General features: G+C 56.5%; 54 protein-coding genes and 4 tRNA genes (2 of these 58 only partly in view). 44 read left to right on the top strand and 14 right to left on the bottom strand.

Features of this window, described 5'->3' with window-relative positions; genetic code table 11:
- Nucleotides 1-147, top strand: the final stretch of a protein-coding gene (gene rep, locus FOY96_RS21405) for a DNA helicase Rep (RefSeq protein WP_032646096.1). It extends 1,878 nt beyond the left edge of the window; 147 of the gene's 2,025 nt are visible here — the last part of the coding sequence; its start codon lies off the left edge, out of view; it ends in the stop codon at nt 145-147.
- Nucleotides 148-205: 58 nt separating this feature from the next.
- On the opposite strand, the gene gppA is transcribed toward rep, so the two are convergent.
- Complete coding sequence (gene gppA, locus FOY96_RS21400) at nt 206-1,690, bottom strand: guanosine-5'-triphosphate,3'-diphosphate diphosphatase (RefSeq protein WP_039264265.1); 1,485 nt, start codon at nt 1,688-1,690, stop codon at nt 206-208.
- Nucleotides 1,691-1,696: 6 nt separating this feature from the next.
- Complete coding sequence (rhlB, locus tag FOY96_RS21395; RefSeq protein WP_023309646.1) at nt 1,697-2,965, bottom strand: ATP-dependent RNA helicase RhlB; 1,269 nt, start codon at nt 2,963-2,965, stop codon at nt 1,697-1,699.
- A 144-nt stretch (nt 2,966-3,109) separates the two neighbouring features.
- Between rhlB and trxA the strand changes: the two genes are divergently transcribed.
- From trxA to FOY96_RS21310, 17 genes are all read left to right on the top strand, one after another.
- Nucleotides 3,110-3,439 (top strand): thioredoxin TrxA, encoded by a 330-nt coding sequence (gene trxA, locus FOY96_RS21390; RefSeq protein ID WP_006179218.1) that lies wholly within the window; start codon nt 3,110-3,112, stop codon nt 3,437-3,439.
- A gap of 345 nt (nt 3,440-3,784) precedes the next feature.
- A complete protein-coding gene (gene rho / locus FOY96_RS21385) occupies nt 3,785-5,044 on the top strand; it encodes a transcription termination factor Rho (RefSeq protein WP_008501566.1) in 1,260 nt (419 codons plus the stop codon).
- A gap of 242 nt (nt 5,045-5,286) precedes the next feature.
- Nucleotides 5,287-6,390: a UDP-N-acetylglucosamine--undecaprenyl-phosphate N-acetylglucosaminephosphotransferase gene (wecA, locus tag FOY96_RS21380; RefSeq protein ID WP_023309645.1), complete on the top strand. Its 1,104-nt coding sequence runs from the start codon at nt 5,287-5,289 to the stop codon at nt 6,388-6,390.
- A 13-nt stretch (nt 6,391-6,403) separates the two neighbouring features.
- Complete coding sequence (gene wzzE / locus FOY96_RS21375; protein WP_033146914.1) at nt 6,404-7,450, top strand: ECA polysaccharide chain length modulation protein; 1,047 nt, start codon at nt 6,404-6,406, stop codon at nt 7,448-7,450.
- Nucleotides 7,451-7,506: 56 nt separating this feature from the next.
- Nucleotides 7,507-8,637, top strand: a complete 1,131-nt coding sequence (wecB, locus tag FOY96_RS21370) for a non-hydrolyzing UDP-N-acetylglucosamine 2-epimerase (protein ID WP_065419804.1) — start codon at nt 7,507-7,509, stop codon at nt 8,635-8,637.
- Nucleotides 8,634-9,899: a UDP-N-acetyl-D-mannosamine dehydrogenase gene (wecC, locus tag FOY96_RS21365; RefSeq protein WP_143347703.1), complete on the top strand. Its 1,266-nt coding sequence runs from the start codon at nt 8,634-8,636 to the stop codon at nt 9,897-9,899. The genes wecB and wecC overlap by 4 nt, the downstream gene beginning before the upstream one ends.
- A complete protein-coding gene (rffC, locus tag FOY96_RS21360; RefSeq protein WP_064673092.1) occupies nt 9,896-10,573 on the top strand; it encodes a dTDP-4-amino-4,6-dideoxy-D-galactose acyltransferase in 678 nt (225 codons plus the stop codon). Before wecC ends, rffC begins: the two co-directional genes overlap by 4 nt.
- A gap of 4 nt (nt 10,574-10,577) precedes the next feature.
- Complete coding sequence (gene rffA, locus FOY96_RS21355; protein WP_023309640.1) at nt 10,578-11,708, top strand: dTDP-4-amino-4,6-dideoxygalactose transaminase; 1,131 nt, start codon at nt 10,578-10,580, stop codon at nt 11,706-11,708.
- A 1-nt stretch (nt 11,709) separates the two neighbouring features.
- Nucleotides 11,710-12,960 carry a lipid III flippase WzxE gene (gene wzxE / locus FOY96_RS21350; protein WP_045888450.1) on the top strand — a complete coding sequence of 417 codons (1,251 nt, stop codon included), beginning with the start codon at nt 11,710-11,712 and terminating at the stop codon, nt 12,958-12,960.
- Complete coding sequence (locus tag FOY96_RS21345) at nt 12,957-14,036, top strand: TDP-N-acetylfucosamine:lipid II N-acetylfucosaminyltransferase (RefSeq protein ID WP_143347702.1); 1,080 nt, start codon at nt 12,957-12,959, stop codon at nt 14,034-14,036. Before wzxE ends, FOY96_RS21345 begins: the two co-directional genes overlap by 4 nt.
- Nucleotides 14,033-15,385 carry an ECA oligosaccharide polymerase gene (gene wzyE, locus FOY96_RS21340; protein ID WP_033146908.1) on the top strand — a complete coding sequence of 451 codons (1,353 nt, stop codon included), beginning with the start codon at nt 14,033-14,035 and terminating at the stop codon, nt 15,383-15,385. Before FOY96_RS21345 ends, wzyE begins: the two co-directional genes overlap by 4 nt.
- A gap of 12 nt (nt 15,386-15,397) precedes the next feature.
- Complete coding sequence (wecG, locus tag FOY96_RS21335) at nt 15,398-16,138, top strand: lipopolysaccharide N-acetylmannosaminouronosyltransferase (RefSeq protein WP_143347701.1); 741 nt, start codon at nt 15,398-15,400, stop codon at nt 16,136-16,138.
- Nucleotides 16,139-16,335: 197 nt separating this feature from the next.
- The gene (gene thrP, locus FOY96_RS23015) at nt 16,336-17,721 is read left to right on the top strand and encodes a bifunctional threonine/serine APC transporter ThrP (protein ID WP_172620530.1); all 1,386 of its coding nucleotides are present in this window, start codon (nt 16,336-16,338) and stop codon (nt 17,719-17,721) included.
- Nucleotides 17,722-17,823: 102 nt separating this feature from the next.
- Nucleotides 17,824-17,900: transfer RNA gene (locus tag FOY96_RS21325), tRNA-Arg, on the top strand.
- Nucleotides 17,901-17,967: 67 nt separating this feature from the next.
- Nucleotides 17,968-18,043, top strand: a tRNA-His gene (locus FOY96_RS21320).
- Between the two features lie 21 nt (nt 18,044-18,064).
- Nucleotides 18,065-18,150: transfer RNA gene (locus FOY96_RS21315), tRNA-Leu, on the top strand.
- A 45-nt stretch (nt 18,151-18,195) separates the two neighbouring features.
- A tRNA-Pro gene (locus FOY96_RS21310) sits at nt 18,196-18,272 on the top strand.
- Nucleotides 18,273-18,779: 507 nt separating this feature from the next.
- On the opposite strand, the gene FOY96_RS21305 is transcribed toward FOY96_RS21310, so the two are convergent.
- The 5 genes from FOY96_RS21305 to hemC form a co-directional block, all read right to left on the bottom strand.
- Nucleotides 18,780-19,991 (bottom strand): MFS transporter, encoded by a 1,212-nt coding sequence (locus FOY96_RS21305; RefSeq protein ID WP_143347700.1) that lies wholly within the window; start codon nt 19,989-19,991, stop codon nt 18,780-18,782.
- 172 nt (nt 19,992-20,163) lie between these two features.
- A complete protein-coding gene (gene hemY / locus FOY96_RS21300; protein WP_008501551.1) occupies nt 20,164-21,363 on the bottom strand; it encodes a protoheme IX biogenesis protein HemY in 1,200 nt (399 codons plus the stop codon).
- A 2-nt stretch (nt 21,364-21,365) separates the two neighbouring features.
- On the bottom strand, nt 21,366-22,562 hold the full coding sequence (hemX, locus tag FOY96_RS21295) for a uroporphyrinogen-III C-methyltransferase (protein ID WP_045357194.1): 1,197 nt from the start codon (nt 22,560-22,562) through the stop codon (nt 21,366-21,368).
- Between the two features lie 20 nt (nt 22,563-22,582).
- Entirely contained in the window at nt 22,583-23,323 is a 741-nt protein-coding gene (gene hemD / locus FOY96_RS21290; protein ID WP_143347699.1) for a uroporphyrinogen-III synthase, read from the bottom strand.
- Nucleotides 23,320-24,261 carry a hydroxymethylbilane synthase gene (gene hemC / locus FOY96_RS21285; RefSeq protein ID WP_143347698.1) on the bottom strand — a complete coding sequence of 314 codons (942 nt, stop codon included), beginning with the start codon at nt 24,259-24,261 and terminating at the stop codon, nt 23,320-23,322. Before hemC ends, hemD begins: the two co-directional genes overlap by 4 nt.
- A gap of 350 nt (nt 24,262-24,611) precedes the next feature.
- Here hemC and cyaA point away from each other — a divergent pair, with 350 nt between their 5' ends.
- Nucleotides 24,612-27,155 carry a class I adenylate cyclase gene (cyaA, locus tag FOY96_RS21280; protein WP_023309629.1) on the top strand — a complete coding sequence of 848 codons (2,544 nt, stop codon included), beginning with the start codon at nt 24,612-24,614 and terminating at the stop codon, nt 27,153-27,155.
- Between the two features lie 95 nt (nt 27,156-27,250).
- On the opposite strand, the gene cyaY is transcribed toward cyaA, so the two are convergent.
- On the bottom strand, nt 27,251-27,571 hold the full coding sequence (gene cyaY, locus FOY96_RS21275) for an iron donor protein CyaY (RefSeq protein ID WP_023333807.1): 321 nt from the start codon (nt 27,569-27,571) through the stop codon (nt 27,251-27,253).
- A 135-nt stretch (nt 27,572-27,706) separates the two neighbouring features.
- Between cyaY and lptM the strand changes: the two genes are divergently transcribed.
- The 8 genes from lptM (at nt 27,707) to corA (ending at nt 34,667) form a co-directional block, all read left to right on the top strand.
- Nucleotides 27,707-27,910 carry an LPS translocon maturation chaperone LptM gene (lptM, locus tag FOY96_RS21270; protein ID WP_014885650.1) on the top strand — a complete coding sequence of 68 codons (204 nt, stop codon included), beginning with the start codon at nt 27,707-27,709 and terminating at the stop codon, nt 27,908-27,910.
- A gap of 35 nt (nt 27,911-27,945) precedes the next feature.
- On the top strand, nt 27,946-28,770 hold the full coding sequence (gene dapF / locus FOY96_RS21265) for a diaminopimelate epimerase (RefSeq protein WP_008501545.1): 825 nt from the start codon (nt 27,946-27,948) through the stop codon (nt 28,768-28,770).
- The gene (locus FOY96_RS21260) at nt 28,767-29,474 is read left to right on the top strand and encodes a DUF484 domain-containing protein (protein ID WP_023309626.1); all 708 of its coding nucleotides are present in this window, start codon (nt 28,767-28,769) and stop codon (nt 29,472-29,474) included. Before dapF ends, FOY96_RS21260 begins: the two co-directional genes overlap by 4 nt.
- Entirely contained in the window at nt 29,471-30,373 is a 903-nt protein-coding gene (gene xerC, locus FOY96_RS21255) for a tyrosine recombinase XerC (RefSeq protein WP_064673086.1), read from the top strand. The genes FOY96_RS21260 and xerC overlap by 4 nt, the downstream gene beginning before the upstream one ends.
- On the top strand, nt 30,373-31,089 hold the full coding sequence (yigB, locus tag FOY96_RS21250) for a 5-amino-6-(5-phospho-D-ribitylamino)uracil phosphatase YigB (RefSeq protein ID WP_033146900.1): 717 nt from the start codon (nt 30,373-30,375) through the stop codon (nt 31,087-31,089). The genes xerC and yigB overlap by 1 nt, the downstream gene beginning before the upstream one ends.
- Nucleotides 31,090-31,196: 107 nt before the next feature.
- Complete coding sequence (gene uvrD, locus FOY96_RS21245) at nt 31,197-33,359, top strand: DNA helicase II (protein ID WP_033146899.1); 2,163 nt, start codon at nt 31,197-31,199, stop codon at nt 33,357-33,359.
- Between the two features lie 149 nt (nt 33,360-33,508).
- On the top strand, nt 33,509-33,565 hold the full coding sequence (gene ysgD / locus FOY96_RS23185) for a YsgD/CorL family protein (RefSeq protein ID WP_212743980.1): 57 nt from the start codon (nt 33,509-33,511) through the stop codon (nt 33,563-33,565).
- Nucleotides 33,566-33,716: 151 nt separating this feature from the next.
- Complete coding sequence (corA, locus tag FOY96_RS21240) at nt 33,717-34,667, top strand: magnesium/cobalt transporter CorA (RefSeq protein WP_008501540.1); 951 nt, start codon at nt 33,717-33,719, stop codon at nt 34,665-34,667.
- Between the two features lie 83 nt (nt 34,668-34,750).
- Here corA and rarD read toward each other — a convergent pair whose 3' ends face one another.
- Together rarD and yigI are read right to left on the bottom strand one after the other, a co-directional pair.
- A complete protein-coding gene (gene rarD, locus FOY96_RS21235) occupies nt 34,751-35,647 on the bottom strand; it encodes an EamA family transporter RarD (protein WP_023309622.1) in 897 nt (298 codons plus the stop codon).
- A 51-nt stretch (nt 35,648-35,698) separates the two neighbouring features.
- Nucleotides 35,699-36,166, bottom strand: a complete 468-nt coding sequence (gene yigI / locus FOY96_RS21230; RefSeq protein ID WP_008501538.1) for an acyl-CoA thioesterase YigI — start codon at nt 36,164-36,166, stop codon at nt 35,699-35,701.
- Nucleotides 36,167-36,329: 163 nt separating this feature from the next.
- On the opposite strand from yigI, the gene pldA reads away from it, so the two are divergent.
- From pldA to rhtC, 3 genes are all read left to right on the top strand, one after another.
- Entirely contained in the window at nt 36,330-37,199 is an 870-nt protein-coding gene (gene pldA / locus FOY96_RS21225; RefSeq protein WP_023333803.1) for a phospholipase A, read from the top strand.
- Between the two features lie 90 nt (nt 37,200-37,289).
- Nucleotides 37,290-39,119 (top strand): ATP-dependent DNA helicase RecQ, encoded by a 1,830-nt coding sequence (gene recQ / locus FOY96_RS21220; protein WP_029741834.1) that lies wholly within the window; start codon nt 37,290-37,292, stop codon nt 39,117-39,119.
- Nucleotides 39,120-39,180: 61 nt separating this feature from the next.
- On the top strand, nt 39,181-39,801 hold the full coding sequence (gene rhtC, locus FOY96_RS21215) for a threonine export protein RhtC (protein ID WP_025757538.1): 621 nt from the start codon (nt 39,181-39,183) through the stop codon (nt 39,799-39,801).
- Here rhtC and rhtB read toward each other — a convergent pair.
- The gene (gene rhtB, locus FOY96_RS21210) at nt 39,798-40,418 is read right to left on the bottom strand and encodes a homoserine/homoserine lactone efflux protein (protein ID WP_008501533.1); all 621 of its coding nucleotides are present in this window, start codon (nt 40,416-40,418) and stop codon (nt 39,798-39,800) included. The two genes, rhtC and rhtB, sit on opposite strands and share 4 nt — an antisense overlap.
- 110 nt (nt 40,419-40,528) lie before the next feature.
- On the opposite strand from rhtB, the gene pldB reads away from it, so the two are divergent.
- The 3 genes from pldB (at nt 40,529) to FOY96_RS21195 (ending at nt 43,335) form a co-directional block, all read left to right on the top strand.
- Nucleotides 40,529-41,521: a lysophospholipase L2 gene (gene pldB / locus FOY96_RS21205; protein ID WP_143347697.1), complete on the top strand. Its 993-nt coding sequence runs from the start codon at nt 40,529-40,531 to the stop codon at nt 41,519-41,521.
- A 31-nt stretch (nt 41,522-41,552) separates the two neighbouring features.
- Nucleotides 41,553-42,353, top strand: coding sequence for a sugar/pyridoxal phosphate phosphatase YigL (gene yigL / locus FOY96_RS21200; RefSeq protein WP_143347696.1), 801 nt, complete (start codon nt 41,553-41,555; stop codon nt 42,351-42,353).
- An 82-nt stretch (nt 42,354-42,435) separates the two neighbouring features.
- Nucleotides 42,436-43,335, top strand: a complete 900-nt coding sequence (locus tag FOY96_RS21195; RefSeq protein ID WP_033146894.1) for a carboxylate/amino acid/amine transporter — start codon at nt 42,436-42,438, stop codon at nt 43,333-43,335.
- Here the strand turns inward: FOY96_RS21195 and metR are convergent.
- Complete coding sequence (metR, locus tag FOY96_RS21190) at nt 43,223-44,176, bottom strand: HTH-type transcriptional regulator MetR (protein ID WP_023309616.1); 954 nt, start codon at nt 44,174-44,176, stop codon at nt 43,223-43,225. The two genes, FOY96_RS21195 and metR, sit on opposite strands and share 113 nt — an antisense overlap.
- Nucleotides 44,177-44,291: 115 nt before the next feature.
- Between metR and metE the strand changes: the two genes are divergently transcribed.
- Nucleotides 44,292-46,553, top strand: a complete 2,262-nt coding sequence (metE, locus tag FOY96_RS21185) for a 5-methyltetrahydropteroyltriglutamate--homocysteine S-methyltransferase (RefSeq protein ID WP_143347695.1) — start codon at nt 44,292-44,294, stop codon at nt 46,551-46,553.
- Between the two features lie 46 nt (nt 46,554-46,599).
- On the opposite strand, the gene FOY96_RS21180 is transcribed toward metE, so the two are convergent.
- Nucleotides 46,600-47,406 (bottom strand): dienelactone hydrolase family protein, encoded by an 807-nt coding sequence (locus FOY96_RS21180; RefSeq protein ID WP_023333795.1) that lies wholly within the window; start codon nt 47,404-47,406, stop codon nt 46,600-46,602.
- A 255-nt stretch (nt 47,407-47,661) separates the two neighbouring features.
- On the opposite strand from FOY96_RS21180, the gene udp reads away from it, so the two are divergent.
- The 9 genes from udp to tatD all read left to right on the top strand — a co-directional run bounded on the left by udp (nt 47,662) and on the right by tatD (nt 55,572).
- Nucleotides 47,662-48,423 (top strand): uridine phosphorylase, encoded by a 762-nt coding sequence (udp, locus tag FOY96_RS21175; RefSeq protein ID WP_003860792.1) that lies wholly within the window; start codon nt 47,662-47,664, stop codon nt 48,421-48,423.
- 139 nt (nt 48,424-48,562) lie between these two features.
- Entirely contained in the window at nt 48,563-50,020 is a 1,458-nt protein-coding gene (rmuC, locus tag FOY96_RS21170) for a DNA recombination protein RmuC (RefSeq protein WP_143347694.1), read from the top strand.
- A gap of 66 nt (nt 50,021-50,086) precedes the next feature.
- Nucleotides 50,087-50,842 (top strand): bifunctional demethylmenaquinone methyltransferase/2-methoxy-6-polyprenyl-1,4-benzoquinol methylase UbiE, encoded by a 756-nt coding sequence (gene ubiE / locus FOY96_RS21165; protein WP_023309612.1) that lies wholly within the window; start codon nt 50,087-50,089, stop codon nt 50,840-50,842.
- Between the two features lie 13 nt (nt 50,843-50,855).
- Nucleotides 50,856-51,461 (top strand): ubiquinone biosynthesis protein UbiJ, encoded by a 606-nt coding sequence (ubiJ, locus tag FOY96_RS21160; RefSeq protein ID WP_143347693.1) that lies wholly within the window; start codon nt 50,856-50,858, stop codon nt 51,459-51,461.
- Nucleotides 51,458-53,098, top strand: a complete 1,641-nt coding sequence (gene ubiB / locus FOY96_RS21155; RefSeq protein ID WP_029741825.1) for a ubiquinone biosynthesis regulatory protein kinase UbiB — start codon at nt 51,458-51,460, stop codon at nt 53,096-53,098. The genes ubiJ and ubiB overlap by 4 nt, the downstream gene beginning before the upstream one ends.
- Nucleotides 53,099-53,174: 76 nt before the next feature.
- Entirely contained in the window at nt 53,175-53,429 is a 255-nt protein-coding gene (tatA, locus tag FOY96_RS21150) for a Sec-independent protein translocase subunit TatA (protein WP_024908000.1), read from the top strand.
- A gap of 3 nt (nt 53,430-53,432) precedes the next feature.
- A complete protein-coding gene (gene tatB, locus FOY96_RS21145) occupies nt 53,433-53,975 on the top strand; it encodes a Sec-independent protein translocase protein TatB (RefSeq protein WP_047059130.1) in 543 nt (180 codons plus the stop codon).
- Nucleotides 53,976-53,977: 2 nt separating this feature from the next.
- Nucleotides 53,978-54,748 carry a Sec-independent protein translocase subunit TatC gene (gene tatC / locus FOY96_RS21140; protein ID WP_047059131.1) on the top strand — a complete coding sequence of 257 codons (771 nt, stop codon included), beginning with the start codon at nt 53,978-53,980 and terminating at the stop codon, nt 54,746-54,748.
- 41 nt (nt 54,749-54,789) lie between these two features.
- Nucleotides 54,790-55,572, top strand: coding sequence for a 3'-5' ssDNA/RNA exonuclease TatD (gene tatD, locus FOY96_RS21135; RefSeq protein ID WP_143347692.1), 783 nt, complete (start codon nt 54,790-54,792; stop codon nt 55,570-55,572).
- Here the strand turns inward: tatD and rfaH are convergent.
- Nucleotides 55,569-56,060: a transcription/translation regulatory transformer protein RfaH gene (rfaH, locus tag FOY96_RS21130; protein WP_033146887.1), complete on the bottom strand. Its 492-nt coding sequence runs from the start codon at nt 56,058-56,060 to the stop codon at nt 55,569-55,571. The two genes, tatD and rfaH, sit on opposite strands and share 4 nt — an antisense overlap.
- Nucleotides 56,061-56,233: 173 nt before the next feature.
- On the opposite strand from rfaH, the gene ubiD reads away from it, so the two are divergent.
- On the top strand, nt 56,234-57,258 hold the 5' portion of the coding sequence (gene ubiD / locus FOY96_RS21125; RefSeq protein WP_161496003.1) for a 4-hydroxy-3-polyprenylbenzoate decarboxylase. It continues 466 nt past the right edge of the window; only the first 1,025 of its 1,491 coding nucleotides appear in the window; it begins with the start codon at nt 56,234-56,236; the stop codon falls past the right edge of the window.

The raw sequence follows: 57,258 nt of genomic DNA, 5'->3' as shown, positions 1-57,258 counted from the left end.
AGTCGTTTCCTGCTGGAACTGCCGCAGGATGACGTGATCTGGGAACAGGAACGCAAAGTGATTACCGCAGAAGAGCGGATGCACAAGGGTCAGGCTAACGTGGCGAACATCCGCGCCATGCTGGCAAAAGCCAAAGAGAAAGGATGAGCTCGAAGGGGTTGTAGGCCGGGTAAGGCGAAGCCGCCACCCGGCACTGTTCAGCGTATTACTTTACTTCCAGCACCCAGTGCACATAGCTCTGCCACTGGCACTCCTGCTCGATCATCTCTGCCCCTAATGGGTGACGATCAATCCAGTTCTCCGGCAGCGTCAGCGAAAGCTTCTCGTCATCGGCCACCAGATTAATGGCCGGCAGCAAATCATCGCGGCGGCGGCTGGCAAACAGGATCGCCAGACGCAGCAGGCGGCACAGATGCTCGGCCACGCGCGGCGGTACGGCGTTTTGCTGATGCAAAGAGGAGAGATCGACGGCGTTGGTCTGGTTCAGCAGCAGCGTGGCCAGCAATTTTTTCTGCGCAGGCGTATAGCCCGGTAAATCCAGGTTTCGCACCAGATACGCTGCATGAGCCGGTGCCTGCTTAAAATCAATGCTCAGCCCCACTTCATGTAGCGCACAGGCGCTCAGCAGTAAATCCCGGCTCAGATGGTCAAGATCCCAGACGTTAGCAACCCGATCGGCGAAGCGTGACGCCAGCTGCGATACGCGTCCTGCCTGATCGATATCAACCAGAAAACGACGCTGAACGTTGCGCAGGGTACGGCTGCGGATATCCTGATCGACCGACAGATGTAACATCCCGTAGACCAGACCTTCGCGCAGCGCGCCGCCGGCCAGGGTCATACACTGGATGTTCAGCTCGGTGAAAATGGCGATAAGAATAGCCAGTCCGCTCGGGAAGACCAGCGCGCGTTCCAGCGTCAGGCCTTCAATTTCCAGCTCTTCCAGGCGTCCGCACTGAATGGCGCGCTGTTTCAGCTGCTGAAGTTTGGCAAGCGTAATCCGCTCGTCCATTCCCTGCGCCATCATGATTTCCTGCAGAGCCTGCACGGTACCCGAGGCACCCACGCAGACTTTCCAGCCGTGATAGCGCAGCTCGTCCATCACCGGGCGTAATACCTCGCGCGCGGCGTTTTCTGCCTCGTCGAAGTTCTCTTTCGCCAGGTTCCGATCGGTAAAGTAGCGCTCAAGCCAGGTCACGCAGCCCATCGACAGGCTGAACAGCGACGTTGCCTGCGCGCCGGTGCCGGTCACAAGCTCGGTACTGGCACCGCCGATATCCACCACCAGACGGCGATCGTCACCTCCCGTGGTGTGCGCAACGCCCTGGTAAATCAGGCGAGCCTCTTCTTCACCGCTGATAACCTGTACCGGACAACCCAGAATTTCCTGCGCTCTGGCAATGAAATCCACGGCGTTGACCGCCAGGCGGAGTGTCGCAGTGGCGACCACGGTGATTTGGGCGTGCGGGATATCCTGCAGACGTTCGGCAAAGAGCCGCAGACACTGCCAGCCACGTTCCATGGCTTCAGGGGAGAGGTGATTATCGCTGCTCAGGCCCGCCGCGAGGCGGACCTTGCGCTTGATGCGCGTCAGCGTTTGTATGCTTCCCGCCACCTCGCGCACAACCAGCATATGAAAACTATTCGAACCGAGATCAATTGCCGCATAAAGCGAGGTGGAGCTGAGCATATTTTCTTAACCTGAACGACGACGATTACGCGGCGCGCCACCTGAACGACGCGGACCATTGCCGGAGCGTGGGCGGGTTAGACGCTTAGGCGGCGGCAGTTCGCTTAACAACGCTTCCGGATTGTATTTGCTCTGCGGGATAGAGTGACCGATATACGTCTCAATGGCCGGGAGATTCAGCGCATACTCTTCACACGCCAGGCTAATCGAGTGACCGCTTGCGCCCGCACGACCGGTACGACCGATGCGGTGTACGTAGTCTTCGCAGTCGTCTGGCAGATCGTAGTTAAAGACGTGCGTCACGGCCGGAATATGCAGACCACGAGCAGCAACGTCGGTTGCGACCAGAATATCGAGATCGCCACGGGTAAATTCTTCAAGAATACGCAGGCGTTTTTTCTGCGCCACGTCGCCGGTCAACAGGCCAACACGGTGGCCGTCTGCAGCCAGATGGCCCCAGATGTCTTCACAACGGTGTTTGGTGTTCGCGAAGATAATGGCGCGATCTGGCCACTCTTCTTCAATCAGCGTTTGCAGCAGACGCATTTTCTCTTCATTGGAAGGGTAGAAGAGCTCTTCTTTAATGCGGTGACCCGTTTTCTGCTCAGGTTCCACTTCTACATATTCGGCGTTGTTCATCTGTTCGAACGCCAGCTCGCGTACGCGATAAGAAAGGGTAGCGGAGAACAGCATGTTCAGACGCTGATTGGCCGGCGGCATGCGGCGGAACAGCCAGCGAATGTCTTTAATGAAGCCCAGATCGTACATGCGGTCAGCTTCATCGAGCACTACAACCTGGATTGCGCCGAGGTTAATGTGGTTCTGTTTGGCGTAATCGATAAGACGGCCGGTGGTACCGATCAGGATATCCACACCGCTTTCCAGCACTTTCAGCTGTTTATCGTAGCCGTCGCCGCCATAGGCCAGGCCAAGCTTCAGTCCGGTAGACTGCGCCAGGGGTTCAGCGTCTGCGTGGATCTGTACCGCCAGTTCTCGCGTCGGGGCCATAATTAGCGCGCGCGGCTGGTTAACTTTGCGGTCTGCAATCGCTGGGTGAGAAAGTAAATAATGAAACGTTGACGTTAAAAACGCCATCGTTTTGCCGGTACCGGTTTGCGCCTGCCCGGCAACATCGCGACCGGCCAGCGTCAGCGGCAGCGCGAGGGCCTGAATGGGCGTGCAGTTATGAAACCCTTTATTTTCAAGGGCTTCAATCACCTTCGGGTGCAGCGCGAAGTCGGAAAACTTCTGTTCTGTTAAATGTGTTTTGCTCATAGTGTGGTAGAATATCAGCTTACTATTGCTTTACGAAAGCGTATCCGGTGAAATAAAGTCAACCTTTAGTTGGTTAATGCGACATCAACACGTCGTTGGTGGAGACAAAACCAACGTACCAGGCTTATTCCTGTGGAGTTATATATGAGCGATAAAATTATTCACCTGACTGACGACAGTTTTGACACGGACGTACTTAAGGCTGACGGGCTGATCCTCGTCGATTTCTGGGCTGAATGGTGTGGTCCTTGCAAAATGATCGCCCCGATTCTGGATGAGATCGCTGACGAATATCAGGGCAAACTGACCGTTGCCAAGCTGAACATCGACCAGAACCCGGGCACCGCACCAAAATACGGTATCCGTGGCATCCCAACCCTTCTGCTGTTCAAAAACGGCGAAGTGGCAGCGACCAAAGTGGGCGCACTGTCCAAAGGTCAACTGAAAGAGTTCCTGGACGCTAACCTGGCGTAAGGTTTCTCCGCTGTGCGTTCAGGGCTCCCGGCTAAATGATGTGGAACTCTGGACGCCCGGCTGAAGTCGTGCTAAGTTAGCTATGACTTCGTTTTAAACATATCTTGTTGTTTGAATCTTGTTTTACCCGATACTTCCCGTTGTTAACATGAACAGTGCGTGAAGTGGCTAAATTCCGGGCTTGTCACTCAATCCGTCTTGTCGTTTCAGTTCTGCGTTCTTTCCCTGTGACCAGACAGCGAACAGACATGAGTTGATGGCCGCTAAACAGGCATGGATGACCCTGCCATACCATTCACAACATTAAGTTCGAGAATCACCCCGAGTTTAAGAACCCACACCATTATGAATCTTACCGAATTAAAGAATACGCCGGTTTCTGAGCTGATCACTCTCGGCGAAAATATGGGACTGGAAAACCAGGCCCGTATGCGCAAGCAGGACATCATTTTCGCCATCCTGAAGCAGCACGCTAAGAGTGGCGAAGATATCTTTGGCGACGGTGTGCTGGAGATATTGCAAGACGGATTTGGTTTCCTCCGCTCTGCAGACAGCTCCTACCTCGCCGGCCCTGACGACATCTACGTATCCCCCAGCCAAATCCGCCGTTTTAACCTCCGCACTGGTGACACCATTTCAGGTAAGATTCGTCCTCCTAAAGAGGGTGAACGCTACTTTGCGCTGTTGAAAGTCAATGAAGTTAACTTCGACAAACCGGAAAACTCGCGTAATAAGATCCTCTTTGAGAACTTAACGCCGCTGCACGCGAACTCTCGCCTGCGCATGGAGCGTGGTAACGGTTCTACTGAAGACTTAACCGCGCGTGTTCTGGATCTGGCATCACCAATTGGTCGCGGCCAGCGTGGTCTGATTGTGGCACCGCCAAAAGCGGGTAAAACCATGCTGCTGCAGAACATCGCGCAGAGCATCGCTTATAACCACCCAGACTGCGTGCTGATGGTGCTGCTGATCGACGAACGTCCGGAAGAAGTGACCGAGATGCAGCGTCTGGTTAAAGGTGAAGTGGTTGCTTCTACCTTCGACGAACCGGCATCTCGCCACGTTCAGGTTGCGGAAATGGTTATCGAGAAGGCGAAACGCCTGGTTGAGCACAAGAAAGACGTGATCATCCTGCTTGACTCCATCACCCGTCTGGCGCGTGCCTATAACACCGTGGTTCCGGCGTCAGGTAAAGTGCTGACCGGTGGTGTGGATGCTAACGCCCTGCATCGCCCGAAACGCTTCTTCGGTGCCGCACGTAACGTGGAAGAGGGCGGCAGCCTGACCATCATCGCGACGGCGCTGATCGATACCGGTTCTAAAATGGACGAAGTAATTTACGAAGAATTTAAAGGTACAGGTAACATGGAACTGCATCTTTCTCGTAAAATCGCTGAGAAACGCGTCTTCCCGGCTATCGACTACAACCGTTCCGGTACCCGTAAAGAAGAGCTGCTCACCACGCAGGAAGAGCTGCAGAAAATGTGGATCCTGCGCAAAATCATCCATCCAATGGGTGAAATTGACGCGATGGAGTTCCTCATTAACAAACTGGCGATGACCAAAACCAACGACGATTTCTTCGACATGATGAAACGCTCGTAACGCAAATAAAGCCAGCGAACGCCACGTTTTTACGTGGCGTTTTTCTTTTATGGACTATACGCTAGTACCATCTACTCCCAATTTTGACCGGTCGGTGCGACAATAGGGACGTTTGTGCAGCTAAAGAAATAATTGATTGAAAAATATACAAAGGGAGTGGTCAGAAGCCATCTTTATTACTTCTGAGGCTGTGGCTTCATGGTTATACTTCCGGGACTAACATTTGTTGAGAGCAATCCATTGTGAATCTATTCACCGCCGTTACTGAACTGATCAGTATTTTTTTATTCACAACCTGTTTTTTGTTCATTGCGCGCAAGGTGGCAAAACGAATAGGGTTGGTGGATAAGCCAAATTTTCGTAAACGCCATCAGGGACTTATTCCTTTAGTCGGCGGGATTTCTGTTTACGCAGGGATTTGCTTCACGTTTGGTATTGCCGATTATTATATCCCGCATGCCGCCCTCTACATCGCCTGCGCCGGTGTTCTGGTGTTAGTCGGGGCCCTTGATGACCGGTTCGATATTGCGGTGAAAATACGCGCTACCGTTCAGGCGGCGATTGGCGTGGTGATGATGGTAGTGGGCGGACTGTATCTGCGAAGCCTAGGCTATGTATTTGGCCCCTGGGAGTTAGTCCTGGGTCCATTTGGCTTCTTCCTGACACTCTTTGCCGTCTGGGCGGCAATCAATGCTTTCAACATGGTGGATGGCATTGACGGCCTGCTCGGTGGGTTGTCGTCCGTCTCGTTCGCCGCAATCGGCATTATTTTATGGTTTGATGGTCAGTACAGTCTGGCAATGTGGTGTTTTGCCATGATTGCCGCCATTCTGCCTTATATCCTCCTAAACCTCGGTGTGCTGGGCCGTCGTTATAAAGTCTTTATGGGTGACGCGGGCAGTACACTGATTGGTTTTACGGTTATCTGGATCCTGCTTGAAACCACACAGGGTCAAACCCATCCGATAAGTCCCGTAACCGCGCTGTGGATTATTGCCATTCCATTAATGGATATGGTGGCGATTATGTATCGCCGCCTGCGCAAGGGGATGAGTCCTTTCTCTCCTGACCGCCAACATATTCATCATCTCATCATGCGTGCGGGTTTTACTTCTCGTCAGGCGTTTGTGCTGATTACTCTGGCCGCCGCTATTTTGGCCGCGATTGGTGTAGCTGCAGAATATTCTCATATTATTCCTGAGTGGGTTATGTTGGCATTATTCTTGCTGGCATTTTTCCTGTACGGCTACTGCATTAAACGCGCATGGAAAGTGGCGCGATTTATTAAACGTCTTAAACGCAGGATGCGTCGTAACAGTGGCAAAAACACAACATTAACTAAGTAAAACCGGGACTATGATGACTCAACCGTTGGCGGGAGCGAAATCAGTGGTAACTGAGAATGAACTGGATATTCGGGGTTTGTTTCGCGTGCTATGGGCAGGCAAACTTTGGATTGCGGGGATCGCGCTGGGGTTTGCACTGTTAGCGCTGGCCTATACGTTCTTTGCAAAACAAGAGTGGAGCGCCACGGCAATCACAGACAAGCCAACGGTTAACATGCTCGGGGGATACTATTCCCAGCAGCAATTCCTGCGTAACCTGGACATCAAAGCCAGTCTTGCAACGCCAGACCAGGCTTCCGTTATGGATGAAGCCTATAAAGAGTTTGTGATGCAGCTGGCTTCGTGGGATACCCGCCGCGATTTCTGGTCCCAGACGGATTACTACAAGCAGCGCCGGGTTGATAATACAAAAGCCGACGCCGCCCTGCTGGACGATCTGATTAACAATATTCAGTTTATGCCGGGCGACGCGCTGCGTAACGTGAATGACAGCGTCAAGCTGATTGCAGAAACCGCGCCGGATGCCAACAACCTGTTGCGTCAGTACGTCGCGTTTGCCAGCCAGCGTGCCGCAAGCCATCTTAACGAAGAGCTTAAAGGTGCCTGGGCGGCTCGTACCATCCAGATGAAAGCCCAGGTGAAACGTCAGGAAGAGGTGGCGAATACCATTTTCGGTCGCCGTGTGCATAACATTGAGCAGGCGCTGAAAATTGCAGAACAGCGCAATATTTCCCGTACTGAGACTGACGTGCCGGCCGATGAGCTGCCTGATTCAGAGATGTTCCTCCTTGGTCGCCCTATGTTGCAGGCGCGTCTGGAAAACCTCCAGGCCGTCGGTCCTGATTTTGACCTCGATTACGATCAAAATCGCGCGATGCTCAATACGCTTAATGTCGGTCCATCTCTGGACCCGCGTTTTCAGACCTATCGTTATTTGCGAACGCCTGAAGAACCTGTAAAACGCGATAGTCCGCGTCGTGCATTCCTGATGATTATGTGGGGGATTGTAGGCGCACTGACGGGCGCTGGCGTGGCGTTAACGCGTCGTCGCAAAAACTAAGAACGCCGTCTACGATGAAGGCTGCGGCCTTCATCGCCTAATCGAAGAGAATCGATGTGAAAGTACTAACCGTATTTGGCACCAGGCCGGAGGCCATTAAGATGGCACCTCTGGTTCATGCGCTGGCCTGCGATCCTGATATTGAAGCGAAAGTGTGCGTCACTGCCCAACACCGTGAGATGCTCGATCAGGTTTTAACGCTCTTCTCCATCGTCCCGGATTACGACCTTAATATTATGAAACCGGGGCAAGGATTAACGGAAATAACCTGTCGCATTCTGCAAGAGCTAAAGCCGATCCTGGAGTCATTCAAGCCTGACGTGGTGCTGGTTCACGGTGACACCACCACAACCGTGGCGACAAGCCTGGCCGCGTTTTACCAGCGAATTCCCGTGGGGCATGTTGAGGCGGGTCTGCGTACCGGCAATCTTTATTCGCCGTGGCCGGAGGAGGCCAACCGCACGTTAACGGGTCATCTGGCGATGTACCACTTTGCGCCAACGGAAAACTCCCGTCAGAACCTGCTGCGTGAAAATATCGCCGATAACAAAATCTTTGTGACCGGCAATACGGTCATTGACGCGTTAATTTGGGTACGTGACCGCGTCCTGGCAAATAGCGAGCTTCAGAAAGAGCTCGCTGCCCGCTATCCGTTCCTTCACAACGGTAAAAAAACCATTCTGGTTACTGGCCACCGTCGCGAAAGCTTTGGCAGGGGTTTCGAGCAAATCTGTCACGCGCTGGCTGAAATCGCCGCGCAGAACGATGATGTGCAAATTGTCTATCCAGTACACCTTAACCCTAACGTCAGCGAGCCGGTTAACCGGATCCTGGGCCATGTCGACAATGTCCTTCTGATTGAACCTCAGGACTACATGCCGTTTGTCTGGCTGATGAACCACGCCTGGCTGATCCTCACCGATTCCGGCGGAATTCAGGAAGAAGCGCCATCCCTCGGCAAACCGGTGCTGGTGATGCGTGAAACGACCGAACGTCCGGAAGCCGTCAAAGCCGGTACGGTGCGGCTGGTCGGCACCAACGCGCAGCTCATCGTCGAAGAGGTCACGCGCCTGCTGCATGACGATGAAGCGTATCAGGCGATGAGCCGGGCCCATAATCCGTACGGAGACGGGCAGGCTTGTGGCCGTATTTTGCAAGCACTTAAACACAATCGGGTATCGCTATGAGTTTTACTACCATCTCGGTCATTGGTCTTGGCTACATTGGCTTGCCTACTGCGGCCGCGTTTGCCTCTCGTCAGAAACAGGTTGTCGGTGTGGATATCAACGCACGGGCGGTAGAAACCATTAACCGTGGCGAGATTCATATTGTGGAGCCCGATCTTGACCGCGTGGTGAAAGAGGCGGTGGAGGGGGGCTTCCTGCGTGCCAGCACGACGCCAGTTGAAGCGGATGCCTACCTGATTGCCGTCCCCACTCCATTTAAAGGCGACCACGAGCCCGACATGGCGTTCGTCGAGGCGGCGGCAAAATCCATCGCGCCTGTGCTGAAGAAAGGGGCGCTGGTGATCCTGGAATCAACATCTCCGGTCGGCGCTACCGAGCAGATGGCACAGTGGCTGGCCGACGCGCGCCCTGATTTAAGCTTCCCGCAGCAGGCGGGTGAACAGGCGGATATCAACATCGCTTACTGTCCGGAGCGCGTGTTACCGGGTCAGGTGATGGTCGAACTGATTAAAAACGACCGCGTCATTGGCGGTATGACGCCCGTCTGTTCCGAACGTGCCAGCGCGCTGTACAAGATTTTCCTGGAAGGTGAATGCGTGGTGACCAACTCCCGCACCGCCGAGATGTGCAAGCTGACGGAGAACAGCTTCCGCGACGTCAATATCGCCTTTGCGAACGAACTGTCGCTGATCTGTGCCGATCAGGGGATTAACGTCTGGGAGCTGATTAGTCTGGCGAATCGCCATCCGCGCGTGAATATTCTCCAGCCAGGTCCGGGCGTGGGCGGACACTGTATCGCCGTCGACCCGTGGTTTATCGTGGCGCAAAATCCGGCGCAGGCGCGTCTGATTCGCACCGCGCGTGAAGTGAACGACAGCAAGCCTCACTGGGTACTCAATCAGGTTAAAGCGACGGTAGCGGATTGTCTGGCAGAGAGCGGCAAGCGCGCCAGCGAGCTGAAAATTGCCTGCTTTGGTCTGGCATTCAAACCCAATATTGACGATCTGCGTGAAAGCCCGGCGATGGAAATTGCTGAGATGATTGCCGAATGGCACAAGGGTGAAACGCTGGTGGTTGAGCCGAATATCCATCAATTGCCGGCAAAACTGGCGGGACAACACTGCACGCTGACGGCGCTGGACGACGCGCTGGCGACGGCGGACGTGCTGGTGCTGCTGGTGGATCATAAAGAGTTTAAAGCAACGTCCGGCGATGCCGTTCGTCAGCAGTATATTGTGGATACCAAAGGTGTCTGGCGTTGAACAGCCTGAATGGGGTGCTCGAGTCCCTGCAGTGGGAGAGTGCCTTTTTCGGCCTGCCGTCGGCCATCGTGCGTCTGCGTGATGATGCGTCGGTGCTGGCTGAACCGGATTTTATCGCCTGGCAACGGGTGCAGGCTAAGATCCCGGCGGAGCGAGCCGATCTGCTTGATGCGCTCCAGCAACACGGCTTTCAGCTGGTTGAAGGTGAGGTAGACCTTTCCATTAACCTTACCCGGCACGATGCGTCCGGCGCGGAAATTGCAACAGAGCAGGACATCCCCGTGCTGCGTCAGATGGCGGCCCAGGCGTTTGCTCAGAGCCGCTTTCGTGCGCCCTGGTATGCGCCTGACGATAGCGGACGTTTCTATGCCCAGTGGATAGAAAATGCGGTCAAAGGCACCTTTGACCACGTCTGCCTGGTTTTCCGTGCAGGGGACGGTCAAATCCAGGGGTTCGTCTCGCTGCGTAAGCTCAACGAGCGCGAGGCGCGTATCGGCTTATTAGCCGGGCGCGGCATGGGTGAGAAACTCATGCAGGCGGCGCTGCACTGGGCGCAGCAGCAACAGCTTGTGACGCTGCGGGTCGCGACCCAACTGGGCAACACCGCCGCGCTTAAACGTTATATTGCGAGTGGTGCCAACATCGACGCCACCGCCTACTGGTTATACAGGTGACAAGATGATTCCATTTAACGCACCACCCGTTGTCGGAACTGAACTCGACTATATGCAGTCTGCCATGGGCAGCGGCAAACTCTGTGGTGACGGCGGTTTTACCCGTCGCTGTCAGCAGTGGATGGAACAGCGTTTTCGCAGCGCCAAAGTGCTGCTGACCCCATCCTGTACGGCATCGCTGGAAATGGCGGCACTGCTGCTGGATATCCAGCCCGGTGATGAAGTGATTATGCCGAGCTATACCTTCGTTTCCACCGCAAACGCCTTTGTCCTACGCGGAGCGAAAATCGTCTTTGTGGATATCCGCCCGGATACCATGAACATTGATGAGACGCTGATTGAAGCGGCGATCACCGACAAAACGCGCGCGATCGTGCCGGTTCACTACGCGGGCGTGGCCTGTGAAATGGACACCATCATGGCCATCGCCAAAAAACATAATCTGTTCGTGGTGGAAGATGCCGCGCAGGGCGTGATGTCCACCTACAAGGGACGCGCACTGGGCACGATCGGCCACATCGGCTGCTTTAGCTTCCACGAAACCAAAAACTACACGGCGGGTGGAGAAGGTGGCGCGACGCTGATTAACGACCGGGCTCTCGTGGAGCGTGCGGAAGTGATCCGCGAAAAAGGCACCAACCGCAGCCAGTTCTTCCGGGGACAGGTTGATAAATACACCTGGCGCGATATCGGCTCCAGCTATCTGATGGCGGATCTGCAGGCGGCGTATCTGTGGGCGCAGCTGGAAGCGGCGGAACGTATCAACCTTCAGCGTCTTTCCCTGTGGCAAACGTATTATGATGCGCTTGAGCCTCTGGCCAAAGCCGGGCGTATTGAGCTGCCGACCATCCCGGCGGATTGCGTCCACAACGCGCATATGTTCTACATCAAGCTGCGCGATAACGACGACCGCAGCGAGCTCATCGCCTGGCTGAAAGAGGCCGAAATTATGGCGGTGTTCCACTACATCCCGCTGCACTCCAGCCCGGCCGGCGAAGCGTTTGGCACGTTTGCGGGTGAAGATCGTTACACCACCAAAGAAAGTGAGCGTTTGCTTCGCCTGCCACTGTTCTACAACCTCGCGCCTGTTAACCAGCGTACGGTGATTAATACCCTTCTGAGTTATTTCGGCTGATATGTCTCTGGCAAAAGCATCGGTGTGGACCGCCGCGTCCACGCTTGTAAAAATTGGCGCCGGGCTGCTGGTCGTCAAGCTGTTGGCCGTCTCATTTGGCCCCTCTGGTGTCGGGCTGGCAGGTAATTTCCGCCAGCTCGTTACCGTCCTTGGCGTGCTGGCCGGTGCCGGTATCTTCAACGGCGTCACCAAATACGTTGCGCAGTATCACGATGATGCGGCTCAGCTGCGCAGAGTGGTGGGTACCTCTTCGGCGATGGTCACGGGTTTTTCGACCCTGATGGCGATTGTCTTTCTGCTGGCGGCGGCGCCCATCAGCCAGGGATTGTTCGGGCACACCCATTATCAGGGGCTGGTGCGTCTGGTCGCGTTGGTTCAGATGGGCATTGCCTGGGCTAACCTGCTGCTGGCGCTGATGAAAGGTTTTCGTGATGCCGCCGGGAACGCGCTTGCCTTAATCCTGGGCAGCGTCATCGGCGTGATTGCCTATTACTTTTGCTATCGCCTGGGCGGCTATGAAGGCGCACTGCTGGGGCTGGCGCTGGTCCCGGCACTGGTTGTTGTACCTGCGGCATTTATGCTGATGCGTCGGGGCGTCATCCCTCTGAGCTACCTGAAACCGCAATGGGACACGATGCTTGCCAGCCAGCTGGGTAAATTTACCCTGATGGCGCTCATCACCTCTGTTACGCTGCCGGTAGCCTACGTGATGATGCGAAATTTGCTGGCGGCGCATTATAGCTGGGATGAAGTGGGGATCTGGCAGGGCGTAAGCAGTATTTCCGACGCCTATCTCCAGTTTATTACGGCTTCCTTTAGCGTTTACCTGCTGCCAACCTTATCGCGTCTGACGTCCAGACAGGATATTACCCGTGAGATTTTCCGATCGCTGCGCTTTGTGCTGCCAGCCGTCGCGGCGGCCAGCTTTACCGTCTGGCTACTGCGCGATGTCGCCATCTGGCTGCTGTTCTCGGCGAAGTTCACCGCCATGCGCGATCTCTTTGCCTGGCAGCTGGTGGGTGATGTACTGAAAGTGGGTGCTTACGTTTTTGGCTATCTGGTGATTGCAAAAGCGTCCCTGCGGATGTATATCCTGGCGGAAATTAGCCAGTTTGCGTTACTGACAGCATTTTCACACTGGCTGATACCCGCGCACGGTGCGCTGGGGGCGGCTCAGGCCTACATGGCAACCTATATCGTTTATTTCGCCGCCTGTTGCGGCGTATTTTTATTGTGGCGTAAACGCGCATGACTGCACTGATTCACATCCTGGGATCGGATATCCCACACCATAACCAGACCGTTTTGCGGTTCTTCAACGACGAGCTGGCATCGGGTAATCCTGATGCGCGTGAGTTTATGGTTGCAGGTCAGGATAAGGGCCTGAGCGAGGCGTTTCCGGCGCTGACGATTCGCTTCTGGCCGGATAAGGCCGCGCTGGCGAAGGCGGTCGTTGCCAGAGCCAAGGCGGATCGTAAGCAACGTTTCTTTTTCCACGGGCAGTTCAATACCGGCCTGTGGCTGGCGCTGCTTAACGGGGGGATTAAACCCTCCCAGTTCAGCTGGCATATCTGGGGAGCCGATCTCTACGAAGTCTCCCGCGGCTGGAAATTCCGTCTTTTCTATCCGCTGCGCCGCATGGCGCAGGGGCGCGTGGGCTGTGTGTTTGCCACCCGTGGCGATCTCAACTATTTTGCTAAACAGCACCCGAACGTGCGCGGAGAACTGCTCTATTTCCCAACCCGCATGGATCCGGCGCTGAACGCCATGGCGAATGACGCGGTGCGTGAAGGCAAGCTAACGATCCTGGTGGGGAATTCCGGCGATCGCAGTAACGAACACGTCGCAGCGCTCAGGGCGGTGCATCAACAGTTCGGCGACACGGTGAACGTGGTGGTGCCGATGGGCTATCCCGCCAACAACGACGCCTATATTGCTGAGGTTCGCCAGCAGGGACTTGCGCTGTTTAGCGCAGAAAATTTGCACATCCTCAGCCATAAACTGGAATTTGATGAGTATCTTGCGCTGCTGAGAAAATGCGATCTTGGCTATTTCATCTTCGCCCGACAGCAGGGAATCGGCACGCTGTGTCTGCTGATTCAGGCGGGTGTACCGTGCGTGCTCAACCGCGACAACCCGTTCTGGCAGGACATGGCCGAGCAGCATATTCCGGTGCTGTTTACCTCAGACACGCTGAATGTCGAGGTGGTACGGGAAGCCCAACGCCAGCTCACGCTGGTGGATAAAAATAGCATCGATTTTTTCAGCCCGAATTACCTCACGCCGTGGCATCGCGCGCTGCGTATCGCTTCAGGAGACAAAGCATGAGTCAGTTGCAATTCAGCGGCTTACTGGTTGTCTGGCTTCTGAGCGCCCTGTTTATCGCCACGCTTACCTGGTTTGAATTCCGCCGGGTGCGGTTCAACTTTAACGTTTTCTTCTCGTTACTGTTTCTGCTGACCTTCTTTTTCGGCTTCCCGCTGACCAGCATTCTGGTCTTCCGTTTTGACGTGAGCGTCGCGCCGCCGGAAATCCTGCTCCAGGCGCTTCTGGCGGCGACCTGCTTCTATGCCGTCTACTACGTCACCTATAAAACGCGTCTGCGTTCAGCGCAGGCTGCTGTCCCGCGTCGGCCGCTTTTTACCATGAATCGGGTTGAGACCCACCTGACGTGGGTGATGCTGATGACCATCGCCCTGGTCAGCGTCGGTATCTTCTTCATGCATAACGGCTTTCTGCTGTTTAAGCTCCACTCCTACAGCCAGATTTTTTCGGCCGAAGTCTCGGGCGTGGCGCTTAAGCGTTTCTTCTATTTCTTCATCCCGGCGATGCTGGTGGTCTTTTTCCTGCGCCAGGACAGCAAAGCGTGGCTGTTCTTTCTGGTCAGCACCGTCGCGTTTGGCATTCTGACCTACATGATTGTGGGCGGCACGCGCGCGAACATTATCATCGCCTTCGCCATCTTCCTGTTTATCGGCATCATCCGCGGCTGGATCTCGCTGTGGATGCTGGTTGCGGCAGGCGTGTTTGGCATTGTGGGGATGTTCTGGCTGGCGCTGAAGCGCTACGGGATGAACGTGGCGGGCGATGAGGCGTTTTACACGTTCCTCTACCTGACGCGCGATACCTTCTCGCCGTGGGAAAACCTGGCATTGCTGCTGCAAAACTATGACAAGATTGATTTCCAGGGGCTGGCGCCGATTGTTCGAGACTTCTACGTCTTTATCCCTTCCTGGCTATGGCCGGACCGGCCCGGCGTGGTGCTTAACACGGCGAATTACTTTACCTGGGAAGTGCTGAACAACCATTCCGGTCTGGCAATCTCGCCAACGCTGATTGGTTCCCTGGTGGTGATGGGGGGGGCGTGGTTCATTCTGCCCGGGGCGGTTGCCGTGGGGCTGATTATCAAGTGGTTCGACTGGCTTTACCTGCGCGGCAACGAAGAGACCAACCGCTATAAAGCCGCCATTTTGCACAGTTTCTGCTTTGGTGCCATTTTCAATATGATCGTTCTGGCGCGCGAAGGGCTGGATTCGTTCGTGTCGCGCGTGGTGTTCTTCATGGTTGTTTTCGGCCTCTGCCTGTTGCTGGCCAAACTGTTGTACTGGCTGTTTGACAGCGCAGGTCTTGTGCACAAGCGCGAACGGCAGGGCAGCACAACGCTGTCGCAAGTCTGAGTAAGGATAGTAATGACTGATAAAATTTCTGCACCGCGCTACGCGCTACGTGGCCTGCAGCTTATTGGCTGGCGCGACATGCAGCACGCGCTGGACTTTCTGTTCGCCGACGGCCAGATGAAATCCGGTACGCTGGTGGCCATCAACGCGGAAAAAATGCTGGCGGTTGAGGATAATGCGGAAGTCAAAAGCCTGATTGAAGCGGCTGAATTTAAATACGCGGACGGGATCAGCGTGGTCCGCTCTATCCGTAAAAAGTATCCTGACGCTAATGTATCCCGCGTGGCGGGGGCCGATCTCTGGGAGCAGCTTATGGCCCGGGCAGGTGCGCAGGGTACGCCCGTGTTCCTGATTGGCGGAAAGCCGGAGATACTGGCCCAGACGGAGGAGAAACTGCGTCGTCAATGGAATGTTAATATTGTCGGCAGCCAGGATGGTTACTTCAAACCGGAAGATCGACAGGCTCTGTTTGAGCGCGTTCGTGACAGGGGGGCGAAAATTGTCACCGTGGCGATGGGCTCCCCGCGCCAGGAGATCCTGATGCGCGACTGCCGTCTGGTCTGTCCGGATGCCCTCTACATGGGCGTCGGCGGCACGTACGACGTCTTTACCGGCCACGTTAAGCGTGCGCCAAAGGTCTGGCAAAATCTGGGGCTGGAGTGGCTGTACCGCCTGCTATCGCAACCGACGCGCATTAAACGACAGATCCGTCTGCTTCGCTACCTCGCCTGGCATTACACCGGGAAAATGTAATCAAAATGTAGCGCGATATGCTATTCGCGCTGCAACTCGCCTGCAAAACTGCTGATAATCTGTGCAATGCATTCATTTTTTTAATGCATCGTTTGCCATTTGGCAGATTTTAGGAAACCATTCGCTCCGTATTTTAGTACCCCTAAAAAACAATACCCGGTATTAAGCCGGGAAACAGCAAACACAATCGAGGATCTATGGCAGAGAAACAACCGGAGCTACAGCGTGGGCTGGAAGCTCGTCATATTGAACTGATAGCGCTGGGCGGCACTATCGGCGTAGGCCTGTTTATGGGCTCCGCAAGCACGCTCAAATGGGCAGGCCCTTCCGTATTACTGGCGTATATTATCGCCGGGCTGTTTGTTTTCTTCATTATGCGTTCCATGGGCGAAATGCTCTTCCTGGAGCCGGTAACCGGCTCTTTCGCCGTTTACGCGCATCGCTATATGAGCCCGTTCTTCGGCTACCTGACGGCCTGGTCATACTGGTTTATGTGGATGGCGGTGGGCATCTCAGAGATCACCGCGATAGGGGTCTACGTCCAGTTCTGGTTCCCGGACATGGTCCAGTGGATACCCGCGCTCATTGCCGTGGGGCTGGTGGCGCTGGCAAACCTGGCCGCCGTGCGCCTTTACGGTGAAATTGAGTTCTGGTTCGCAATGATCAAAGTCACCACGATTATCGTGATGATTGTCGTCGGCCTGGGCGTGATTTTCTTCGGCTTTGGCAACGGTGGACACGCTATCGGCTTCGGCAACCTGACCGAAAACGGCGGCTTCTTCGCCGGCGGCTGGAAGGGCTTCCTGACGGCGCTGTGTATCGTTGTGGCCTCGTATCAGGGCGTGGAGCTGATTGGTATTACCGCCGGTGAAGCGAAAAACCCGCAGGTCACGCTGCGTAGCGCGGTGGGCAAAGTGCTGTGGCGTATCCTGATTTTCTATGTGGGCGCGATCTTCGTCATCGTGACCATCTTCCCGTGGAACGAAATTGGCACGACGGGTAGCCCGTTTGTATTAACCTTCGCCAAAATTGGTATCACGGCGGCGGCGGGTATCATCAATTTTGTGGTCCTGACGGCAGCGCTGTCAGGCTGTAACAGCGGGATGTACAGCTGCGGGCGTATGCTCTATGCGCTTTCGAAGAATAACCAGCTGCCTGCGGCGATGAGTAAAGTCTCACGTGCCGGCGTACCGGTGGCGGGTGTGGCGGTCTCCATTGTAATCCTGCTGATTGGCTCTTGCCTGAATTACATCATTCCTAACCCGCAGCGCGTGTTCGTTTACGTCTACAGCGCCAGCGTACTGCCGGGCATGGTGCCGTGGTTTGTTATCCTCATCAGCCAGCTGCGTTTCCGTCATGCGCATAAAAAAGCGATTGAAAGCCATCCGTTCCGCTCAATTCTGTTCCCCTATGCGAACTATTTGACGATGGCGTTCCTGATTTGCGTATTAATCGGCATGTACTTTAATGAAGATACCCGCATGTCGCTGTTTGTCGGGATGATCTTCCTGGCGGCTGTAACGGCTGCATATAAGCTTTTTCGCCTGGGTCGCCGCGGCACCACGCAGAAAGTGGAGGAATAAGCGGCAAAATGTGCAAACCATAACCAAACGCGCATTTTTTTCAAAAAAGCACTAGACAGCGGGGACGGAGGTACGTAATATCCAGCCCCGCAACGGCGCTAAGCGCCCGTAGCTCAGCTGGATAGAGCGCTGCCCTCCGGAGGCAGAGGTCTCAGGTTCGAATCCTGTCGGGCGCGCCATTTTAGTCCCGGCGCTAGAGCTGCGGTGGTCTGAGAAGTAGTCAGTACCGCGTGAAAGAATACAGTGGTGGCTATAGCTCAGTTGGTAGAGCCCTGGATTGTGATTCCAGTTGTCGTGGGTTCGAATCCCATTAGCCACCCCATTTTTGAAAGAGTTGTGAATTGCGAAGGTGGCGGAATTGGTAGACGCGCTAGCTTCAGGTGTTAGTGTCCTTTGGATGTGGGGGTTCGAGTCCCCCCCCTCGCACCACGACTTTTTAAATGAATTGAACTAAAAATTCAAAAAGCAGTACATCGGCGAGTAGCGCAGCTTGGTAGCGCAACTGGTTTGGGACCAGTGGGTCGGAGGTTCGAATCCTCTCTCGCCGACCAATTTTGAACCCCGCTTCGGCGGGGTTTTTTGTTTTCTGCGAGCTCTCATTCCTGTAGTCATGCCCCGACAGCGCCCTTTTTCTTTGTCGCAATCCAGCGACATGCAAATCATTGAAAATTAAACAAATAATTATTTATGGGTTTTGCTGTCTCCTCCTGGCGACATATTCCCGCCTTTTCCCGATACGTTGTAGAGCCTAAGACGGCGCCAGGCAGCATAATTTCCTTTTATCTTAAAATGTTGCGTCATGTAAAAGTTCTGGGTGTCATGTTGGCACGTTACGTGCAATAATATGCGTGTAGATGCTCATTCCATCTCTTATGTTCGCCTTAGTGCCTCATAAACTCAGGAATGACGCAGAGCCATTTACGGTGCTTATCGTCCACTGACAGATGTCGCTTCGGCCTCATCAGACACCATGGACACAACGTTGAGTGAAGCACCAAATATGTTGTCTTACAGACCTGTTTTAACGCCTGCTTTTATAGCAGGCGTTTTTTTATGCCTTATTCCCGATACAGGCGCATGATCAGGGCAACCATCAGCAGGGCCGATACAGAGACAGCATAGAGCGCCTGTACGGAGCCAAACCCTGAAGCTACCGCCGCTGCAATGCCGGTGAAAAGAGAGGCGCTGAGCGTTTGCCAGCGCCAGGCTTTACCGCTGGCCGAAGCGGTTTGCGTGAGAGGAAAACTACTAAGTACCCCAAACGTGCCCGCTGCGAAGAGAACATTCGAGGCCAGATGCGCGATAAAGATCATCCCCAGCGCGCATACCGTCCACCCGGACAAAAACGGCAGCATGCCATAAGCGGTCAGAAAGATGCTCAGGCAAACGATTATTCGCGGCGTGTGGGCCGCAATGCGCATCAGGCTCTCTTTTTTTAGCAGCAGGGGGCCACAAAGCTGCCCCAGACTCCTCGCGAAAAGCAGAGGCAAAGCAAGGCCCGCCGCATCCTGAGGACTAAGCTGCTGGGCCAGTGCCGGAAGAAGCGCCATCGCCGGTGAGCCGACGGCAGCCAGCGCCGGCAGGATGAGCAGGCTGCGTTTTTGCCGAACGGTCAACGCCTGCCAGCGTAATGTTGCAGAAACTCCCCTTTCCATAGCGGTGGGATGTGGTGCCGGATAAAACCGGCGCCCAGCCAGCCATAGTAGTACTAATGAGCCCAGAAAGCTGGCGGCATCAATAGCCAGCAGGGTAAACACGGATGTCTTCTGAAACAGCACCATGCCCAGGCCGGTCCCTAACAACACCTGAGAAGCAAAAATCACATTTTCCAGACAGGTTGCAGCGGGCAGCTCCGCTTCGCTGAGACCGCGCTTAAAGAGCAATGTCAGCGCGGGCCAGCTCATCCCGCTGAGCAGGGCTTCGGTGGATTGCACGGCGAGCAATGCGGCAACGCTGTGGTAACCCACACCAAGCAGGGGAAAGAGCAGGGCGAGCAGGCCCAGCCCCTCGGTCAGTATCAGCAGGGATATCGGCGAAAAGCGTGAGCATAGCTTTTCGCCGAAGATACTGCCGATGAACCCTGGTACCGTAGCGAAAAGAAAAGCGAGAGTGAGCAGAGCGGGCGGGGCTGACCACGCCAGCAGCAAACCGAAGACCACGACCTGGGTTAAGCCATTCCCCAGCGAAGAAAAGATAAAAGCACAGGCAAGCAGGCGCAGCCAGAGGTGGCAACGCAGCGCTTGAATAAGCGCATACAAAAGCGAGTTCATGGAGATTTCCTTTCAAAAACGATTTAGTCCACGCTGCAAAATGTGCGCGTGTGTGAAAAAAGGTTAATGAAAAGACATCGTTACATTGGCGGGTTCGTTTGCGGATGTGGGTGTAAAGAATGTAGCAGGAGAAAGGCGATAAAAAAAGGAGGCCATCAGGCCTCCTTTTTATTTACTGCTGCGTACCGTTATTTTGCAGCGTTAGCAGCAATCCGTCACGCCGCATGGCGGCTGCCTCTTCCGGCTTGTGCTGCTTGTCCAGCGTATCGGCAAGCCACGCGTAGTCAAACGCGTCCGGACGCTGCTTCAGCGCCGCGCGGAAGGCGAGGCTCGCCTCCTGCCATTCTCCGTGCTTCATCAGCGACTGACCGAGCGTGCTCCACAGCAGCGGGCGGTCACCGACGGTTTTAATCTGCTGACGCAGCACTTTTTCGATTTGCTCAGGATTATTGGTTTTCAGGCGCGGGATCACCATCACCAGACGATCGTCATACTGGCGCTTCAGGCCGTCGAGGAGGATCTCCTGAGCCGTGTCATGATCGTCACATTCAATAAGATGTTCCGCCATGGCGACCTGCAGAGGAACCTGCTGGCGCGTCTTACGGCTCTGATTCTTCCACCACGTTTTCAGACCGTCGCTGCCCAGGTCGGCGCGCGCCTGATCCATCAGGCCAATCCATGCCAGACGCTGAAGCTCATCACGATGTTCATCGTCGCCCACCTCGGCCTTCGCCATCGACGGAATGATGTCCAGCAGCGAACCCCAGGCGCCGGTACGAATATACGCCTGCTCGGCAAGACGCAGCACTTCCGGATGACGTGGCGCAACTTCCAGCAGGCGATCGATACCGTGGCGAGCCGCGTGATTTTCATTGCGCGCCAGCTGCAGACGAACGCGCGTGATTTCTACAGGAATCGGGTCGCCATGAGCCAGCTCAGCCGCCCGCTCCAGATGCTGATTGGCGCGGGCTTCGTCACCGCGCTGCTGCGCCGCTTCGGCAGCGAGCAGATAATTCACCACCGGCTGTTCGGCATGGTCGGCGTTTTTCGACATCAGCTTTTCAACCTGCTGATAGTCACCCTCGGCAAGCTTAAGCAGCGCCTGTTCGGTCTGCTTACGGGCGCGGCGGCGTTTGCGGCCAACGAACCAGCCGCGCGTGTGGGCACCGGTGCGGAAAATGCGGCGCAGGATCCACTCGATCGCAAACAGCACTACCACGCCGAGGATCAGAATGATCGTCAGGCCGGTTACGCTGGTTTCAATGTTGTAGTTATCCGTCTGGATCAGGACGTAACCCTGATGGCCCGCAAGCATAGGTCCCAGCACGATCCCGGCGATCAGCAGGATGAAGAGTAAGAGGACTTTAAGCATCATTACTCTCCTTGCGGTGCGCTTTCAGGCGCCGGAGCCGGAGCAGGTGCCGCTCCGCCCGACGGCTCTGCCGGTACGCCCGGCTGCGCCAGCAGGTTACGTACGCGCGTCTGCATCAGTTTCTCCAGAATCGGCTGGCTGGCCAGCTTATCCGGCACGTTCATGGTGATGTTCTGCTGGCTCAGCTTATCAATGTCTTCGAGGAAGGCGGTGGTCGTCGCATCATCGGTGTTGTAGTAGGCGCGTACCCACGTAGAGACGTTATCCAGCGCCTGTTTGTACGTCTCTTCCTGATGACGCGGCACGGCCTGAGCCGCTACCAGCAGGCGGGAACGAATGTTTTCGCGCAGATAGATATCCTGGTTCGGCGCCAGCAGCGGCACGGCGGTTTCGTCGCGACGGCGGATAGTGATGAAGCTGTCCATAAAGTTCTGCCAGCTTTTCTGCAGGTTTATGCGCCATTCGCTCAGGGAGCTGGAAAGCTCGGTACCGTCGGAATCCATCGGGGAGTCGTCGTCGTTATTATCCGCCAGCTGCAGGTTATCAATCTGATTCGACAGCTGGTTCACCTTGAGGATAATGCCGTCGTAATCCACCTGCGAGACGGCGGAGAGGCTGGCGATGTCCTCGGTGATCGCGCGACGCGCGGTGATAAGGCTCGGGTCGTTCATGTCTGCCAGGCTCGCATCGGCGCTTTTCAGCAGCGCGGCGGCAGTGGTGACGTCCTGATCGCTCCAGAGCTTACGTCCGGCGAGCTTCACCAGGAAGTCAGCCTGCGAGAGCAGCCAGGTTTTGGCATCGGTACCGGAAATCGTGGCGACTTTCTGCTGCACGTCGCCCAGCTGTTTAGCCAGCTCTTCCTGTTTGCTGTTCGCCTCGGCAAGCGCGGCGGCCTGCTGCTTAATCACCGTTTCCAGCTCGGTTTTCTGCGTCTCCTGCGCTTTTTGCAGGGCAGTGAGCTGATTCACCAGCGCATCGCTGGTGGACGTCTGATTCGCACCCTGTTGCTTCACCAGGCCGTACAGGCCAACCCCTGCTGCCAGCGCAATGGCAATGGCAATCGCGCTCAGCGCGAGGCTCGTTTTGTTGCTGCCGTTTTTCTTCTCAGCGGTTTTCTCAGTCGTCTCTGGCTGTGGCGTCGTCTCCACAGTCTCCCTGGTCTCTTCAACCACGGCGGAGGATTTGTCGTGTTCCGTCATTATGGCTTCCCATTTGAGAGTTATTGTAATGCGCGCAGCAGCGCATCGTTGTCGGCGTTATCAGCGATCCGAATATCCTGCCAGCCCAGTTCCCGGGCCTGGTTCGCCAGACGCTCACTGACGACCAGAAGCCGACAGCGGAGTAACCAGTTTTCGCGATACCAAAGCGGTATCAGCGACCAAAGCTGTTGTAACATTTCACCGCTGGTGACCACCAGCGTATTAATGCCGCGCGCGTGCCAGCGCATCGCCTCTTCCGCGCCATCGTAGTGTTTTGCACAGCGCTGATAGCACTCAATGAACGTCACGTCTGCACCACGTTCACGCAGCGTTTCGCCCAGCAGTTCGCGGCCACCGTTGCCGCGCAAAATGAGCGCACGCTTTCCGGCAATAGTTTGTAATTCAGGTAATTGTAGCAAGACTTCGCTGATTTTCCGATCTAACGGGTAACGAACGTCCGCGCTGCTTACGGTATGCAGCGCCAGTGCCGTTGTGCGGCCAATCGCGAAATAGCGGGGGGCAAGTGGCCAGGCCAACCCCTGCTGTTGCAGCTGCGCGTGGGCAAATTCCACGGCATGTTGCGACAGCGCAAACAGCAGGTCGCCTTCCTGAAGGGTATTCATCTGGTCGGCGAGCGCGGAGAGCTCCCGACCGGGGGAGAATTCAATGAGCGGAAAACTCCAGGCCACCTGCCCCAGTGTGCGCAGACGGCTCACTAACTGCTCTCCTGCGGGAGAAGGGCGGGTGACAAGAATACTCATGCAGGGGGCTCTCCATTATAAACGTCAGCCAGAATCTCGCGGGCGCCGTTATCCAGCAGCTCTTCCGCCAGCGACACGCCAAGCTCCTCGGCATCTTGCGCTTTACCGCGACGTTCGCCGCGTACCATCTGGGAACCGTCCGGAGCGCCTACCAGCGCGCGCAGCCACAGCTCACCTTCTGTTAATTCAGCATAGCTGCCAATCGGTACCTGACATCCTCCTTCGAGGCGGGTATTCATCGCACGCTCGGCTTTTACGCGGATAGCGGTCTCGTCATGGTTCAGCGGTGCGAGCAGTTCGCGGGTACGCGCATCGTCCAGACGGCACTCGATGCCGACGGCACCCTGGCCCACGGCCGGAAGCGACAGCTCTGGCGGCAACGCCACGCGAATGCGCGACTCCAGCCCCAGACGCTTGAGGCCGGCAACGGCGAGGATAATGGCATCGTAATCGCCGTTATCCAGCTTGCCCAGACGCGTGCCGACGTTACCGCGCAGCGAGCGAATGATCAGGTCAGGACGGCGCTCTGCCAGCTGACACTGACGGCGTAAACTGGACGTGCCAACCACGCTACCCTCCGGCAGCGCGTCGAGGGAGTCATAGTGGTTAGAGACAAACGCATCGCGCGGATCTTCGCGCTCGCAGATGGTCACCAGCCCCAGCCCTTCCGGGAACTCGACGGGCACGTCTTTCATTGAATGTACGGCGATATCGGCGCGGTTCTCAAGCAATGCCAGTTCCAGTTCTTTGACAAACAGGCCTTTGCCGCCCACTTTCGCCAGGGGCGTATCGAGGATCACGTCACCGCGCGTGACCATCGGCACCAGCTCGACGCGCAATCCACTGTGGCAGGCTTCAAGGCGCTGCTTCACATAATGTGCCTGCCAGAGCGCGAGGGGGCTTTGGCGTGTGGCAATTCTCAAAACATTGTCTAACATGCTTGTTACCGTCATTATCAATCGCTAACCATCCTAACATTGTTGACTCTGGGATGGCAGTTTTACGGTTGATGAAGCGTGAGAGGGACAAGGCGGCGTATTCGTCAGCCATAGCCGTATTCAGGAATTTACACGTACAGAACGGTGCTACACTTGTATGTAGCGCATCTTTCTTTACGGTCAACCGGCAAGGTGTTAAATTGATCACGTTTTAGACCATTTTTTCGTCGCTACCGCCAAAAATGATAAGGGCGAAAAAGGGTAACGGTTATCTTTTTGAAATACTGCGGGTCCGCTGTTATTCGTGTTTTGAATAGCTTGCGACACCCGGAAACATCAGGCGATACGTCTTGTACCTCTATATTGAGACTCTGAAACAGAGACTGGATGCCATTAATCAACTGCGTGTGGATCGCGCGCTTGCTGCCATGGGCCCTGCTTTCCAGCAGGTATACAGTCTGCTGCCGACATTATTGCACTATCACCATCCGCTGATGCCTGGCTACCTTGACGGTAACGTTCCCCAGGGCATTTGCCTTTTCACGCCTGATGAAACCCAACAGCATTACCTGAACGAGCTGGAACTCTACCGCGGCATGCCGCCACAGGAGTCTCCAAAAGGTGAACTGCCGATTACCGGCGTTTACTCTATGGGGAGCACCTCATCGGTAGGGCAAAGCTGTTCTTCGGACCTGGACATCTGGGTCTGCCATCAGTCCTGGCTCGATAACGACGAGCGTCAGCTGCTGCAGCGCAAGTGCAGCCTGCTGGAGAGCTGGGCGGCCTCGCTCGGCGTGGAAGTAAGCTTCTTCCTGATTGATGAAAACCGTTTCCGCCATAACGAAAGCGGCAGTCTGGGTGGTGAGGACTGCGGCTCGACTCAGCACATCTTACTGCTGGATGAATTTTACCGTACTGCCGTGCGTCTGGCCGGGAAGCGTATTCTGTGGAATATGGTCCCGTGCGAAGAAGAAGAGCATTACGATGACTACGTCATGTCGCTTTACGCGCAGGGCGTACTGACGCCAAACGAATGGCTGGATCTTGGCGGCCTCAGCTCTCTGTCAGCCGAAGAGTACTTTGGCGCAAGCCTCTGGCAGCTCTATAAGAGTATCGACTCACCGTACAAAGCGGTGCTGAAAACGCTGCTGCTGGAAGCCTATTCCTGGGAATACCCTACGCCGCGCCTGCTGGCGAAAGATATCAAGCAGCGTCTGCACGACGGGGAGATCGTCTCCTTCGGGCTGGACGCCTACTGCATGATGCTGGAGCGCGTGACCGAATACCTGAAAGCTATTGATGACACCACGCGTCTTGACCTGGTGCGTCGATGTTTCTATCTCAAAGTCTGTGAGAAATTGAGCCGCGAGCGCGCCTGCGTGGGCTGGCGTCGTGAAGTGGTCAGTCAGCTAGTGAAAGAGTGGGGATGGGACGAAGCACGTCTGTCCATGCTCGACAACCGGGCCAACTGGAAAATCGATCAGGTGCGTGAAGCGCACAACGAACTGCTCGATGCGATGATGCAAAGCTACCGTAACCTGATCCGCTTTGCGCGCCGTAACAACCTCAGCGTTTCCGCCAGCCCGCAGGACATCGGGGTATTGACCCGTAAGCTGTACGCCGCGTTTGAAGCGCTGCCGGGCAAAGTCACCCTGGTTAACCCGCAGATTTCGCCAGACCTGTCAGAACCGAACCTGACCTTTATCTACGTGCCGCCGGGCCGCGCAAACCGCACCGGGTGGTATCTGTATAACCGTGCGCCAAGCATGGACTCAATCATCAGCCATCAGCCGCTGGAGTATAACCGCTACCTGAACAAGCTGGTGGCCTGGGCCTGGTTTAACGGCCTGCTGACCTCGCGCACGCGCCTGTTTATCAAAGGTAACGAGGTGGTAGATCTCGCTAAGCTGCAGGAGATGGTCGCGGATGTGTCGCACCACTTCCCGCTGCGTCTGCCTGCCCCAACGCCGAAAGCGCTCTACAGCCCGTGCGAAATTCGCCATCTGGCGATTATCGTCAACCTGGAATACGACCCGACGGCGGCCTTCCGCAATCAGGTGGTTCACTTTGACTTCCGCAAGCTGGACGTCTTCAGCTTTGGCGAGCAGCAAAACTGTCTGGTGGGCAGCGTGGATCTGCTGTACCGCAACTCGTGGAACGAAGTGCGTACCCTGCATTTCAACGGCGAGCAGGCGATGATCGAAGCGCTGAAAACGATTCTCGGCAAGATGCACCAGGATGCCGCACCGCCGGACAGCGTTGAGGTGTTCTGCTACAGCCAGCACCTGCGCGGTTTAATTCGTACCCGCGTGCAGCAGCTGGTTTCTGAGTGTATCGAACTGCGTCTGTCCAGCACCCGTCAGGAAACCGGACGCTTTAAAGCGCTGCGCGTTTCCGGTCAGACCTGGGGCCTGTTCTTCGAACGCCTGAACGTGTCGGTACAGAAGCTGGAAAACGCCATCGAGTTCTACGGCGCGATTTCACACAACAAGCTGCATGGCCTGTCGGTGCAGGTGGAAACCAACCACGTTAAGCTGCCGCAGGTGGTGGACGGATTCGCCAGCGAAGGGATTATTCAGTTCTTCTTTGAAGAGTCGGGCGACGATGCCGGGTTCAACATCTACATTCTGGATGAAACCAACCGCGCCGAGGTGTATCACCACTGTGAAGGCAGTAAAGAGGAGCTGGTGCGCGACGTCAGCCGCTTCTACTCCTCTTCGCATGACCGTTTCACCTACGGCTCAAGCTTTATCAACTTTAACCTGCCGCAGTTCTACCAGATTGTGAACGTCGACGGACGTACGCAGGTGATCCCGTTCCGTACCCAGGCCGTAACGCCTGCCGCGCCTGCCAATCAGGACACCGCGCCGCTGTTGCAGCAGTATTTCTCCTGAGCCTTTTCGCTCGCCCGGTGGCGGCTACGCCTTACCGGGCCTACAACAGCTCGAACCCGTAGGCCGGGTAAGCGCAGCGCCACCCGGCAACAAAACTACCTGAAACTCACAGCCTCACCCGCCTGCGCGGTCGCCGCCTGTTCCAGCAGATCCCAGAACGGTACGCCGCTACGGTCGCAAACCCATTCCCCGTCCTTCAGATCGAAATGATAGCCGCCCTGTTTCGCGGCCAGCCACACCTGGTGAAGCGGCTCCTGGCGGTTAATAATAATTTTGCTGCCATTTTCGAAGCTCAGGGTCAGAATGCCGCCGTTGATTTCACAATCGATATCGCTGTCGCCATCCCAGTCGTCAAGACGCTCTTCGATGGTCATCCACAGGTTGTCGGCAAGGCGATGGAATTCACTGTCGTTCATGGTTTTGTTCCTGTTTTTCGTGATGCCGGCAGTATAACCCTAAATAATTCCCGTTGCAGGAAAGCGGCAAACTCTTGCTTTTGTGTCTTCTCCTGCGATGATAGAAACAGATTTGAACTTACGGGCAACTTTATAATGAAAAACGCTTTCCGAACGCTTGCCGTTCTCATCACGCTGTTTAGCCTGACTGGCTGCGGACTGAAGGGACCACTGTACTTCCCACCTGCGGATAAAACCGCGCCGCCGCCGACGAAACCCGTGCAAAGCGGCATTGAGTCCACCACGCCAAATACTAACGATCGTGGCGACAACGGTGGCCCGACTCAGGTTAATCTCTGACGACAACGTTCTGTACCCGCGCAATGGAGCAAATGATGCAGTTCTCTAAAATGCATGGCCTTGGCAATGATTTTATGGTCGTCGACGCGGTAACGCAGAATGTGTTTTTCTCCCCGGAACTGATCCGTCGCCTGGCGGATCGGCATCTGGGCGTGGGGTTCGATCAGCTGCTGGTGGTCGAGCCACCGTACGATCCCGACCTCGATTTCCACTACCGTATTTTTAACGCGGACGGCAGCGAAGTTAACCAGTGCGGCAACGGCGCGCGCTGTTTTGCCCGCTTTGTCCGCCTGAAAGGGCTGACCAACAAGCGTGATATTCGCGTCAGCACGGCCAATGGCCGCATGGTGCTCAGCGTCACCGATGATGAGCTGGTGCGCGTGAACATGGGCGAGCCTAACTTCGAGCCCTCCGTCGTGCCGTTTCGCGCAAACAAAGCGGAAAAGACCTATATTATGCGTGCGGCCGAGCAGACAGTATTGTGCGGCGTCGTCTCAATGGGTAACCCACACTGCGTGATTCAGGTTGATGATGTGGAAACCGCCGCGGTCGAAACGCTCGGCCCGGTGCTGGAAAGCCATGAACGTTTCCCGGAGCGCGCGAACATCGGCTTTATGCAGGTGGTGAAGCGCGAGCACATTCGCCTGCGGGTTTACGAGCGCGGCGCGGGCGAGACTCAGGCCTGCGGAAGCGGTGCCTGTGCAGCGGTGGCCGTGGGCATCTCCCAGGGGTTACTGGCTGAAGAGGTTCGCGTGGAATTACCGGGCGGTCGGCTTGATATCGCCTGGAAAGGACCGGGTCATCCACTTTATATGACTGGCCCGGCGGCACATGTCTATGACGGGTTTATCCATCTATGAAACAACCAGGGGAAGAACTGCAGGAAACAGTGACGGAACTGGACGACAGAGCTGTTGTTGATTATCTGCTGCGCAATCCTGAGTTTTTTATTCGTAATGCACGCGTCGTCGAAGAGATGCGCGTGCCGCATCCGGTTCGCGGGACCGTGTCGCTGGTCGAATGGCACATGGCGCGCTCGCGCAACCACATCAATCAGCTAGAAGAGAACATGACGCTGCTGATGGAGCAGGCCAGCACCAACGAAAGCCTGTTCTATCGTCTGCTGCATCTGCAGGCGCGTCTGGCGTCGGCGCACAGTCTTGACGAGTTCCTCAGCCGCTTCCACCGCTGGGCTCGCGAGCTGGGGCTGGCGGGCGCAACGATTCGCCTTTTCCCTGACCGCTGGCGCATTGGCGCACCGTCGGGGTTCACCCATCTGGCGCTCAGCCGTCAGGCGTTTGAACCGCTGCGCATTCAGCGTCTGGGCCATGAGCACCACTATCTGGGGCCGCTGAACGGGCCTGAGCTACTGGTGGTGTTACCGGAAGCCAAAGCGATTGGCTCGGTGGCGATGTCGCTGATGGGGCGCGATGGCGATCTGGGAGTCATGTTATTTACCAGCCGCGATGCGCATCACTATGAGCAGGGGCAAGCCACGCACCTGCTGCAGGAGATCGCCCTGATGCTGCCCGAGCTGCTGGAGCGCTGGATTGAGCGCGTATGATGGACGGACTGCTCGCCACTGACGTCTCGCGCTTTCTGCGCTATCTGGGCGTGGAGCGTCAGCTTAGCCCCATTACCCTGCTCAACTACCAGCGTCAGCTTGATGCCATCATGCAGATCGCCGACGACATCGGCCTGAAAAGCTGGCAACAATGTGACGCTGCGACGGTACGCGGGTTCGTCGTGCGTAGCCGTAAAAAAAATCTCAGCCCGGCGAGCCTGGCGCTCAGGCTCTCAGCGCTGCGCAGTTTCTTCGACTGGCTGGTCAGCCAGGGGGGCTTAAAAGCCAACCCGGCAAAGGGGATCGCCACGCCGAAAGCGCCGCGCCATCTGCCTAAAAATATCGACGTCGACGACGTAAACCGCCTGCTGGATATCGACCTTAACGATCCGCTCGCCGTGCGCGACCGCGCGATGCTGGAGGTGATGTACGGTGCCGGGCTGCGTCTGTCCGAGCTGGTTAATCTTGATATCAAACACCTCGATCTGGAATCCGGTGAAGTGTGGGTGATGGGCAAGGGCAGCAAAGAGCGCCGCCTGCCGATTGGCCGCAATGCGGTTTCCTGGATTGAGCACTGGCTTGACCTGCGCGGGCTGTTTGGCAGCGAAGAGGATGCGCTGTTCCTGTCGAAGCTCGGCAAACGGATCTCGGCGCGTAACGTCCAGAAGCGCTTTGCGGAGTGGGGCATTAAGCAGGGGCTGAACAGCCACGTTCACCCGCACAAGCTGCGCCACTCCTTTGCGACACACATGCTTGAGTCGAGCGGCGATCTGCGCGGCGTGCAGGAACTGCTTGGCCACGCGAACCTGTCGACCACACAAATTTATACCCACTTAGACTTCCAACACCTTGCCTCGGTGTATGACGCGGCGCATCCACGCGCCAAACGGGGGAAATAATGCGTTTTTACCGCCCACTCGGTCAGATCTCAGCTCTGACGTTTGACCTTGATGACACCCTTTATGACAACCGCGAGGTGATCCTGCGTACCGAGCAGGAGTCGCTGGCGTTTGTGCAGAACTACCACCCCGCGCTGAAAGCGATACAGAACAAGGACTTTCAGAAGCTCCGTCAGTCCCTGCGGGAAACCGAGCCGGACATTTACCACGACGTGACCGAATGGCGTCGTCGTGCGGTCGAGCAGGCGATGCTCAATGCTGGCCTGAGCGCGCAGGACGCGGCCATCGGTGCCGAAGCGGCCATGGAAAACTTTGCCAAATGGCGCAGCCGTATCGACGTGCCGCAGGAGACCCACGACACGCTGGCGAAGCTTGCCGAAAAGTGGCCGCTGGTGGCCATCACCAACGGCAATGCCCAGCCCGAGCTGTTTGGCCTCAGCGATTACTTTGAATTTGTGCTGCGCGCGGGCCCGCACGGGCGCGCGAAGCCGTTTAATGATATGTACCATCTGGCGGCGGATAAGCTTAACCTGCCGCTGGGTAACATTCTGCACGTGGGGGATGACCTGACCACAGACGTGGCCGGTGCTATTCGCTGCGGGATGCAGGCCTGCTGGATCAAGCCGGAAAATGCGGAGCTGATGACCGCAACCGACAGCCGTCTTCTGCCGCACGTGGAAATTTCACGGTTGGCATCCCTCACGACGCTGATATAATCACCAGTAATATTGTATAAATTACCAGGGGTTTGCAGTTGTAGGCCCGGTAAGCGAAGCGCCACCGGGCGCTTTGCTGTGTTCCTGAATACTATGTGACGGTGCCAATGGACGTTTCTTACCTGCTCGACAGCCTTAATGACAAACAGCGTGATGCGGTTGCCGCCTCGCGCACCAACATGCTGGTGCTGGCTGGGGCGGGCAGTGGTAAGACGCGCGTGCTGGTTCACCGTATCGCCTGGCTGCAGAGCGTGGAGAACTGCTCCCCGTACTCCATCATGGCGGTGACGTTTACCAACAAGGCGGCGGCAGAGATGCGCCACCGTATCGCTCAGCTGATGGGCACCAGCCAGGGCGGCATGTGGGTTGGCACCTTCCACGGCCTGGCGCACCGCCTGCTGCGCGCGCACCATATGGACGCCAACCTGCCGCAGGATTTCCAGATCCTCGACAGCGAAGACCAGCTCCGCTTGCTGAAGCGCCTGATCAAGGCGATGAACCTCGACGAGAAGCAGTGGCCGCCGCGTCAGGCAATGTGGTACATCAACGGCCAGAAGGACGAAGGGCTGCGCCCGCACCACATTCAGAGCTTCGGCAACCCGGTCGAGCAGACCTGGCAGAACGTCTACAAGGCCTATCAGGAAGCGTGCGATCGCGCCGGCCTGGTGGATTTCGCCGAGCTGCTGCTGCGCGCCCACGAGCTGTGGCTCAACAAGCCGCACATCCTGCAGCACTACCGCGAACGCTTCACCAATATCCTGGTGGACGAATTCCAGGATACCAACAACATCCAGTACGCGTGGATCCGCCTGCTGGCCGGTGATACCGGCAAGGTGATGATCGTGGGCGACGATGACCAGTCGATCTACGGCTGGCGCGGGGCGCAGGTGGAGAATATCCAGCGCTTCCTCAACGATTTCCCCGGCGCGGAAACCATCCGTCTGGAGCAGAACTACCGTTCAACCAGCAACATCCTGAGCGCGGCCAACGCCCTCATTGAGAACAACAACGGGCGTCTGGGTAAAAAGCTGTGGACCGATGGCGTCGACGGCGAACCGATTTCGATTTACTGCGCCTTCAACGAGCTCGACGAAGCCCGCTTCGTGGTGAACCGCATCAAAACCTGGCAGGACAACGGCGGCGCGCTGGAGCAGTGCGCCATTCTCTACCGCAGCAACGCCCAGTCGCGCGTGCTGGAAGAGGCGCTGCTGCAGGTGAGCATGCCGTACCGCATTTATGGCGGCATGCGCTTCTTCGAGCGCCAGGAAATCAAAGATGCGCTGTCGTATCTGCGCCTCATTGCGAACCGCAACGACGACGCGGCGTTTGAACGCGTGGTCAATACGCCGACCCGCGGGATTGGCGACCGCACGCTGGACGTTGTGCGTCAGGCCTCGCGCGATCGCCAGCTGACGCTGTGGCAGGCGTGCCGCGAGCTGCTGCAGGAAAAAGCGCTCGCCGGACGTGCCGCCAGCGCATTACAGCGCTTCCTTGAGCTGATTGACGCTCTGGCGCAGGAAACCGCCGACATGCCGCTGCACGTGCAGACCGACCGGGTGATTAAAGACTCCGGCCTGCGAACCATGTACGAGCAGGAGAAAGGCGAGAAGGGCCAGACCCGTATTGAGAACTTAGAGGAACTGGTCACGGCAACGCGCCAGTTCAGCTACAACGAAGAAGACGAAGATCTGATGCCGCTGCAGGCGTTCCTCTCCCACGCCGCGCTGGAAGCGGGTGAAGGGCAGGCGGACACCTGGCAGGATGCGGTTCAGCTGATGACCCTGCACTCCGCCAAAGGTCTGGAGTTCCCGCAGGTGTTTATTGTCGGGATGGAAGAGGGGATGTTCCCGAGCCAGATGTCGCTGGATGAAGGCGGACGTCTGGAAGAGGAGCGTCGTCTGGCCTACGTGGGCGTGACGCGCGCGATGCAAAAGCTGACGCTAACCTACGCCGAAACCCGCCGTCTGTACGGCAAAGAGGTTTATCACCGTCCGTCGCGCTTTATCGGCGAACTGCCGGAGGAGTGCGTGGAAGAGGTGCGTCTGCGGGCGAGCATCAGCCGTCCGGTCAGCCATCAGCGCATGGGCTCGCCGATTGCGGAAACCGACACCGGCTACAAGCTGGGCCAGCGCGTGCGCCATTCGAAGTTTGGCGAAGGCACTATTGTGAATCTGGAAGGCAGCGGCGAGCACAGCCGCCTGCAGGTGGCGTTCCAGGGGCAGGGGATCAAATGGCTGGTGGCGGCCTATGCGAAGCTGGAAACAGTCTAACATTCAGAAAAATATCATTATTTTGTAATAATCTGCTAGCCTTATACAGCGAAGGTCAATTAATGCCCTTCAGCGTTCCGTTGCGTGTTGACGCCACAGTTATAGCTGGCGTAACATGCGCGCACGATTACGCTAAGAGGACATTCGCCTTGGACACACCCAGTAGATACTGGCTCAATTCCCTGTCATCCAGGAACAACTCCTAAGGCTATCTCCTCTTGCTGATGGCCTTAGTGGTTGTCAGCGACCTGCATTATTCCCGTCGCGCTGAGTCAGGCTGTTTAATGGTCTGAAACCCAATTTGTTTCTGTGTGCCCACCGAACTGTCCGATATTTTTTGCATTGGGAGTCCCGGTCATGTTGAGCGCATTTCAACTCGAAAATAACCGACTGACTCGGCTTGAAGCCGAAGAGTCACAGCCCCTCATTGATGCCGTATGGGTGGATCTGGTCGAGCCGGACGACGATGAACGCCTTCGCGTACAATCTGAACTGGGGCAAAGCCTGGCAACCCGCCCGGAACTGGAAGACATCGAAGCATCCGCGCGTTTTTTTGAAGACGAAGACGGTCTGCATATTCACTCCTTCTTCTTCTTTGAAGATGCGGAAGACCACGCGGGTAACTCCACCGTGGCGTTTACCATTCGCGACGGCCGTCTGTTTACCCTGCGCGAGCGCGAGCTGCCGGCATTCCGTCTCTACCGCATGCGCGCCCGCAGCCAGGCAATGGTGGACGGTAACGCTTACGAGCTGCTGCTCGATCTGTTCGAGACCAAAATTGAACAGCTGGCGGACGAAATTGAAAACATCTACAGCGATCTGGAAAAGCTGAGCCGCGTGATCATGGAAGGCCATCAGGGCGATGAGTACGACGAAGCGCTCTCCACGCTGGCGGAGCTGGAAGATATCGGCTGGAAGGTGCGCTTGTGTCTGATGGATACGCAGCGCGCGCTGAACTTCCTGGTGCGCAAGGCGCGTCTGCCGGGCGGTCAGCTGGAGCAGGCGCGTGAGATCTTACGCGATATCGAATCCCTGCTGCCGCACAACGAATCCCTGTTCCAGAAGGTGAACTTCCTGATGCAGGCGGCGATGGGCTTTATCAACATCGAGCAGAACCGCATCATCAAGATCTTCTCGGTGGTGTCCGTGGTGTTCCTGCCGCCGACGCTGGTGGCGTCCAGCTACGGGATGAACTTTGAGTTTATGCCGGAGCTGAAGTGGAGCTTTGGCTACCCGGGGGCGATTATCTTCATGATCCTCGCGGGGCTGGCGCCGTATCTGTACTTTAAGCGCCGGAACTGGCTGTAAAAATCTGGCGGGTGGCGCTTCGCTAACCCGCCCTACGATCGAATTCCCTCTCCCAGTGGGAGAGGGTTAGGGTGAGGGCAACATCACAACCCTTTGCGCACCCTGCGCTGGGTATAAATCGCATCCGCAACAAAGATTGCCAGCGCCACCCAGATAAAGGCGAACGTCACCATCTTATCCGCCCCCGGCACCTCACCGTAGAACACCACCGCCAACAGGAACATCAGCGTCGGGCCAATGTACTGGAAGAAGCCCAGCGTGGAGAGACGCAGACGCGTCGCGGCACCGGTGAAGCACAGCAGTGGAATGGTGGTCACCACGCCCGCCGCCATCAGCATCAGGTTCAGCGACCACGGGTTGCTGCCCATATGGCTGGTGGCGCTGTCGGCGATGCCGAAGAGATAAATCGCCGCCACGGGCAGCAGCCACAGGGTTTCAAACAGCATCCCCGTCTGCGCTTCCACCGCAATCTTCTTACGCACCAGGCCGTAGAATGCAAAGCTGAACGCCAGACCGAGGGCAATAATCGGCAGCGAGCCGAAGGTCCAGAGCTGCACCAGTACGCCGCAGAAGGCCAGAATCACCGCCACCCACTGCATCCGGCGGAAGCGCTCACCGAGGAAAATCATCCCCAGCACGATATTCACCAGCGGGTTAATGAAGTACCCCAGGCTCGCTTCTAGCATGTGATGGTTATTCACCGCCCAGATAAACAGCAGCCAGTTGCCGCCAATCAGCACCGCGGAGAGCGCCAGCAGGAAAATCTTTTTCGGGGTTTGCAGCAGCGTTTTGACGCCCGACCACTGACGGCTGAGGCTCATCAGCGCAATCATAAAGAAGAATGACCAGATAACACGGTGAGTCAGGATCTCATCGGCCGGAACGTAGGCGATAAGCTTGAAATACGCCGGGGCGATACCCCAAATAAAATAAGCGGCAAGGGCGAGTAAAACGCCCTGCCGCGTCTGTTTAGCATCCATCGGGAAAATCCGTTACAAAAAAGTGAATTAATTTTACCCGATTTTGCCGCCTCAACCCACCATATAAGTGGCGGTTGCGCTGGCGATATATACCTGCTCTTCGTTGTGTAATTCAACGCGTGCCACGGCAACTTTATTTCCCGCGCGCAGTAGGCTGCTGGTACAGGTAAAGCGATTTCCGCGCCCCGGGCGAAGATAGTCGACGCGCAAATCAATGGTGCCCATGCGCGCCAGACGCTGGCGGAGTTCGTCTTCGTTGATGGTGTCATGGCGGGTCAGCGTGCTGCCCACGCAGACCAGACCTGCCGCCACGTCCAGCGCGGAGGCAATCACGCCGCCGTGCAAAATACTTTGCGCCCAGTTACCCACCATCATCGGCTGGTTGTTAAAGCTCAGCTGGGCAAAATCTTTCTCGTAACGCTCCAGCTCCAGTCCCAGCGCGCGGTTAAACGGCATATGGTAAACAAAAATCTCGCCCACGAGTTTTAACACTTCTTCGGCGGTAAGCATGGCTGACATGAGGCATCACATCCTTATTGTTAACGAAATGTTGATTTTATGCCTCGGCAACAAGGAATTCCACTTTCAGAAACGAGGATGCAGCAGTTGTCGCAGAAGTCTGTAGAATGTTCGCCACATAACTATTCAGCTAATTTTACTCTTTTGCAGGAGAACACCACCGATGCGGACGTATCTGGCCTGGTTACTGGCGGCGGTTGCGCTGCCCCTCACAGCATATGCGCAGGAAGCAACGATCAAAGAGGTGCATGATAAACCTGCCGTTCACGGTAGCATTATCGCGAACCTTCTTCAGGAGCATGACAATCCGTTCACGCTCTATCCGTATGACACCAACTATGTGATTTACACCCAGACCAGCGATCTTAACAAAGAGGCGATAAGCTCCTATAACTGGTCTGATAATGCGCGTAAAGATGAGGTGAAGTTCCAGCTCAGCCTGGCGTTCCCGTTCTGGCGCGGTATTCTGGGGCCGAACTCGGTGCTCGGGGCGTCTTACACCCAGAAATCCTGGTGGCAGCTCTCTAACAGCGGAGAGTCCTCGCCGTTCCGTGAAACCAACTATGAGCCGCAGCTGTTCCTCGGTTTTGCAACGGATTATGAGTTTGCGGGCTGGACGCTGCGTGACGTCGAAGTGGGCTTTAACCACGATTCCAACGGTCGCTCTGATCCTACCTCGCGCAGTTGGAACCGTGCCTATACGCGTCTGATGGCGCAGAACGGTAACTGGATGGTGGAAGTGAAGCCGTGGTATGTGGTGGGCGAAACCGATGACAACCCGGATATCACCAAATATATGGGCTACTACCAGCTCAAAGTCGGCTATCAGTTGGGTGATGCCGTGCTCAGCGCCAAAGGCCAGTACAACTGGAACACCGGCTACGGCGGTGCGGAAGTGGGCTTAAGCTATCCAATGACGAAGCATGTCCGTATCTATACGCAGGTGTACAGCGGTTACGGCGAGTCGCTTATCGATTACAACTTCAACCAGACCCGCGTCGGCGTGGGCGTGATGCTGAACGATATTCTCTAGGCTGTTCGAATGTTTTTGCGTTAAACGTTGAAGTTTCTCTCTCAGGCGCTGAAAATAGCGCCTGTTTCATTTCTGGCATATGGGGTTAACGTGGCGCAGGCGGAAGTATTGAATCAGGAGTCGCTGGCTAAACAGGTTTTGCATGAAACCTTTGGCTACCAGCAGTTCCGCCCCGGCCAGGAAACCATCATTGAAACGGTGCTGGAAGGTCGTGATTGCCTGGTGGTGATGCCGACCGGTGGCGGCAAGTCCCTCTGTTATCAGGTGCCCGCGCTGGTGCTTAACGGCCTGACGGTCGTGGTATCCCCCCTTATTTCTCTGATGAAAGACCAGGTTGACCAGCTGCTCGCCAACGGCGTGGCGGCGGCCTGTCTCAACTCGACCCAAACCCGGGAGCAGCAGCAAGAGGTGATGGCCGGTTGTCGTACCGGGCAGATCCGCCTGCTGTATATCGCGCCGGAACGCCTGATGCTGGATAACTTCCTCGACCACCTGGCGCACTGGAACCCGGTCCTGCTGGCGGTGGACGAAGCGCACTGTATTTCCCAGTGGGGACACGATTTCCGCCCGGAATACGCGGCCCTCGGCCAGCTGCGTCAGCGCTTCCCCGAGCTGCCGTTTATGGCGCTTACCGCCACGGCGGATGACACCACCCGTCTGGACATCGTTCGTCTGCTCGGGCTGAACGACCCCTATATTCAGGTCAGCAGCTTCGACCGCCCTAACATCCGCTATATGCTGATGGAAAAATTCAAGCCGCTGGATCAGCTCCTGCGCTACGTCCAGGAGCAGCGCGGCAAGTCCGGCATCATCTACTGTAACAGCCGTGCGAAGGTGGAAGACACCGCCGCGCGTCTGCAAAACCGCGGCTTTAGCGCCGCCGCCTATCACGCCGGGTTAGAGAACCACATCCGCGCCGACGTGCAGGAGAAATTCCAGCGCGATGACCTGCAGATCGTGGTCGCAACGGTGGCGTTTGGGATGGGGATCAACAAGCCCAACGTGCGCTTTGTGGTGCACTTCGACATCCCGCGCAATATCGAATCCTACTATCAGGAAACCGGCCGCGCCGGGCGTGACGGTCTGCCTGCGGAAGCGATGCTGTTTTACGATCCGGCCGATATGGCGTGGCTGCGCCGCTGTCTGGAAGAGAAGCCGCAGGGACAGCTGCAGGATATCGAGCGCCACAAGCTCAACGCGATGGGCGCGTTTGCCGAAGCGCAAACCTGCCGTCGTCTGGTTCTGCTCAACTACTTTGGTGAAGGGCGCCAGGAGCCGTGCGGCAACTGCGATATCTGCCTCGATCCGCCAAAGCAGTACGATGGCCTGATGGACGCGCGTAAGGCGCTCTCGACCATTTACCGTGTGAATCAACGCTTCGGAATGGGCTACGTGGTGGAGGTGCTGCGCGGCGCCAATAACCAGCGTATCCGCGATATGGGCCACGACAAGCTGCCGGTCTACGGTATTGGCAAGGAGCAGAGCCACGAGCACTGGGTGAGTATCATTCGCCAGCTGATCCACCTCGGCTTCGCCACGCAGAACATTGCCCAGCACTCCGCCCTGCAGCTGACCGAGGCGGCGCGTCCGGTCCTGCGCGGTGACGTTGAACTCAAGCTCGCCGTGCCGCGCGTCATCGCCCTGAAGCCACGCGTGATGCAGAAATCCTACGGCGGCAACTACGACCGCAAGCTGTTTGCCAAACTGCGCAAGCTGCGTAAGGCCATCGCCGACGAAGAAAACATCCCGCCTTACGTGGTGTTCAACGACGCGACGCTGATCGAGATGGCCGAGCAGATGCCGCTCAGCGCCAGCGAGATGCTCAGCGTCAACGGCGTGGGAACGCGCAAGCTGGAGCGCTTCGGTAAAGAGTTTATGGCGCTCATCCGCTCTCACGCCGACGGTGATGATGAGGAGTAGTCAGCTGGGCGAAAAAGTGCCAGGATGATGACTCACTACATTATTTCCCCGCGAGCTAATTATGTTAATGCTATTTCTCACCGTGGCGTTAGTGCACATCGTTGCGCTGATGAGCCCCGGCCCGGACTTTTTCTTCGTATCACAAACGGCCGTCAGCCGCTCCCGCAAAGAGGCGATGATGGGCGTGCTCGGTATCACCATGGGCGTTATGGTCTGGGCGGCCGTTGCGCTGCTCGGTCTGAACCTTATCCTGGCGAAGATGGCCTGGCTGCATAACATCATTATGGTCGGCGGCGGGCTGTACCTGTGCTGGATGGGCTACCAGATGCTGCGCGGGGCGCTGAAGAAAGAAGAGAAAAAACCGCAAGAGCCGAAGGTCGAGCTGGCTACGGGCGGTCGCAGCTTTGTAAAAGGGCTGCTGACCAATCTGGCGAACCCAAAAGCGATTATCTATTTCGGCTCGGTGTTCTCGCTGTTTGTCGGCGATAGCGTCGGCGCGGGCGCACGCTGGGGCATCTTCCTGCTGATCGTCGTTGAAACCTTTGCCTGGTTTACCATCGTAGCCAGCCTGTTCGCCTTACCGGCAATGCGCCGCGGCTACCAGCGTATCGCGAAGTGGATTGACGGCTTCGCCGGCGCGCTGTTCGCCGGCTTCGGCATTCATCTCATCATTTCTCGCTAAGCATGACGCGCTGACGCAAGCAGCGCGCCAACCAGCATAAACAGCGAACCAAAGACTTTATTCAGGGCCTTCATCTGCTTAGGCCCTTTAATCCATGCCGCAATTCGCTGCGCCAGCGTCGCGTAACCAATCATCACGATGATGTCGACGATAATGGTGGTCGCGCCGAGCACCACGTATTGCATCACCTGCGGCTGATGCGGAACGATAAACTGCGGGAACAGCGCGGCGAGGAAAACGATGCTCTTCGGGTTGGTCAGGTTGACGAACACCGCACGCTTAAACAGATGGCCGCGGTTTTGCGTCTGAGCCAGCGTATTCAGGTTGATGGAGCCTGCCGCGCGCCACTGCTGGATGCCGAGCCAAATCAGATACGCTGCCCCGGCCCATTTCAGCACCTCAAAGGCCAGCACGGAGCGGGAGAACAGGGTCCCCAGACCGATCCCGACCAGCACAATATGAATGCCCAGCCCGGTCTGCAAACCGGCAATCGACGCTGCCGCACCGCGGTAGCCGTGGTTGATGGAGGTGGTCATGGTGTTAATAGCACCCGAACCCGGAGAAAGGCTGAGGATAATGGATGTCAGCAGGTAGGCGAACCACCATTCGAAGGTCATTTGAAACTCCCGAACCGTCTATTTTTATGCCACAATACGCTATTATTGAGTCATTTTGTGACCGGTGACGAAAAAAACGATATTCCCTGGATTACGTGAGTGGAAACCCAATGTTTCAGCAGAAAAAGGACTGGGAAACACGAGAAAACGCTTTTGCTGCTTTCTCTATGGGGCCGCTGACCGATTTCTGGCGGCAGCGTGAGGAAGATGAGTTTACGGGCATCGGGGGCGTCCCGGTGCGTTTCGTTCGTTTCCGAAATGAAAAAAATGACCGGGTGATAGTGGTCTGCCCTGGGCGTATTGAAAGCTACGTTAAATATGCCGAGCTGGCCTATGACCTGGTCCATATGGGGTTCGATGTCCTGATCCTCGACCATCGTGGACAGGGGCTGTCCGGACGTATGCTGCCGGACACACACCGTGGGCACGTCGATCGCTTCAGCGATTACGTCGACGATTTTGCCGCGTTCTGGCAGCAGGACGTTCAGCCCGGCCCCTGGCGCAAGCGGTATATCCTTGCGCACTCCATGGGCGGCGCCATTTCGACGCTGTTTTTGCAGCGTTATGCGCACCAGTGCGACGCCATTGCGCTCACCGCGCCGATGTACGGTATCGTGATCCGTTTTCCTGACTGGATGGTGCGCCATCTTCTTGACTGGGCTGAGGGCCATCAGCGCATTCGTGAAGGTTATGCCATTGGCACAGGACGCTGGCGCGCGCTGCCGTTCGCCATCAACGTCTTAACCCACAGCCGGCAGCGTTATCGCCGCAACCTGCGCTTTTATGCCGATGAACCGCGCTTGCGCGTCGGCGGCCCGACCTGGCACTGGGTGCGGGAGGGGATTCTGGCCGGTGAGCAGGTGCTGGCGGGCGTAGGCGATGATGACACGCCGACGCTTCTGATCCAGGCGGAAGAAGAGCGTGTGGTGGATAACCGCATGCATGACCGCTATTGTGAACTGCGCGCTGCAGCCGGTCACCCTTGTGAAGGGGGTAAACCGCTGGTCATTAACGGCGCGTTCCATGAGATCCTTTTTGAAAAGGACGCTATGCGCTCAGTCGCGCTCAACGCCATTGTTGAATTTTTCAACAGGCATAATTGATTCTTGTTTTCCACCAGAGGTTGAAATCCCTATGTACCAGGTTGTTGCATCTGATTTAGATGGCACGCTGCTTTCCCCCGACCACACCCTGTCGCCTTATGCGAAAGAGACCTTAAAACTCCTGACTGCCCGTGGCGTGAACTTTGTGTTCGCCACCGGCCGCCACCACGTGGACGTGGGGCAGATCCGCGATAATCTTGAGATCAAATCGTACATGATCACCTCCAACGGTGCGCGCGTGCATGATACCGACGGCAACCTGATCTTTACCCACAATCTGGATCGCGATATTGCCGCCGATCTGTTCGGCGTGGTGCATAACAACCCGGCTATCGTCACTAACGTTTACCGCGACGACGACTGGTTCATGAACCGCCACCGCCCGGATGAAATGCGTTTCTTCAAGGAAGCGGTATTCAACTACTCCCTCTACGAACCGGGCCTGCTGGAGCCGGAAGGGATCAGCAAGGTGTTCTTCACCTGTGACAGCCACGACGAGCTACTCCCGCTTGAACAGGCGATCAACGCCCGCTGGGGCGATCGCGTCAACGTGAGCTTCTCAACCCTGACCTGTCTGGAAGTAATGGCGGGTGGCGTCTCCAAAGGTCACGCGCTGGAAGCGGTTGCGAAACGTCTGGGCTTCGGGCTGAAAGACTGTATCGCCTTCGGTGACGGCATGAACGACGCCGAGATGCTTTCGATGGCGGGCAAGGGCTGCATCATGCAGAACGCGCACCAGCGTCTGAAGGATCTGCACCCTGAGCTGGAAGTGATTGGTTCTAACGCTGACAACGCGGTACCGAAGTATCTGCGCAAACTGTTCCTTGAATAATCTTCATTCGGTTGTTTATTGCTCAGTTGTCAACTAAAGAGTTCGCTACAATGCCTCTCCTTCTTTCTGAGAGACAAGCATTGTGGCGCTACTCATTATCACCACTATCCTGTGGGCCTTCTCCTTTAGCCTGATTGGCGAATACCTTGCCGGTTCGGTCGACAGCTACTTCTCGGTGCTGATGCGCGTGGGGCTGGCGGCGCTGGTGTTCCTGCCGTTTCTGCGCGCGCGCGGGCAATCGCTGAAAACGATTGTGCTGTATATGCTGGTGGGGGCGATGCAGCTCGGCATCATGTATTTGTTCAGCTTCCGGGCCTACGTCTACCTGTCCGTCTCTGAATTCCTGCTCTTTACCGTGCTGACGCCGCTCTATATCACGCTGATTTACGACCTGCTCAGCAGACGCCGTCTGCGCTGGGGATACCTGCTGAGCGCCGCGCTGGCGGTGATCGGCGCGGCGATTATTCGCTATGACAAAGTCAGCGATCACTTCTGGACCGGACTGATGTTCGTCCAGCTCGCCAACATCAGCTTCGCCATCGGCATGGTGGGCTACAAACGCCTGATGGAAACCCGTCCGATGCCGCAGCATAACGCGTTTGCCTGGTTCTATATGGGCGCCGCGATTGTCGCGGTGGCGGCGTGGTTTATGCTCGGCAACCCGCAAAAACTGCCGACCACCGCCGTGCAGTGGGGCGTTCTGGTCTGGCTGGGCGTAGTGGCGTCAGGGCTGGGATACTTCATGTGGAACTACGGCGCTACGCAGGTAGACGCCGGTACGCTGGGGATCATGAATAACGTGCATGTCCCGGCAGGGCTGCTGGTCAACCTCGCCATCTGGCAGCAACAGCCGCACTGGCCGAGCTTCCTTATTGGGGGAGCGGTGATCCTGGCTTCGCTGTGGGTCCATCGCCGATGGGTCGCTCCGCGCTCCGCACAAACGGAAGATGGTCGCACGCGTGGTTCCGCGCTGAGCGAATAAACGCCTCCGTAATCGGCTGACGCTGCTCGCCATCGCGCACGGCGGCGTACAGTCGGCTCCACAATCCTTCACCCAGGGTTTTGGTCTGCACCAGACCCTGGCGTTCAAAACTCTCCACCACCCAGTGCGGCAGCGCCGCGATACCCATTCTGGCCGCCACCATCTGAATCAGCAGCAGGGTGTTATCCACGCTTTTCAGCTGCGGGCTAATGCCTGCCGGCTGCAGGAAGTGGCGCCAGATATCCAGGCGGCTGCGCTGCACCGGATAAATCAGCAGCGTCTCTGTCGCCAGGTCTTCCGGCGTGATGCGCGTTTTGGCGGCCAGCGGGTGATCCGGCGCCAGCACCAGGCGCACTTCATAATCAAACATCGGCGAATAGTGCAGGCCGCTGCGCGGCAGGATGTCAGAGGTCATGACCAGATCCAGCTCGCCCTGCTGCAGCGACGGCTGCGGGTCAAAGGTCACACCGGATTTGAAGTCCATCTCCACCTGCGGCCACTTCTGGCGGAAGTTTTCAAGCGCGGGGGTCAGCCACTGAATACAGCTGTGGCACTCAATGGCGATGCGCAGTTTGGTCTGCTGCGGTTCGTTACACGCCTGCAGCGCGCTCGCGATTTGCGGCAGTACCTGATTCGCCAGCTGAAGAAGAATTTCACCCTGCGGCGTAAAGCGTAGCGGCTGGCTCTTACGCACAAAAAGACGGAAGCCGAGGCGTTGTTCCAGATCGCTGAACTGGTGAGAAAGGGCGGACTGGGTCTGGTGCAGCGTGGCCGCAGCCGCCGCGAGCGAACCGCAGTTCCGCAACGCTTGTAGCGTTTTCAGGTGTTTAATCTCGATCATGAAAGTCCTTCACTTCGCCATGAACATATTGCGCTTGAGGAATATACAGTACCTGCCAATTATAGAAGTGTAAACATCTGGACGTCTAAATAACGAATTTCACAAGGGGCACACCATGACAATCCGCAATCACACTCTCGGTTTCCCTCGCGTCGGCCTGCGTCGCGAGCTGAAAAAAGCGCAAGAAAGCTACTGGGCGGGTAATGCCACCCGTGAAGAACTGCTGGCGGCAGGACGCGAGCTGCGCGCCCGCCACTGGGATCAGCAAAAACAGGCGGGCATTGACCTGCTACCGGTGGGCGATTTCGCCTGGTACGACCATGTTCTGACGACCAGCCTGCTGCTTGGCAACGTGCCGGCTCGTCATCAGAACAAAGATGGATCGGTAGATATCGATAACCTGTTCCGCATCGGCCGTGGCCGCGCGCCGACGGGTGAGCCAGCGGCAGCGGCGGAAATGACCAAGTGGTTTAACACCAACTATCACTATATGGTGCCGGAGTTCGTCAAAGGTCAGCAGTTCAGGCTGGCCTGGACGCAGCTTCTGGACGAAGTGGATGAAGCGCTGGCGCTGGGCCACCAGGTGAAGCCGGTGCTGCTCGGGCCGGTAACGTACCTGTGGCTGGGCAAAGTAAAGGGCGAGCCTTTTGACCGACTCAGCCTGCTGAAGGATATTCTGCCGGTCTACAAACAGGTACTGAGTGAGCTGGGCAAACGCGGCATTCAGTGGGTGCAAATCGACGAACCGGCGCTGGTGCTTGAGCTGCCGCAGGATTGGCTCGATGCCTTCAAACCGGCGTATGACGCGCTCACCGGTCAGGTAAAACTCCTGCTGACGACCTATTTTGAAGGCGTGACGCCGAACCTGAAGACCATTACCGCGCTGCCGGTCCAGGGCCTGCACGTTGACCTCGTACACGGTAAAGATGATGTGGCGGAGCTGCACAAGCGTTTGCCAGCGGACTGGCTGCTCTCTGCCGGGCTGATCAACGGCCGTAACGTCTGGCGCGCCGATCTCACCGAGAAATACGCGCAAATCAAAGACATCGTCGGCAAACGTGAGCTGTGGGTGGCCTCGTCCTGTTCGCTGCTGCACAGCCCGATCGATCTGAGCGTAGAGACCCGTCTGGATGCCGAGGTGAAAAGCTGGTTTGCTTTCGCCCTGCAAAAATGTGAAGAGCTGACGCTGCTGCGCGACGCGCTGAACAGCGGCGACACGGCGGCGATTACCGAATGGAGCGCGCCGACCCAGGCGCGCCGTCACTCGGCGCGCGTGCACAACCCGGCGGTGGAAAAACGCCTGGCGGCCATCACCGCCCGGGACAGCCAGCGGCAGAGCCCGTACGAGGTGCGCGCTGAAGCGCAGCGCGCCCGCTTTAATCTGCCCGCGTGGCCGACCACCACAATTGGCTCTTTCCCGCAGACTACGGAGATCCGCGGCCTGCGCCTGGACTTTAAAAAGGGCAATCTGGATGCGAATCACTACCGCACCGGCATCGCCGAACACATCAAGCAGGCGATTATCGAGCAGGAACGCCTGGGGCTGGACGTGCTGGTGCACGGCGAGGCCGAGCGTAACGACATGGTGGAATACTTCGGCGAGCACCTGGACGGCTTTGTCTTTACCCAGAACGGCTGGGTGCAGAGCTACGGCTCCCGCTGCGTGAAGCCGCCGGTGGTCATTGGTGACGTCAGCCGCCCGGAAGCGATCACCGTGGAGTGGGCGAAGTATGCCCAGTCCCTGACCGACAAGCCCGTAAAAGGGATGCTCACCGGTCCGGTGACCATTCTCTGCTGGTCGTTCCCGCGTGAAGACGTGACTCGTGAAACCATCGCCAAACAGATCGCCCTGGCGCTGCGTGATGAGGTGGCGGATCTGGAAGCGGCAGGCATTGGCATTATTCAGATTGACGAACCGGCCCTGCGCGAAGGCTTGCCGCTGCGCCGCAGCGACTGGGATGCCTACCTGCAGTGGGGCGTGGAGGCGTTCCGCATCAACGCCGCGGTGGCGAAGGACGATACCCAGATCCACACCCACATGTGTTACTGCGAATTCAACGACATCATGGATTCGATTGCCGCGCTCGATGCCGACGTGATCACCATCGAGACCTCGCGTTCAGACATGGAGCTGCTGGAGTCGTTTGAAGAGTTCGACTACCCGAATGAAATCGGGCCGGGCGTGTACGACATTCACTCCCCGAACGTGCCGAGCGTGGAGTGGATTGAAGCCCTGCTGAAAAAAGCGGCCCAGCGCATTCCGGCAGAGCGCCTGTGGGTGAACCCGGACTGCGGACTGAAAACCCGCGGCTGGCCGGAGACGCGCGCGGCGCTGGCGAACATGGTGAAGGCGGCGCAGAACCTGCGTCAGGCTTGATGATGCGTAGGCCCGGTAAGGCATAGCCGCCACCGGGCTTTTTTTATTACGCTTTCTTACCGCCGTATTGGCTAAACCACGCCAGCATTCTCTGCCAGCCATCTTTGGCTGATTCTGCGTGATAGCTCGGACGATAATCGGCGTTAAACGCGTGCCCGGCATCCGGATACACCACGATCTCCGCCTTCGCATTGGCCGCACGGAGCGCATGGCGCATGGTCTCTACCGAATCCAGCGAAATACCGGTGTCCTGACCGCCGTAAAGCCCTAACACGGGGGCGTTTAGCTCCGTGGCGATATCGACGGGATGTTTCGGTGAATTCAGCGTTTTCTCACCCACCAGTTTGCCGTACCAGGCGACAGCGGCTTTGAGCTGCGGGTTATGCGCGGCATACAGCCAGCTAATGCGTCCACCCCAGCAGAAACCGGTGACCAGAAGACGATGCGGATCGCCGCCGTTGCGCGCCGCCCAGCTGGCGACGTGGTCGAGATCGGCCAGCACCTGCGCGTCCGGGACTTTGCTCACCAGGTTGCTGAGCAATGTTGGAATATCGCTGTAGTCGTTCGGATCGCCCTGACGGAAGTAGAGCTCTGGCGCAACGGCCAGATACCCTTCCAGCGCCAGCCGGCGGCAGAGGTCGCGAATGTGTTCGTGAACACCAAATATCTCCTGAATCACAATCACGATGGGCAGCGGACCGTCTGCCGATTTTGGCCGTGCGTGATAAGCAGGCATATTCTCCCCCTGCGAGGGAATGGAGGTCTCGCCCGCGGTAATTGCCGCTTCTGGCGTCGACACGATGGTTGAAGCATGTGGGGCCGCAGCAGGTGCAAAACCGGTTTTTTCAGTCATGGCATTCTCCGTACCAATGAGTTAGCGCAAAGGTAAATATAGACACCAGGTTAACAACTCACAGTGCCTTAAACGGTCTATCTTTTGTGCAGCACCTGGCGTTATAACTTGTTAATGTGATGTGAATCACTTTTTTATGGAAATTCAATGTAATCATTTTCATTCATGGTGAGGTGTGTCACGAAAATATGCTTACTGCTTCTGTAAAGTACCGTTTTACTTCTTCTGACTAACCGACCCACAGAGGAGTCACCTATGTCTAAGTCTGATGTTTTTCATCTCGGCCTCACCAAAAACGATTTACAAGGGGCTACGCTCGCTATCGTCCCTGGCGATCCTGAGCGTGTGGAAAAGATCGCCGCGCTGATGGATAAGCCGGTCAAGCTGGCTGCCCATCGTGAGTTCACCACCTGGCGCGCAGAGCTGGATGGCAAAGCGGTGATCGTGTGCTCTACCGGTATCGGTGGTCCGTCTACCTCTATTGCTGTTGAAGAGCTGGCGCAGCTGGGCATTCGTACTTTCCTGCGTATCGGTACCACCGGCGCTATCCAGCCGCACATCAACGTCGGAGACGTGCTGGTCACGACCGCGTCCGTTCGTCTGGACGGCGCAAGCCTGCATTTTGCTCCGATGGAGTTCCCGGCAGTGGCTGATTTCGAATGCACCACCGCGCTGGTTGAAGCCGCGAAATCCGTGGGCGCAACCACCCACGTGGGCGTCACCGCCTCTTCCGACACCTTCTACCCGGGCCAGGAGCGTTACGACACCTTCTCAGGCCGCGTGGTAAGCCGTTTCAAAGGCTCAATGGAAGAGTGGCAGTCCATGGGCGTGATGAACTACGAAATGGAATCCGCAACGCTGCTGACCATGTGCGCAAGCCAGGGTCTGCGTGCCGGTATGGTGGCGGGCGTTATCGTCAACCGCACCCAGCAGGAGATCCCGAACGCTGAAACCATGAAGCAGACCGAAAGTCATGCAGTGAAAATCGTGGTGGAAGCAGCGCGTCGCCTGATCTGATCCTCTCTTCTGTAATCAAAGGCCGACGCGTTCGGCCTTTATTTTTTGCGTAGCGCCTCGCAGGAAAACCCTTTCAAACTGGACGTTTATACAGCACAATTCTATTTTGTGCGGGTAATACGTTGATGCAGGGGGCATTGTGGATATCTCGATCCTGATTTACGCGGTGATTGCGCTGGTGGGCTTAGGGATTGGCTGGCTGATTTCCAGCTACCAGCATGCGCAGCAGAAGGCCGACCAGTTGGCCGAGCGAGAAGAGATGGTCGCCGATTTAAGCGCGACAAAACAGCAGCTTGCTTTGAGCGAACACTGGCGCGACGAGTGCGAACTGCTCAACAACGAGCTGCGTAACTTGCGAGACATTAACACCTCGCTGGAGGCCGATCTCCGCGAAGTCACTACCCGCCTTGAATCCACCCAGCTGCATGCGGAAGACAAAATCCGCCAGATGATCAACAGCGAGCAGCGCCTCAGCGAACAGTTTGAGAACCTCGCCAACCGAATTTTTGAGCACAGCAACCGCCGCGTTGACGAACAGAACCGCCAGAGCCTGAACAGCCTGCTGACGCCGCTGCGCGAACAGCTGGACGGTTTTCGCCGTCAGGTGCAGGACAGCTTTGGTCAGGAGGCCCGCGAGCGGCACACGCTGGCGCATGAGATTCGCAATCTCCAGCAGCTGAATGCGCAAATGGCGCAGGAAGCAGTCAACCTGACCCGCGCGCTGAAAGGGGATAACAAAACCCAGGGCAACTGGGGAGAAGTGGTGCTGACCCGCGTGCTGGAGGCCTCTGGTCTGCGGGAGGGGTATGAATACGAAACGCAGGTGAGTATTGAAAACGATGCCCGCTCGCGTATGCAGCCGGATGTGATTGTTCGGCTGCCGCAGGGTAAAGATGTGGTGATTGACGCCAAAATGACGCTGGTGGCGTATGAACGTTACTTTAATGCGGACGATGACTACACCCGCGAGTCTGCGCTGCAGGAGCACATTGCCTCCGTGCGTAATCATATTCGCCTGCTTGGCAGAAAAGACTACCAGCAGCTGCCGGGTCTGCGCTCGCTGGACTATGTCCTGATGTTCATCCCGGTAGAACCCGCATTCCTGCTGGCACTCGACAGACAGCCTGAACTTATCACCGAAGCGCTCAAAAATAACATTATGCTGGTCAGCCCCACCACGCTGCTGGTGGCGTTACGCACCATTGCGAACCTGTGGCGCTACGAGCACCAGAGCCGCAACGCGCAGCAGATTGCCGATCGTGCCAGCAAGCTGTATGACAAAATGCGCCTCTTCGTGGACGACATGTCTTCAGTTGGGCAGAGCCTGGATCGTGCGCAGGATAACTACCGCCAGGCGATGAAAAAACTCGCCTCCGGACGCGGCAATCTGCTGGCACAGGCCGAATCATTCCGCAGCCTGGGGGTTGAGGTTAAACGAGAGATTAATCCGGAATTGGTCGAACAGGCCACCGCCCAGGACGACGAGTTTCGACTGCGAGAAGGTGCGGACGAACAAAATACAAACAGTGAAGACAACACGTTAGCGGCGGATTTATCACCAGACGAGACTTCAGCGCGTTTCTTTCGCGGTGGTTGAAACGTAGGGCAAACGCGCCCAATCTGTTACACTTCACGAACATTTTACTGATAAGCAGGCTCTAAGATGGCTGACGATTCACAAGACACAACGCACTTTGGCTTTCAGACTGTCGCCAAAGCGCAGAAAGCTGACATGGTGGCCCACGTATTTCATTCCGTGGCGGCGAAGTACGATGTGATGAATGACCTGATGTCGTTCGGCATTCATCGCTTGTGGAAGCGCTTCACCATTGACTGCAGCGGCGTACGTCGTGGACAAACGGTGCTGGATTTAGCCGGCGGCACGGGCGATTTAACCGCCAAATTCTCCCGTCTGGTGGGCGAAACCGGTCGCGTAGTTCTCGCCGATATTAATGACTCCATGCTGAAAATGGGACGCGAAAAGCTGCGTAACATCGGCGTGGTGGGGAATGTGGAGTATGTGCAGGCAAACGCCGAAGCGCTGCCATTCCCGGACAATACCTTTGACTGCATCACGATCTCTTTCGGTCTGCGTAACGTGACCGATAAAGAAAAAGCGCTGCGCTCCATGTACCGCGTGCTGAAGCCGGGTGGACGTCTGCTGGTGCTCGAGTTCTCTAAACCGATCATTGAGCCGCTGAGCAAAGCCTACGACGCCTATTCCTTCCACGTGCTGCCGCGTATTGGTGAGCTGGTGGCTAACGACGCTGAAAGCTACCGCTATTTGGCGGAATCTATCCGTATGCACCCGGATCAGGACACATTAAAAGCCATGATGCAGGATGCAGAATTTGAAAATGTTGAATATTTCAACCTGACGGCGGGCGTCGTCGCGCTGCATCGCGGTTACAAATTCTGAGTGGAGGTGTCCCGTGCCCTTTAAACCCTTAGTCTCCGCAGGCATCGAGAATGTACTGAACGCTTTTCTGTATCGCGCCCCTGCGCTGAAAGCTGCACGTCAGCGGCTTAACGGGAAGGTATTACGTATTGTTTTAAAAGAGTTCTCGACGCCGCTTGTGCTGGTATTCAGCGAACGCCAGCTTGACGTTCTGGGGGCGTGGGAAGGTGAAGCCGACTGCTCGGTCATCACGCACATGAGCGTGCTGCCAAAACTGCGCGATCGCCAGCAGTTAACGGCGCTTATCCGCAGCGGTGAGCTGGAAGTGGAAGGCGACATTCAGGTCGTGCAGAACTTCGTTGCGCTCACCGATCTGGCGGAGTTCGACCCGGAAGAGCTGCTCGCGCCTTTTATCGGCGACATTGCCGCCGAAGGCATCGGGAAAGTCCTTCATGGCGGCGCCTCCTTTGCGCGTAAAAATCTTCAGCGCCAGCAACGCTATGCGGCGGAAGTGCTGACTGAGGAGTGGCGAATGGCGCCCGGGCCACTGGAAGTTGCATGGTTTGCGGAAGAGACCGCTGCTGTTGAACGTGCGGTTGATGCGTTAACCAAACGGCTGGAAAAACTGGAGGGCAAATGACGCCTGGTGAAATTCGGCGCCTCTATTTTATTATTCGCACCTTTTTGAGCTACGGGCTCGACGAGCTTATCCCCAAAATGCGTATCACGCTGCCGCTTCGTATCTGGCGGCGGATGCTCTTCTGGATGCCCAATCGCCATAAAGGTCAACCGCTGGGTGAGCGTCTGCGCCTGGCGCTGCAGGAGCTCGGCCCGGTTTGGATTAAATTCGGACAGATGCTGTCGACCCGCCGCGATCTCTTCCCGCCTCTGATTGCCGATGAGCTCGCGATGCTGCAGGATCGCGTCGCACCGTTTGACGGCGCGCGCGCGAAAAAGCAAATTGAAGAGGCGATGGGAAATGTCCCCGTCGAGACCTGGTTTGACGATTTCGACATTAAGCCACTGGCATCGGCCTCTATCGCGCAGGTGCACACCGCGCGTCTGAAAGAAAACGGCAAAGAAGTCGTTATTAAAGTCATTCGTCCGGACATCCTGCCAGTCATCAAAGCGGACATGAAGCTGATTTATCGGCTGGCGCGCTGGGTGCCACGCTTGCTGCCGGACGGGCGTCGCCTTCGTCCACTGGAAGTGGTGCGGGAATATGAAAAAACGCTGATTGATGAGCTTAACCTGCTGCGTGAATCGGCGAATGCCATTCAGCTGCGTCGCAACTTTGAAAACAGCCCGATGCTCTATGTACCTGAAGTCTATTCTGACTACTGCAGCCAGAACATGATGGTGATGGAACGTATCTACGGTATTCCGGTTTCGGATGTGGTCGCCCTGGAGAAACAGGGAACGAACATGAAGCTCCTGGCTGAACGAGGCGTACAGGTCTTCTTTACCCAGGTGTTCCGCGACAGCTTTTTCCATGCGGACATGCATCCGGGCAATATCTTCGTGAGCTACGAACATCCTGAGGATCCGAAGTATATCGGTATCGACTGCGGGATTGTGGGGTCGCTGAACAAAGAAGATAAACGGTATCTGGCTGAGAACTTCATCGCGTTTTTCAACCGCGACTACCGTAAGGTGGCCGAGCTGCACGTCGATTCCGGCTGGGTGCCGCCGGACACCAACGTCGAAGAGTTCGAGTTCGCGATCCGGACCGTTTGTGAACCGATTTTTGAAAAACCGCTGGCGGAAATTTCCTTCGGGCATGTGCTGTTAAACCTGTTCAACACGGCTCGCCGCTTTAATATGGAAGTTCAGCCACAGCTAGTTTTACTCCAGAAAACATTACTTTACGTTGAGGGTGTAGGCCGACAGCTCTATCCTCAGTTAGACTTGTGGAAGACCGCGAAACCTTTCCTTGAATCCTGGATTAAGGATCAGGTTGGCATTCCGGCGCTGGTGCGCTCGCTGAAAGAGAAAGGCCCGTTCTGGATAGAAAAAATGCCTGAAATTCCTGAACTGGTTTATGACAGTTTGCGTCAGAGCAAGAACCTTCAGCACAGCATGGATAAAATCGCCCGCGAACTTCAGTCCAGCCGTGTTCGCCAGGGACAGTCACGCTATCTCTTTGGGATTGGCGCAACGCTGCTGCTGAGCGGTACGCTGCTGCTGATCAACCGTCCGGACTGGCAGATGATGCCCGCCTGGCTGATGGCTGGCGGGGTGGTAGTCTGGCTAGCAGGCTGGCGAAAAACGCGCTGAGCGTGCGTCGCTATCGACGGGTCGCATACGTATAATGCGGCCTGACTCATTAATCATCTATCCCTGAGGAACATGTATGGGTGGTATCAGTATCTGGCAATTGTTGATCATTGCCGTCATCGTCGTGCTGCTGTTTGGCACCAAAAAGCTCGGTTCTATTGGTTCCGATCTGGGCGCGTCTATCAAAGGCTTCAAGAAAGCGATGAGCGATGATGAGAGCAAGCAGGATAAAACCAGCCAGGACGCTGACTTTACTGCTAAATCCATCGCCGACAAGCAAGAAGAAGCCAAAAAGGAAGACGCTAAACGCCACGATAAAGAGCAGGTGTAAGTCGTGTTCGACATTGGTTTTAGTGAGCTCCTGCTGGTCTTTGTGATTGGCCTGATTGTGCTGGGGCCGCAGCGTCTGCCGGTGGCAGTGAAAACCGTTGCGGGCTGGGTTCGTGCGCTGAGATCTCTGGCATCGACCGTTCAGAATGAACTGGCGCAGGAGCTTAAGCTGCAGGAATTTCAGGAAAGCCTGAAAAAGGTCGAGAAGGCGAGCATGGATAACCTGACGCCGGAACTGAAAGCGTCAATGGATGAGCTGCGCGAAGCGGCAGAATCGATGAAGCGCTCCTATAGCGTTAACGATCCTGAAAAAGCGAGCGATGAAGCGAACACCATCCATAACCCGGTGGTGAAGGGCAGCGAGGAGCAGCGCGAGGGCGTAACACCTGCCAGCGCTGAACATCAGGCTGCCGCGCCAGAACAGACGCCTCAGGAAACCGAAGTGAAAAAACAGGCGCAGCCGGAAGAGCCGGTAGCAAAAACGGCGGAAGTGAAGCCCGCTGCGTCCGTTTCCGAATCATCCCCCTCGTCGAGTGATAAAGCGTAAACATGGCAGTAGATGATACTCAACCGCTGATTACGCACCTCATTGAGCTGCGTAAGCGCCTGTTAAACTGCATTATTGCGGTTTTACTCATATTCCTGTGCCTGGTCTATTTTGCCAACGATATCTATCAGGTGGTCTCTGCGCCGCTGATCAAGCAGATGCCGCTGGGCGCAACGATGATTGCAACAGACGTTGCTTCGCCGTTCTTTACCCCCATCAAGCTGACCTTCTGGGTGTCGTTGATTGCTTCTGCACCGGTCATTCTTTACCAGGTGTGGGCGTTTGTGGCGCCCGCGCTGTATAAGCATGAACGCAAGCTGGTGATCCCGCTGCTGGTGTCCAGCTCGCTGCTGTTCTATATCGGCATGGCGTTTGCCTATTTCGTTGTCTTCCCGCTGGCCTTCGGCTTCCTGACGCATACCGCGCCGGAAGGGGTCCAGGTGTCGACGGATATCGCCAGCTACCTCAGCTTTGTGATGGCGCTGTTTATGGCGTTTGGCGTGGCATTCGAAGTGCCGGTGGCTATTGTGCTGCTCTGCTGGGTAGGAGTAACGACCCCGGATGACCTGCGTAAGAAGCGTCCGTATATCCTTGTGGGCGCTTTTGTTGTCGGCATGCTTCTGACACCGCCGGATGTGTTCTCGCAGACGCTGCTGGCCATACCGATGTACTGTCTGTTTGAGGTCGGCGTTTTCTTCTCGCGTTTCTACGTGGGTAAAGGACGTCGAGCGGATGACGAAGACGATACGTCCGACAAGACCACTAAAGAGTAAAACCAGCCGCCCGTCAGGGCGGTTGTTATATGGGGATTTGCATGTTTGATATCGGACTCAACCTGACCAGCTCGCAGTTTGCGAAAGATCGTGATGAGGTGGTTGCGCGTGCTTTTGCCGCCGGGGTGAAAGGACTGCTGCTGACGGGCACCAACGTGCATGAGAGCGAGCAGGCGCAGCAGCTGGCGCAACGTTACGATTGCTGTTGGTCTACTGCTGGCGTGCATCCTCACGACAGCAGCCAGTGGACCGCAGAAAGTGGCGACACCCTGTACAGGCTGGCAAAGACGCCAGACGTTGTGGCGATCGGCGAATGCGGTCTCGATTTCAACCGTAACTTTTCCACGCCTGAAGAGCAGGAAAAGGCGTTTACTGCCCAGCTTGCGCTGGCGGCAGAGCTTGGAATGCCCGTGTTTATGCACTGCCGCGACGCGCATGAACGTTTCCTGGCACTTCTGGAACCGTGGCTGGAGAAACTGCCCGGCGCGGTATTGCACTGTTTCACCGGTTCACGGCAGGAAGCGCTGGATTGCCTGGCGCGAGGGCTTTATCTGGGTATTACCGGCTGGGTGTGCGATGAGCGTCGCGGGCTTGAACTTCGTGAGCTATTGCCGGTAATCCCGGCTGACCGGCTGCTCCTCGAAACCGATGCGCCTTATCTGCTACCGCGCGACATGAAACCCAAACCGGCATCGCGGCGAAATGAGCCCGCGTATCTGGGGCACATTGTTGAGAGCGTCGCGAAGTGGCGCGGAGAGGATCCGCACTGGCTTTCGGCGCAGACGGATGACAACGTGCGTAATCTGTTCGGGATAAACGTTTAAAGCTTGCGGAAGTCGGTGTTTTTAACGCTCTGCAGCACCTGCTTGTTCAGCAGATTGAGCAACAGCATAGAGCGCGCTTCCCCGTCCGGCTCGGCAAAAATCGCCTGCAGGCCTTCGAAAGCGCCTTCGGTTATCACGACGCTATCGCCCGAGTAAGGAGTTTCGGGGTCGGTGATCCCTTCGGGCTGTTGATAAATCGACAGCTGATGAATGACCGTCGACGGAACCGTTGCCGGGTGGGCACCAAAACGAACGAAGTGGCTGACGCCGCGCGTTGCGCTGATGGTGGTGGTGTGGATGACTTCCGGGTCGAACTCCACGAAGAGGTAGTTCGGGAACAACGGCTCACTGACGGTTGTGCGCTTCCCGCGCTGCATTTTTTCAAGCGTGATCACGGGTGTCAGGCAATTTACAGACTGACGTTCAAGATGTTCCTGCGCGCGCTGAAGTTGCCCGCGTTTGCAATACAGTAAATACCAGGCCTGCATAATCACTCTTTCCCTTAGTTCGGGGCGCAAGCATATCAAAACCCTGGCGGGATCGCTAAGTTGATTATAATGGGGGAAAATGGAACAGAACGCATAAGTTCACGCTTATTTAACAAAATTACAGCATCAAGCAGGCTTACGCCGTATAATGAAGCGCTTACAGAGAGGCCATGATTAACTGCATGAAATACCACGATCTCCGCGACTTCCTGACGCTGCTGGAAAAGCAGGGTGAACTCAAACGTATTACACTTCCTGTCGATCCTTATCTGGAGATGACAGAAATTGCTGACCGCACCCTGCGTGCCGGTGGCCCCGCATTACTGTTTGAAAATCCGAAAGGTTACTCCATGCCGGTGCTGTGCAACCTGTTTGGTACACCGCGTCGTGTTGCACTGGGAATGGGGCAGGAAGACGTCTCTGCGCTGCGTGAAGTCGGTAAACTGCTGGCGTTTCTGAAAGAGCCGGAGCCACCGAAGGGCTTCCGCGATCTGTTCGACAAGCTGCCGCAGTTTAAGCAGGTGCTGAACATGCCCACCAAACGCCTGCGCGGCGCGCCGTGCCAGCAGAAAGTGCTGGAAGGCGATGCGGTAGATCTGACTAAAATCCCCATCATGCAGTGCTGGCCTGAAGATGCCGCTCCGCTTATCACCTGGGGGCTGACCGTTACGCGCGGCCCGCACAAAGAGCGGCAAAACCTCGGTATTTACCGCCAGCAGTTGATTGGCAAGAATAAACTCATCATGCGCTGGCTGTCGCATCGCGGCGGCGCGCTGGATTTCCAGGAGTGGTGCGCTGCGCATCCGGGGGAGCGTTTCCCGGTGTCTGTCGCCTTAGGCGCCGATCCGGCCACCATTCTGGGAGCCGTCACGCCGGTGCCGGATACGCTCTCTGAATATGCGTTTGCAGGCCTGCTGCGCGGAACGAAAACCGAAGTCGTGAAGTGTATCTCTAACGATCTCGAAGTTCCGGCCAGTGCGGAAATTGTGCTGGAAGGTTACCTTGAGCAGGGTGAAATGGCGCCAGAAGGCCCTTACGGCGACCACACCGGCTATTACAACGAAGTGGATAACTTCCCTGTGTTTACCGTGACGCACATTACGCAGCGTGAAGATGCGATTTATCACTCCACGTATACCGGGCGTCCACCGGATGAACCGGCGGTGCTGGGCGTGGCGCTGAATGAAGTGTTTGTGCC

This window comes from Enterobacter asburiae (assembly GCF_007035645.1).
In the GTDB taxonomy this organism is placed as follows: domain Bacteria; phylum Pseudomonadota; class Gammaproteobacteria; order Enterobacterales; family Enterobacteriaceae; genus Enterobacter; species Enterobacter asburiae_B.
The sequence above is the reverse complement of the archived record's forward strand: the minus strand, read 5'-3'. Positions and strand labels throughout refer to the sequence as shown.

What these genes read in the sequence shown, in the direction of transcription:
- tatD (WP_143347692.1), top strand. Translation starts at nt 54,790, where the DNA reads ATGTTTGATATCGGACTCAACCTGACCAGCTCGCAGTTTGCGAAAGAT.
- thrP (WP_172620530.1), top strand. Translation starts at nt 16,336, where the DNA reads ATGGCAGAGAAACAACCGGAGCTACAGCGTGGGCTGGAAGCTCGTCAT.
- pldB (WP_143347697.1), top strand. Translation starts at nt 40,529, where the DNA reads ATGTTTCAGCAGAAAAAGGACTGGGAAACACGAGAAAACGCTTTTGCT.
- rho (WP_008501566.1), top strand. Translation starts at nt 3,785, where the DNA reads ATGAATCTTACCGAATTAAAGAATACGCCGGTTTCTGAGCTGATCACT.
- lptM (WP_014885650.1), top strand. Translation starts at nt 27,707, where the DNA reads ATGAAAAACGCTTTCCGAACGCTTGCCGTTCTCATCACGCTGTTTAGC.
- FOY96_RS21180 (WP_023333795.1), bottom strand. Translation starts at nt 47,406, where the DNA reads ATGACTGAAAAAACCGGTTTTGCACCTGCTGCGGCCCCACATGCTTCA.
- FOY96_RS21305 (WP_143347700.1), bottom strand. Translation starts at nt 19,991, where the DNA reads ATGAACTCGCTTTTGTATGCGCTTATTCAAGCGCTGCGTTGCCACCTC.
- rarD (WP_023309622.1), bottom strand. Translation starts at nt 35,647, where the DNA reads ATGGATGCTAAACAGACGCGGCAGGGCGTTTTACTCGCCCTTGCCGCT.
- uvrD (WP_033146899.1), top strand. Translation starts at nt 31,197, where the DNA reads ATGGACGTTTCTTACCTGCTCGACAGCCTTAATGACAAACAGCGTGAT.
- dapF (WP_008501545.1), top strand. Translation starts at nt 27,946, where the DNA reads ATGCAGTTCTCTAAAATGCATGGCCTTGGCAATGATTTTATGGTCGTC.
- gppA (WP_039264265.1), bottom strand. Translation starts at nt 1,690, where the DNA reads ATGCTCAGCTCCACCTCGCTTTATGCGGCAATTGATCTCGGTTCGAAT.
- FOY96_RS21345 (WP_143347702.1), top strand. Translation starts at nt 12,957, where the DNA reads ATGACTGCACTGATTCACATCCTGGGATCGGATATCCCACACCATAAC.
- yigB (WP_033146900.1), top strand. Translation starts at nt 30,373, where the DNA reads ATGCGTTTTTACCGCCCACTCGGTCAGATCTCAGCTCTGACGTTTGAC.
- hemX (WP_045357194.1), bottom strand. Translation starts at nt 22,562, where the DNA reads ATGACGGAACACGACAAATCCTCCGCCGTGGTTGAAGAGACCAGGGAG.
- hemY (WP_008501551.1), bottom strand. Translation starts at nt 21,363, where the DNA reads ATGCTTAAAGTCCTCTTACTCTTCATCCTGCTGATCGCCGGGATCGTG.
- FOY96_RS21260 (WP_023309626.1), top strand. Translation starts at nt 28,767, where the DNA reads ATGAAACAACCAGGGGAAGAACTGCAGGAAACAGTGACGGAACTGGAC.
- pldA (WP_023333803.1), top strand. Translation starts at nt 36,330, where the DNA reads ATGCGGACGTATCTGGCCTGGTTACTGGCGGCGGTTGCGCTGCCCCTC.
- rhlB (WP_023309646.1), bottom strand. Translation starts at nt 2,965, where the DNA reads ATGAGCAAAACACATTTAACAGAACAGAAGTTTTCCGACTTCGCGCTG.
- cyaY (WP_023333807.1), bottom strand. Translation starts at nt 27,571, where the DNA reads ATGAACGACAGTGAATTCCATCGCCTTGCCGACAACCTGTGGATGACC.
- udp (WP_003860792.1), top strand. Translation starts at nt 47,662, where the DNA reads ATGTCTAAGTCTGATGTTTTTCATCTCGGCCTCACCAAAAACGATTTA.
- trxA (WP_006179218.1), top strand. Translation starts at nt 3,110, where the DNA reads ATGAGCGATAAAATTATTCACCTGACTGACGACAGTTTTGACACGGAC.
- wecG (WP_143347701.1), top strand. Translation starts at nt 15,398, where the DNA reads ATGACTGATAAAATTTCTGCACCGCGCTACGCGCTACGTGGCCTGCAG.
- rhtC (WP_025757538.1), top strand. Translation starts at nt 39,181, where the DNA reads ATGTTAATGCTATTTCTCACCGTGGCGTTAGTGCACATCGTTGCGCTG.
- yigL (WP_143347696.1), top strand. Translation starts at nt 41,553, where the DNA reads ATGTACCAGGTTGTTGCATCTGATTTAGATGGCACGCTGCTTTCCCCC.
- rffA (WP_023309640.1), top strand. Translation starts at nt 10,578, where the DNA reads ATGATTCCATTTAACGCACCACCCGTTGTCGGAACTGAACTCGACTAT.
- ubiE (WP_023309612.1), top strand. Translation starts at nt 50,087, where the DNA reads ATGGCTGACGATTCACAAGACACAACGCACTTTGGCTTTCAGACTGTC.
- hemC (WP_143347698.1), bottom strand. Translation starts at nt 24,261, where the DNA reads ATGTTAGACAATGTTTTGAGAATTGCCACACGCCAAAGCCCCCTCGCG.
- metR (WP_023309616.1), bottom strand. Translation starts at nt 44,176, where the DNA reads ATGATCGAGATTAAACACCTGAAAACGCTACAAGCGTTGCGGAACTGC.
- wecC (WP_143347703.1), top strand. Translation starts at nt 8,634, where the DNA reads ATGAGTTTTACTACCATCTCGGTCATTGGTCTTGGCTACATTGGCTTG.
- rhtB (WP_008501533.1), bottom strand. Translation starts at nt 40,418, where the DNA reads ATGACCTTCGAATGGTGGTTCGCCTACCTGCTGACATCCATTATCCTC.
- wzzE (WP_033146914.1), top strand. Translation starts at nt 6,404, where the DNA reads ATGACTCAACCGTTGGCGGGAGCGAAATCAGTGGTAACTGAGAATGAA.
- corA (WP_008501540.1), top strand. Translation starts at nt 33,717, where the DNA reads ATGTTGAGCGCATTTCAACTCGAAAATAACCGACTGACTCGGCTTGAA.
- tatA (WP_024908000.1), top strand. Translation starts at nt 53,175, where the DNA reads ATGGGTGGTATCAGTATCTGGCAATTGTTGATCATTGCCGTCATCGTC.
- metE (WP_143347695.1), top strand. Translation starts at nt 44,292, where the DNA reads ATGACAATCCGCAATCACACTCTCGGTTTCCCTCGCGTCGGCCTGCGT.
- hemD (WP_143347699.1), bottom strand. Translation starts at nt 23,323, where the DNA reads ATGAGTATTCTTGTCACCCGCCCTTCTCCCGCAGGAGAGCAGTTAGTG.
- rfaH (WP_033146887.1), bottom strand. Translation starts at nt 56,060, where the DNA reads ATGCAGGCCTGGTATTTACTGTATTGCAAACGCGGGCAACTTCAGCGC.
- xerC (WP_064673086.1), top strand. Translation starts at nt 29,471, where the DNA reads ATGATGGACGGACTGCTCGCCACTGACGTCTCGCGCTTTCTGCGCTAT.
- ubiB (WP_029741825.1), top strand. Translation starts at nt 51,458, where the DNA reads ATGACGCCTGGTGAAATTCGGCGCCTCTATTTTATTATTCGCACCTTT.
- wzyE (WP_033146908.1), top strand. Translation starts at nt 14,033, where the DNA reads ATGAGTCAGTTGCAATTCAGCGGCTTACTGGTTGTCTGGCTTCTGAGC.
- wzxE (WP_045888450.1), top strand. Translation starts at nt 11,710, where the DNA reads ATGTCTCTGGCAAAAGCATCGGTGTGGACCGCCGCGTCCACGCTTGTA.
- yigI (WP_008501538.1), bottom strand. Translation starts at nt 36,166, where the DNA reads ATGTCAGCCATGCTTACCGCCGAAGAAGTGTTAAAACTCGTGGGCGAG.
- tatC (WP_047059131.1), top strand. Translation starts at nt 53,978, where the DNA reads ATGGCAGTAGATGATACTCAACCGCTGATTACGCACCTCATTGAGCTG.